The organism is Streptomyces sp. NPDC096205, from assembly GCF_044763135.1.
GTDB lineage: Bacteria > Actinomycetota > Actinomycetes > Streptomycetales > Streptomycetaceae > Streptomyces.
On sequence record NZ_JBIWFS010000002.1, the window covers coordinates 567,137 to 622,849 of the forward strand.

Annotated in this window: 52 protein-coding genes and 1 pseudogene (1 of these 53 running past the window's edge); 34 read left to right on the forward strand and 19 right to left on the reverse strand. The window is 71.5% G+C overall.

Annotated features, from left to right (window positions below; all coding sequences use genetic code 11):
- Positions 1–147: 147 nt before the first annotated feature.
- A complete protein-coding gene (locus ACIQ6Y_RS08965) occupies positions 148–585 on the forward strand; it encodes a VOC family protein (protein WP_404034685.1) in 438 nt (145 codons plus the stop codon).
- 90 nt (positions 586–675) lie between these two features.
- On the opposite strand, the gene ACIQ6Y_RS08970 is transcribed toward ACIQ6Y_RS08965, so the two are convergent.
- Genes ACIQ6Y_RS08970 through ACIQ6Y_RS08985 form a run of 4 tightly spaced genes read right to left on the reverse strand, consistent with a single transcriptional unit; the run spans position 676 to position 4,320 of the window.
- The gene (locus ACIQ6Y_RS08970; protein ID WP_404034687.1) at positions 676–1,878 is read right to left on the reverse strand and encodes an ABC transporter permease; all 1,203 of its coding nucleotides are present in this window, start codon (positions 1,876–1,878) and stop codon (positions 676–678) included.
- Positions 1,875–2,588, reverse strand: coding sequence for an ABC transporter ATP-binding protein (locus ACIQ6Y_RS08975; protein ID WP_404034689.1), 714 nt, complete (start codon positions 2,586–2,588; stop codon positions 1,875–1,877). Before ACIQ6Y_RS08975 ends, ACIQ6Y_RS08970 begins: the two co-directional genes overlap by 4 nt.
- Complete coding sequence (locus ACIQ6Y_RS08980) at positions 2,585–3,769, reverse strand: peptidoglycan-binding protein (protein WP_404034691.1); 1,185 nt, start codon at positions 3,767–3,769, stop codon at positions 2,585–2,587. Before ACIQ6Y_RS08980 ends, ACIQ6Y_RS08975 begins: the two co-directional genes overlap by 4 nt.
- Complete coding sequence (locus ACIQ6Y_RS08985) at positions 3,769–4,320, reverse strand: hypothetical protein (RefSeq protein WP_404034693.1); 552 nt, start codon at positions 4,318–4,320, stop codon at positions 3,769–3,771. The genes ACIQ6Y_RS08980 and ACIQ6Y_RS08985 overlap by 1 nt, the downstream gene beginning before the upstream one ends.
- 143 nt (positions 4,321–4,463) lie before the next feature.
- Between ACIQ6Y_RS08985 and ACIQ6Y_RS08990 the strand changes: the two genes are divergently transcribed.
- From ACIQ6Y_RS08990 to ACIQ6Y_RS09010, 5 genes are all read left to right on the forward strand, one after another.
- Positions 4,464–5,120: a response regulator transcription factor gene (locus ACIQ6Y_RS08990; RefSeq protein WP_404034695.1), complete on the forward strand. Its 657-nt coding sequence runs from the start codon at positions 4,464–4,466 to the stop codon at positions 5,118–5,120.
- On the forward strand, positions 5,117–6,358 hold the full coding sequence (locus tag ACIQ6Y_RS08995; RefSeq protein WP_404034697.1) for a sensor histidine kinase: 1,242 nt from the start codon (positions 5,117–5,119) through the stop codon (positions 6,356–6,358). The genes ACIQ6Y_RS08990 and ACIQ6Y_RS08995 overlap by 4 nt, the downstream gene beginning before the upstream one ends.
- 174 nt (positions 6,359–6,532) lie before the next feature.
- On the forward strand, positions 6,533–6,763 hold the full coding sequence (locus tag ACIQ6Y_RS09000) for a response regulator transcription factor (protein WP_404034699.1): 231 nt from the start codon (positions 6,533–6,535) through the stop codon (positions 6,761–6,763).
- A 92-nt stretch (positions 6,764–6,855) separates the two neighbouring features.
- Positions 6,856–7,263 carry a peptidase inhibitor family I36 protein gene (locus tag ACIQ6Y_RS09005; RefSeq protein WP_404034701.1) on the forward strand — a complete coding sequence of 136 codons (408 nt, stop codon included), beginning with the start codon at positions 6,856–6,858 and terminating at the stop codon, positions 7,261–7,263.
- A 422-nt stretch (positions 7,264–7,685) separates the two neighbouring features.
- Complete coding sequence (locus tag ACIQ6Y_RS09010; RefSeq protein WP_404034703.1) at positions 7,686–8,348, forward strand: hypothetical protein; 663 nt, start codon at positions 7,686–7,688, stop codon at positions 8,346–8,348.
- A gap of 192 nt (positions 8,349–8,540) precedes the next feature.
- Here the strand turns inward: ACIQ6Y_RS09010 and ACIQ6Y_RS09015 are convergent, their stop codons facing one another.
- The 3 genes from ACIQ6Y_RS09015 to ACIQ6Y_RS09025 form a co-directional block, all read right to left on the reverse strand.
- A complete protein-coding gene (locus ACIQ6Y_RS09015; RefSeq protein WP_404034705.1) occupies positions 8,541–10,295 on the reverse strand; it encodes an NAD+ synthase in 1,755 nt (584 codons plus the stop codon).
- A gap of 67 nt (positions 10,296–10,362) precedes the next feature.
- Positions 10,363–10,989: a DUF305 domain-containing protein gene (locus ACIQ6Y_RS09020; RefSeq protein WP_404034707.1), complete on the reverse strand. Its 627-nt coding sequence runs from the start codon at positions 10,987–10,989 to the stop codon at positions 10,363–10,365.
- Positions 10,986–11,654, reverse strand: coding sequence for a DUF3105 domain-containing protein (locus ACIQ6Y_RS09025; RefSeq protein WP_404034709.1), 669 nt, complete (start codon positions 11,652–11,654; stop codon positions 10,986–10,988). Before ACIQ6Y_RS09025 ends, ACIQ6Y_RS09020 begins: the two co-directional genes overlap by 4 nt.
- Before the next feature lie 327 nt (positions 11,655–11,981).
- On the opposite strand from ACIQ6Y_RS09025, the gene ACIQ6Y_RS09030 reads away from it, so the two are divergent.
- Complete coding sequence (locus ACIQ6Y_RS09030; RefSeq protein WP_399640534.1) at positions 11,982–13,343, forward strand: glutamine synthetase family protein; 1,362 nt, start codon at positions 11,982–11,984, stop codon at positions 13,341–13,343.
- A 1,151-nt stretch (positions 13,344–14,494) separates the two neighbouring features.
- Here ACIQ6Y_RS09030 and ACIQ6Y_RS09035 read toward each other — a convergent pair.
- Positions 14,495–15,574, reverse strand: a complete 1,080-nt coding sequence (locus tag ACIQ6Y_RS09035; RefSeq protein ID WP_404034711.1) for a tyrosine-type recombinase/integrase — start codon at positions 15,572–15,574, stop codon at positions 14,495–14,497.
- A gap of 264 nt (positions 15,575–15,838) precedes the next feature.
- On the opposite strand from ACIQ6Y_RS09035, the gene ACIQ6Y_RS09040 reads away from it, so the two are divergent.
- The 4 genes and pseudogenes from ACIQ6Y_RS09040 (at position 15,839) to ACIQ6Y_RS09055 (ending at position 20,395) form a co-directional block, all read left to right on the forward strand.
- Positions 15,839–17,041, forward strand: a complete 1,203-nt coding sequence (locus tag ACIQ6Y_RS09040; RefSeq protein ID WP_404034713.1) for a hypothetical protein — start codon at positions 15,839–15,841, stop codon at positions 17,039–17,041.
- Between the two features lie 148 nt (positions 17,042–17,189).
- Positions 17,190–17,276, forward strand: a pseudogene (locus tag ACIQ6Y_RS09045) (glutamine synthetase); the annotation flags it as partial.
- Between the two features lie 260 nt (positions 17,277–17,536).
- Positions 17,537–19,711: an acyltransferase family protein gene (locus ACIQ6Y_RS09050; protein WP_404034715.1), complete on the forward strand. Its 2,175-nt coding sequence runs from the start codon at positions 17,537–17,539 to the stop codon at positions 19,709–19,711.
- 177 nt (positions 19,712–19,888) lie between these two features.
- Positions 19,889–20,395 (forward strand): DUF6087 family protein, encoded by a 507-nt coding sequence (locus ACIQ6Y_RS09055; RefSeq protein ID WP_404034717.1) that lies wholly within the window; start codon positions 19,889–19,891, stop codon positions 20,393–20,395.
- A gap of 97 nt (positions 20,396–20,492) precedes the next feature.
- Here ACIQ6Y_RS09055 and ACIQ6Y_RS09060 read toward each other — a convergent pair whose 3' ends face one another.
- Positions 20,493–21,716 carry an MFS transporter gene (locus ACIQ6Y_RS09060; protein WP_404034719.1) on the reverse strand — a complete coding sequence of 408 codons (1,224 nt, stop codon included), beginning with the start codon at positions 21,714–21,716 and terminating at the stop codon, positions 20,493–20,495.
- Between the two features lie 101 nt (positions 21,717–21,817).
- Positions 21,818–22,867 carry an endonuclease/exonuclease/phosphatase family protein gene (locus tag ACIQ6Y_RS09065; RefSeq protein WP_404034721.1) on the reverse strand — a complete coding sequence of 350 codons (1,050 nt, stop codon included), beginning with the start codon at positions 22,865–22,867 and terminating at the stop codon, positions 21,818–21,820.
- A gap of 294 nt (positions 22,868–23,161) precedes the next feature.
- Between ACIQ6Y_RS09065 and panB the strand changes: the two genes are divergently transcribed.
- From panB to ACIQ6Y_RS09080, 3 genes are all read left to right on the forward strand, one after another.
- On the forward strand, positions 23,162–24,037 hold the full coding sequence (panB, locus tag ACIQ6Y_RS09070; RefSeq protein ID WP_404034723.1) for a 3-methyl-2-oxobutanoate hydroxymethyltransferase: 876 nt from the start codon (positions 23,162–23,164) through the stop codon (positions 24,035–24,037).
- A 159-nt stretch (positions 24,038–24,196) separates the two neighbouring features.
- Positions 24,197–25,222 (forward strand): ATP-binding cassette domain-containing protein, encoded by a 1,026-nt coding sequence (locus ACIQ6Y_RS09075; RefSeq protein WP_404034725.1) that lies wholly within the window; start codon positions 24,197–24,199, stop codon positions 25,220–25,222.
- Positions 25,219–26,034, forward strand: coding sequence for an ABC transporter permease (locus ACIQ6Y_RS09080; protein WP_404034727.1), 816 nt, complete (start codon positions 25,219–25,221; stop codon positions 26,032–26,034). The genes ACIQ6Y_RS09075 and ACIQ6Y_RS09080 overlap by 4 nt, the downstream gene beginning before the upstream one ends.
- A gap of 10 nt (positions 26,035–26,044) precedes the next feature.
- On the opposite strand, the gene ACIQ6Y_RS09085 is transcribed toward ACIQ6Y_RS09080, so the two are convergent.
- Positions 26,045–29,485 (reverse strand): AfsR/SARP family transcriptional regulator, encoded by a 3,441-nt coding sequence (locus ACIQ6Y_RS09085; protein ID WP_404034729.1) that lies wholly within the window; start codon positions 29,483–29,485, stop codon positions 26,045–26,047.
- 162 nt (positions 29,486–29,647) lie between these two features.
- Here ACIQ6Y_RS09085 and ACIQ6Y_RS09090 point away from each other — a divergent pair, with 162 nt between their 5' ends.
- The gene (locus tag ACIQ6Y_RS09090; protein WP_404034731.1) at positions 29,648–30,448 is read left to right on the forward strand and encodes a site-2 protease family protein; all 801 of its coding nucleotides are present in this window, start codon (positions 29,648–29,650) and stop codon (positions 30,446–30,448) included.
- Here ACIQ6Y_RS09090 and ACIQ6Y_RS09095 read toward each other — a convergent pair.
- Positions 30,438–30,617, reverse strand: a complete 180-nt coding sequence (locus ACIQ6Y_RS09095; RefSeq protein ID WP_404034733.1) for a hypothetical protein — start codon at positions 30,615–30,617, stop codon at positions 30,438–30,440. The genes ACIQ6Y_RS09090 and ACIQ6Y_RS09095 overlap by 11 nt on opposite strands.
- Before the next feature lie 61 nt (positions 30,618–30,678).
- Entirely contained in the window at positions 30,679–31,386 is a 708-nt protein-coding gene (gene npdG, locus ACIQ6Y_RS09100) for an NADPH-dependent F420 reductase (protein WP_404034735.1), read from the reverse strand.
- 125 nt (positions 31,387–31,511) lie between these two features.
- Here npdG and ACIQ6Y_RS09105 point away from each other — a divergent pair, with 125 nt between their 5' ends.
- Both ACIQ6Y_RS09105 and ACIQ6Y_RS09110 read left to right on the forward strand, forming a co-directional pair.
- Positions 31,512–32,111 (forward strand): hypothetical protein, encoded by a 600-nt coding sequence (locus ACIQ6Y_RS09105; RefSeq protein ID WP_404034737.1) that lies wholly within the window; start codon positions 31,512–31,514, stop codon positions 32,109–32,111.
- A 171-nt stretch (positions 32,112–32,282) separates the two neighbouring features.
- On the forward strand, positions 32,283–33,602 hold the full coding sequence (locus tag ACIQ6Y_RS09110; RefSeq protein WP_404034739.1) for an MFS transporter: 1,320 nt from the start codon (positions 32,283–32,285) through the stop codon (positions 33,600–33,602).
- Here the strand turns inward: ACIQ6Y_RS09110 and ACIQ6Y_RS09115 are convergent.
- A complete protein-coding gene (locus tag ACIQ6Y_RS09115; RefSeq protein WP_404034741.1) occupies positions 33,581–33,814 on the reverse strand; it encodes a hypothetical protein in 234 nt (77 codons plus the stop codon). The two genes, ACIQ6Y_RS09110 and ACIQ6Y_RS09115, sit on opposite strands and share 22 nt — an antisense overlap.
- A 59-nt stretch (positions 33,815–33,873) precedes the next feature.
- On the opposite strand from ACIQ6Y_RS09115, the gene map reads away from it, so the two are divergent.
- Positions 33,874–34,731 (forward strand): type I methionyl aminopeptidase, encoded by an 858-nt coding sequence (gene map, locus ACIQ6Y_RS09120; RefSeq protein ID WP_404034743.1) that lies wholly within the window; start codon positions 33,874–33,876, stop codon positions 34,729–34,731.
- 48 nt (positions 34,732–34,779) lie between these two features.
- The gene (locus ACIQ6Y_RS09125; protein WP_404034745.1) at positions 34,780–35,460 is read left to right on the forward strand and encodes a heme oxygenase (biliverdin-producing); all 681 of its coding nucleotides are present in this window, start codon (positions 34,780–34,782) and stop codon (positions 35,458–35,460) included.
- A 74-nt stretch (positions 35,461–35,534) separates the two neighbouring features.
- Here ACIQ6Y_RS09125 and ACIQ6Y_RS09130 read toward each other — a convergent pair whose 3' ends face one another.
- Positions 35,535–36,179, reverse strand: a complete 645-nt coding sequence (locus ACIQ6Y_RS09130) for a PhzF family phenazine biosynthesis protein (RefSeq protein ID WP_404034747.1) — start codon at positions 36,177–36,179, stop codon at positions 35,535–35,537.
- 242 nt (positions 36,180–36,421) lie between these two features.
- Between ACIQ6Y_RS09130 and efeO the strand changes: the two genes are divergently transcribed.
- Genes efeO through ACIQ6Y_RS09150 form a run of 4 tightly spaced genes read left to right on the forward strand, consistent with a single transcriptional unit; the run spans position 36,422 to position 40,681 of the window.
- Positions 36,422–37,579, forward strand: a complete 1,158-nt coding sequence (gene efeO, locus ACIQ6Y_RS09135) for an iron uptake system protein EfeO (RefSeq protein WP_404034749.1) — start codon at positions 36,422–36,424, stop codon at positions 37,577–37,579.
- Positions 37,580–37,596: 17 nt separating this feature from the next.
- On the forward strand, positions 37,597–38,853 hold the full coding sequence (gene efeB / locus ACIQ6Y_RS09140; RefSeq protein WP_404034751.1) for an iron uptake transporter deferrochelatase/peroxidase subunit: 1,257 nt from the start codon (positions 37,597–37,599) through the stop codon (positions 38,851–38,853).
- Between the two features lie 3 nt (positions 38,854–38,856).
- The gene (efeU, locus tag ACIQ6Y_RS09145) at positions 38,857–39,729 is read left to right on the forward strand and encodes an iron uptake transporter permease EfeU (RefSeq protein WP_404034753.1); all 873 of its coding nucleotides are present in this window, start codon (positions 38,857–38,859) and stop codon (positions 39,727–39,729) included.
- Positions 39,689–40,681, forward strand: coding sequence for a hypothetical protein (locus tag ACIQ6Y_RS09150; protein WP_404034755.1), 993 nt, complete (start codon positions 39,689–39,691; stop codon positions 40,679–40,681). Before efeU ends, ACIQ6Y_RS09150 begins: the two co-directional genes overlap by 41 nt.
- Positions 40,682–40,784: 103 nt before the next feature.
- Here the strand turns inward: ACIQ6Y_RS09150 and ACIQ6Y_RS09155 are convergent, their stop codons facing one another.
- From ACIQ6Y_RS09155 to ACIQ6Y_RS09165, 3 genes are all read right to left on the reverse strand, one after another.
- On the reverse strand, positions 40,785–41,504 hold the full coding sequence (locus ACIQ6Y_RS09155; protein WP_404034757.1) for a bifunctional DNA primase/polymerase: 720 nt from the start codon (positions 41,502–41,504) through the stop codon (positions 40,785–40,787).
- A gap of 137 nt (positions 41,505–41,641) precedes the next feature.
- Complete coding sequence (locus tag ACIQ6Y_RS09160; protein WP_404034759.1) at positions 41,642–42,265, reverse strand: TetR/AcrR family transcriptional regulator; 624 nt, start codon at positions 42,263–42,265, stop codon at positions 41,642–41,644.
- Between the two features lie 98 nt (positions 42,266–42,363).
- Entirely contained in the window at positions 42,364–43,362 is a 999-nt protein-coding gene (locus tag ACIQ6Y_RS09165; RefSeq protein WP_404034761.1) for a Gfo/Idh/MocA family protein, read from the reverse strand.
- Between the two features lie 100 nt (positions 43,363–43,462).
- Here ACIQ6Y_RS09165 and ACIQ6Y_RS09170 point away from each other — a divergent pair, with 100 nt between their 5' ends.
- The 5 genes from ACIQ6Y_RS09170 to ACIQ6Y_RS09190 all read left to right on the forward strand — a co-directional run bounded on the left by ACIQ6Y_RS09170 (position 43,463) and on the right by ACIQ6Y_RS09190 (position 48,188).
- Entirely contained in the window at positions 43,463–44,758 is a 1,296-nt protein-coding gene (locus ACIQ6Y_RS09170) for a multidrug effflux MFS transporter (protein WP_404034763.1), read from the forward strand.
- Entirely contained in the window at positions 44,719–45,894 is a 1,176-nt protein-coding gene (locus ACIQ6Y_RS09175; protein WP_404034765.1) for a serine hydrolase domain-containing protein, read from the forward strand. Before ACIQ6Y_RS09170 ends, ACIQ6Y_RS09175 begins: the two co-directional genes overlap by 40 nt.
- 129 nt (positions 45,895–46,023) lie before the next feature.
- On the forward strand, positions 46,024–46,320 hold the full coding sequence (locus ACIQ6Y_RS09180; RefSeq protein WP_404034767.1) for a hypothetical protein: 297 nt from the start codon (positions 46,024–46,026) through the stop codon (positions 46,318–46,320).
- Positions 46,317–47,303 (forward strand): small ribosomal subunit Rsm22 family protein, encoded by a 987-nt coding sequence (locus tag ACIQ6Y_RS09185; protein WP_404034769.1) that lies wholly within the window; start codon positions 46,317–46,319, stop codon positions 47,301–47,303. The genes ACIQ6Y_RS09180 and ACIQ6Y_RS09185 overlap by 4 nt, the downstream gene beginning before the upstream one ends.
- A 120-nt stretch (positions 47,304–47,423) precedes the next feature.
- Entirely contained in the window at positions 47,424–48,188 is a 765-nt protein-coding gene (locus ACIQ6Y_RS09190) for an SDR family oxidoreductase (protein WP_404034771.1), read from the forward strand.
- A gap of 175 nt (positions 48,189–48,363) precedes the next feature.
- On the opposite strand, the gene ACIQ6Y_RS09195 is transcribed toward ACIQ6Y_RS09190, so the two are convergent.
- A complete protein-coding gene (locus ACIQ6Y_RS09195; protein ID WP_404034773.1) occupies positions 48,364–48,687 on the reverse strand; it encodes a nuclear transport factor 2 family protein in 324 nt (107 codons plus the stop codon).
- 175 nt (positions 48,688–48,862) lie between these two features.
- On the opposite strand from ACIQ6Y_RS09195, the gene ACIQ6Y_RS09200 reads away from it, so the two are divergent.
- The 6 genes from ACIQ6Y_RS09200 to ACIQ6Y_RS09225 form a co-directional block, all read left to right on the forward strand.
- Positions 48,863–49,429: a DoxX family protein gene (locus tag ACIQ6Y_RS09200; protein ID WP_404034775.1), complete on the forward strand. Its 567-nt coding sequence runs from the start codon at positions 48,863–48,865 to the stop codon at positions 49,427–49,429.
- 103 nt (positions 49,430–49,532) lie between these two features.
- Entirely contained in the window at positions 49,533–50,582 is a 1,050-nt protein-coding gene (locus ACIQ6Y_RS09205) for a LacI family DNA-binding transcriptional regulator (protein ID WP_404034777.1), read from the forward strand.
- Positions 50,583–50,733: 151 nt separating this feature from the next.
- Positions 50,734–51,783 carry an aspartate-semialdehyde dehydrogenase gene (locus ACIQ6Y_RS09210; protein WP_404034779.1) on the forward strand — a complete coding sequence of 350 codons (1,050 nt, stop codon included), beginning with the start codon at positions 50,734–50,736 and terminating at the stop codon, positions 51,781–51,783.
- An 882-nt stretch (positions 51,784–52,665) separates the two neighbouring features.
- Positions 52,666–53,766, forward strand: a complete 1,101-nt coding sequence (locus ACIQ6Y_RS09215) for a LuxR C-terminal-related transcriptional regulator (RefSeq protein ID WP_404034781.1) — start codon at positions 52,666–52,668, stop codon at positions 53,764–53,766.
- A gap of 154 nt (positions 53,767–53,920) precedes the next feature.
- A complete protein-coding gene (locus ACIQ6Y_RS09220; protein ID WP_404034783.1) occupies positions 53,921–55,351 on the forward strand; it encodes an aspartate aminotransferase family protein in 1,431 nt (476 codons plus the stop codon).
- A protein-coding gene (locus tag ACIQ6Y_RS09225; RefSeq protein WP_404034785.1) for an NAD-dependent epimerase/dehydratase family protein crosses the window boundary here: on the forward strand, positions 55,348–55,713 show its start. Its footprint extends 702 nt past the window's final position; the window shows 366 of its 1,068 coding nt (coding positions 1–366); the start codon lies at positions 55,348–55,350; its stop codon lies off the right edge, out of view. The genes ACIQ6Y_RS09220 and ACIQ6Y_RS09225 overlap by 4 nt, the downstream gene beginning before the upstream one ends.

Here is a 55,713-nt window from a genome sequence, read left to right on the forward strand (position 1 = left end):
GCAGTCCCGGCCGGGGGCGCTGGGGAGTTCTGCTCGTGAGACGCACGGGAGGACGGTAGGGGTGGCGCGGGGGGCGGGTTTCGAGTTCGGTGGGTTCGATGGGTTCGACGGATCTGGTGTTTCGATCGTTTCGAAGGGAGTCACGCCATGCAGATGAGCCTCGAGGTCGTCCTGCTGCCCGTGTCCGACGTGGACCGCGCCAAGGAGTTCTACCGCGACAAGGTCGGCTTCCATGTGGACCTCGACGGCGAGGTGATGCCCGGCGTACGGATCGTGCAGCTCACGCCGCCCGGCTCGGGCTGCTCGATCGCCCTGGTGGACGGCCTCCAGGTGCCGACGGGGACCCCGCAGCCGGGCACGTACCACGGCCTCCAGCTCTGCGTCACGGACGCCAAGGCCGCCTACGAGGAACTGACCGCGCGCGGCCTGGAGGTCAGCGAGCCGCAGCAGTTCGCCCCGCAGGACGGCGCGACCTTCCTGTACTTCAAGGACCCCGACGGCAACGGCTGGGCGATCCAGGAGTACCGCCGCCGCCTCACGGAACCCCTCCACAAGGTCCTGGCGGCGCTCGCGGAGGACGCCTGACGGTGTGGTCATGGTTTGTTGCACCCGAGCCGCCGGAAGGAACGTTTCCGGGGCCGCCTCGGTGCAACAACCCATGACCACGCTCCCTCCTCACGGGGCCGCGAGGGCCTCCGTCGGGGAGAGGCGGGAGGCCTGGATCGCGGGGTAGAGGCCTGCTGCGGCGCCGATCAGGAGCGTCGAGGCCAGGCCGCCTGCCGTTGCCCAGGGGGGGACCACTGCGGGCCAGGACTGGGTGGCGGCGTAGCCCGCGGTCACCCCGATGCCGAGGAGGACGCCGCCTAGGCCGCCGAGGGCGGACAGCAGGAGCGACTCGGCGAGGAACTGGAGCCGGATCTGGCCCCGGCTCGCGCCGAGCGCCCGGCGCAGGCCGATCTCGGGGCGGCGCTCCAGCACGGAGATCACCATGGTGTTGGCCACCCCGATGCCGCCGACCAGCAGGGCGACGGCCCCGAGGCCCAGGAGCAGCGCGCCCAGCGTCCGGTCGGTGGCCCGGCGGGCGGCGAGCGCGTCGGAGGGGCGAGAGACCCGCACCTCGTTGGGCGCCTCGGGGTTGGCGGTGGCCGCGAGGACGGACCGTACGGCCTCCACGGAGGGTTCGGCGGAGCGTACGTAGACGAAGGTCGGCCGGCCGTCGAAGCCGAGGTGGCGCTGTGCGGCCGGCCAGCCGACCAGCGCGGCCGTGTCGAGTTCCTTGGCCAGGGGTACGGGGTCGAGGATGCCGGCCACGCCGAACCACTCGCCGCCCAGCCAGATCCGTACGCCCGGGGTGTGCACGCCCAGCCGGCGGGCGGCCTTCGCGCCGAGGACGACGGCCGGGTGGCGGGCGGTCGCGGGGTTCAGCCAGGAGCCGGTGGTGACCCGGCCGCCGAGGGTGCGCAGCAGGTCGGCGCGGGTGGCCAGCACCTCGATGCTGCCGGTGCTGCCGCTGGGGACGTGGTCGTTGCGGTAGGCGTGCGCCTCGATCCGGCCGACCTCGGAGACCGAGCGGACCGGGGCGATCCGGTCGATCATGCGGACCGACTCCTCGGGCAGCCGGGCGTCGGTGCCGTAGAGGGTGGTGCCGGGGCTGACCGTGAGCAGGTTGGTGCCGAGCCGGTCCAGGGTGCGGTCGAGGTCGGCGCGGCTGGAGGCGGAGATGCCGACGACCGCGAGCATGGCCGCGATCCCGATGGCGATGCCGACGGCCGACAGGAAGACCCTCAGGGGGCGGGCCCGCAGGCCTGCCGCGCCGACCCGGGCGACGTCGGCGGGGCGCAGCCGGGCGTGCGGGCGCAGGGGCGAGGGTGTGCTCATCGGGTGCCGCCTTCCGCTCTCAGGGCCGGTGTGAGCGAGCCGTCGCGTACATGGACCTGGCGGGGCAGCGACGCGGCGATCTCCCGGTCGTGGGTGATGACGACGACCGTCGTGCCGGCCGCGTGCAGGTCCCGCAGCACCCGCATCACGCCGGCGCCGGAGGCGGAGTCCAGGTTGCCGGTGGGTTCGTCGGCGAGCAGCAGGGCCGGTTCGCCGGCGACCGCGCGGGCGATGGCCACGCGCTGCCGTTCGCCGCCGGACAGCTGGTGCGGCGAGTGGGCGAGGCGGTGGGCGAGGCCCACCCGGGTGAGGGCGGCCTCGGCGGCGGCCCGGCGCTCGCGCAGGGGGACACCGGCGTAGAGCAGCCCGTCGGCGACGTTGTCGAGCACGGGGACGCCCGCCGCGAGGTGGAACTGCTGGAAGACGAAGCCGATGCGGGAGGCCCGCAGCGCCGACAGCCTGCGGTCGGTGAGGCGGGAGATGTCGTGGCCGTCGATGCGTACGGTGCCCGACGTGGGCCGGTCCAGGGTGCCGAGGATGTGCAGCAGCGTGGACTTGCCGGAGCCGGAGGGGCCCACGATGCCGAGCAGTTCGCCGCGGGGGATGTCCAGGTCGACGTCGCGCAGCGCGGTGACGCCGCCGGGGTAGGTCTTGGACACGCCGCGCAGTTCGGCCACGGGCGTGGCTGTCGCCGTACCGTCGTCGCTCATTCGGGCATCCCCACGGTCGTGCCCTCGGCGAGGCCCGCGCCGTGCACCTCGACCAGTCCCTCGGCGAAGAGGCCGGTCCGCACGGGCACGATGCGCGTACGGGGCCTGGTGCCGGTGTCGTCGGAGTCCTCGACGACCTCCAGGCCGTAGCCGCCCTCGGCGAGGGCGAGCAGGGCCACGACGGGGACGGCGAGGACGTTCTCGCGGCGTTCGGCGGTGTAGCGGATGTCGACGGGGCCGGGGTCGGTGCCGCGCAGCGCCTGCTGCCGGGCGACCGCGATGGTGACGGTGACGGTGTCGTTCTGCGACCCGGAGCCCGAGCCGGACCCGGAGCCGGATCCTGACCCTGATCCGCCGCCGGAGCCCTGGCCGTCCGATGTTCCTCCGGAGGAGTCGCCGGAGCCGTCCGAGCCGCCGGTGCCGGTGTCTCCGGCCGCCGTGACCCTGCCCTCCACGGACTTGCCGCCTCCCAGGCCTATCCGCACCCGCGTGCCGCGGACCGCCCAGCCCGCCTCGCCGCTCTGGAGGTCGGCCGTGACCACCTTGGTGGTGCCGGTGCAGGTGAGGACCTGGGCGTTCGCGGTCGCGCCGAGGCGGACGGACTGCTGGGCGACCCGCAGCCGGCCGGGGGCGTAGATCACCTGGTCGAGGGCGACGGTGCCGGTCCTCGGCAGGCCGAGGTCGCGGTGCCAGCGCTTGACCGCGGCGGCGGTGTTGTCGGTGAACTCCTCGTCGACGCTGAAGCCGGTGTAGCCGAGGGCGGCCAGGTTGCGCTCGAACTGCAGGACGTCCGGGCCCTTGGCGTCCTCGGCGAGGGCCCGGTACATGGGCAGGGTGCCGTAGAGCAGGACGACGGGCCGGTCGTCGGCGCGCAGCAGCGCGTCACCGCGTCCGACGAGGCTGCCGGCGGGCGGCAGCCAGGTGACGGTGCCGGTGGCCCGGGAGACGACCGGGGTGGTGGCGCCGTAGTCGAGGCGGCCGGTGAGGGTCGTCGCGTCGGTGAGGGTGCGGCGTACGACGTGGGCGGTGGCGGTCGGGGTGTCGTCCGGGGGCGGGGCGGCGTCGGAGCGGCCGCCGCCGAGGCCGAGGGCGGCGACGGTGACGGCCGCCGCGGTGGCCGCCACCGCCGCGCCGCCCAGCACGACGCGGGTACGGCGGTGGCGGGGTGCGGGGGCGGTCATCAGCCGTTCACCGACCCTCCGCCGGAACGCGGCAGGAGGTTGCGGCAGGCTTCGAGGGCCTTGCGGGCCTCGGGGTCGGTCTTGATGCGCCGGGCGAGATCCTCGTCCAGTTCGGTCTCGCCGGTCCGCGGGTCGGGGTCGGGGTAGTCGGGCAGGCCGTGTTCGCGCAGGCAGGCGGCGTACCGGCCGCGCTTCTCGATGTCCTCGGCCGGGAGGCGGGGCGGCGCGGAGGCGGCGGGCTGGAGGGCGCGGCACTTCTCGGTGGCCGACATGATCTTCTCGACGGAGGTCTTCTCCTTGTCGATCTCGGGGGCGCCCTCGGCGGTCTCCTTCATCACGACGCCCTGGTCGCGCAGGCAGCGGGCGTACTTCTGGGCCTGTTCCTCGTCGTCGGCCCGGCTGCCGCCGGCGCCCGGGGACGTCTGGGCGGTGGCGACGGAGGGTGTGTCGTCGGAGCCGCCGCACCCGGTGAGGCCGAGTGCGAGGACGAGCAGGGGTACGGCGGCGAGCAGGCCGGTGCGCCGCGTGCGGCGGGTGCTGTGTCCCGTCATGTCGTGTTCTCTCCCCGTGGTTGCGGTTACTGTCCGCAGATGACATACGACGGTGTGTAAGTCCACTGTCAGGGTTGGCGCTTATGAACGCCTTATGGAGGCTCGGGCAGCATCGCCCGGGACCGAGGGGGAGGTGGGCCGACGTGCGCGTACTCGTCGTCGAGGACGAGGAGATGCTCGCCGACGCGATCGCGGAGGGGCTGCGGCGGGAGTCGCTGGCGGTGGACGTCGCCTACGACGGCGCGGCGGCCCTGGAGCGGCTGGGCGTCAACGACTACGACGTGCTGGTGCTGGACCGGGACCTGCCGCGGGTGCACGGCGACGAGGTGTGCCGGACGGTGGTCGCGGAGGGCTACGGCACCCGGATCCTGATGCTGACGGTGGCGGGTGAGGTCGCCGACCGGATCGCCGGTCTGTCGCTGGGCGCGGACGACTATCTGCCGAAGCCGTTCGCCTTCGGGGAGTTGGTCGCCCGGGTGCGGGCGCTGGGGCGGCGGGCCCGGCCCGCCACTCCCCCGGTGCTGTCGCGGGCCGGCATCTCGCTGCATCCGGGGCCGCGCGAGGTGTACCGGGACGGGCGGTATGTGGCGCTGTCGCGCAAGGAGTTCGCGGTGCTGGAGGAGCTGCTGCGCGGGGAGGGCAGCGCGGTGAGCACCGAGCAGCTGCTTGAGAAGGCGTGGGACGAGAACATCGACCCGTTCACGAACGTCGTCCGGGTGACGGTGATGACCCTGCGCCGCAAGCTGGGACCGCCCCAAGTGGTCCTGACCGTGCCCGGCTTCGGGTACCGGATCCCATGAGCGCGGGCGTGGTGCAGCCGCCGAAGCGGACCATCCGGGTGCGGCTGACGCTGCTGTACGGCGGGCTGGTGATGCTGTCGGGAGTGACGCTGCTGCTGGTGACGTACGTGATGCTGGACCGGATCATCGCCACGCAGCCGATCGACATCACGTCGGTGTATCCGCCGCCGGGGGCGTCGGCGCCGGCGCAGACGCCCGGTGGCGGAGCGGAGGGCGCCGGGAACGAGGATCCCCTCGCGGCCAAGGAGCAGTACAAGGAGCAGGCGAGCGAGGCCGCGCGGCGGCTGCGGGCCGACTTCCGGCAGCGGACGCTGCGGCCGCTGGTGGTGGGCGGCTCGGTGGCGCTCGGTCTGTTCGCGGCCGGCGGGCTGCTGATCGGCTGGCTGGTGTCGGGCCGTACGCTGCGGCCGATCAGCCGGATCACGGCGACGGCCCGGCGGGTCGCGGACCGCAGTCTGCACGAGCGGATCGGGCTGACAGGACCGCCCGACGAGTTGCGCGAACTGGCCGACACCTTCGACGACATGCTGCGCCGGCTGGACGCCGCCTTCGAGGGGCAGCGGCGGTTCGTCGCCAACGCCTCGCACGAGCTGAAGACGCCGCTGGCGATCAACCGGACGCTGCTGGAGGTGGCGATGGGCCGCCCCGACGCGCCGCCGCAGGTCACCCAGCTCGGGGAGAACCTGCTGGCGGTGAACGCCCGTCATGAGCGGCTGATCGACGGGCTGCTGACGCTGGCGCGCTCCCAGCACGCGGTGGCCGACCCGGTGCCGGTCGACCTGTCGGCGGTGGTGCGCCGGGTGACGGACCTGTCGCAGCCGGACGCCCGGCGGGCCGGGGTGACGCTCACGCTGGACGCGGTCCCGGTCTGGGTGCGGGGCGATCCGGTGCTGCTGGAGCGGCTGGCGCAGAACCTGGTGCAGAACGCCGTGCGGTACAACACCGACGGCGGCTGGGTGCGGGTGGTGTGCGGCGGCGACGGCCCGGCGGGGGCCGTGCTCACGGTGGACAACAGCGGCCCGGAGGTGGCGCCGTACGAGGTGCCCGCGCTGTTCGAGCCGTTCCGCCGGCTCGACGACCGGGTCGGCTCGGCGCAGGGCACGGGGCTCGGGCTGTCCATCGTGCGGTCGGTGGCGCGGGCGCACAGCGGTGAGGCGGACGCGGCACCGCGTGCCGGAGGCGGGCTCACGGTCCGGGTCACGCTCCCGGCACTGCGTGACAACAACGCCGAAGAATAGTTACTGCGGAGCATAGAATTCGAGAATTGATGTCATTTTACTGACGCACGCTTACTCCTCCCGGTACCCTCCCTGAGCGGGGAAGAAGGATCGGGGGGACCAATGGATGCTTCTTACAGATGCCAGACGTGTGCGCTCTTCAGTTTGAATTGCGCATCGGGGGCCGTCGGCGGGATGTCCGCACTCGAAAGAGTCCAGTTCCTGAGTGAACGCGAGTGGGATGTGTTCCGCCTGTTATCCCTGGGATCGTCGAATCGGGACGTGTCCCGCGCTCTCTACATCACGGAGCGTACGGTCAAGGCCCACATTGCCAGCATCGTGGCAAAACTGGCCGTCAACGGGAGATTCCAGGCCGCTCTGGTGTCGTACGTCTACCACGTGCAGAACTGTCCCAAGGGCCAATAGCTGCCCACTGCGCGATCTGGTGCCATTGCTTAGGCCCCACCGTCCCCGGCCGGGGGACCGGACAACGAGGGCGCTCGAATTCTGGAGGAGCAATGGTCCGAACCAACGTCAGGCGGAACCTCCGCCGCGCCGTCGCCACCGGCGCGGCGGTGGCCGCGCTCTGCGGCATCGGCATGGCGGGCGCCGGCTCGGCGTCCGCCGCCACCCACAAGAACGGTGTCGTGGAGACCGGCGAGCTGGGGCTCTACTACCTCGCCAACTACGGGACGCCGATCTTCGACCTGTACTACTCCGACGCCGACTTCAGCAACGACGTCTTCCCGGGCACCGGCATCCGCGCGGACAACAACACCGAGTCGGACTGGAACCGCGACACCTACACCTGGTGGGTGTGCACCGGCTACAACTACTCCGGCTCGTGCGGATACATTTCGCCGGGTGCGTACGGCAACCTGAACTCGACGTACAAGAACACGGTGTCGTCGGCGTACTTCAGCTGACGCGACAGCACCGCACAGAAGGAAACACCAGTCAGGACCGGTGCCCTGCCCATTGCAGCTGGGCAGGGCACTCGGCTGTCTGATCGTAATCGAGATTCGCGGAGTTCACGATGCCCCGACCGCCCTTCCACGCTCGCAAACCGTTCGTAAGGCCGGCGTTAGGCCGGATCGGGACGACAGTGTGCACCGCTGTTCTCGCAATGACCGTCCTCATCTCCTGCTCCTCCGGTTCCGGCGACTCGGGTTCCGGTGGCTCGGGCTCCGGCCATCGGAAAAGCGAGCAAAATTCCGAACCGACAGTTTCGGACATTCCCCGGATCACCGCGGCCGTGGATCTCCGGTTGCCGCTCCGGGACTATCTTCTCGACGACCGCCAATTGCGGGATCTGGACCGGGCACGCGTGGTCCTCATCGACCGGTGCATGCGTGACTTCGGATTCACGTACGCGGTCCGCCAGCCGGCCGCCGACTACGGCCCGCGCAGCGCCACCGAGCGCCGCTACGGCATCACCGACGCCGAGGACGCCACCGCGTACGGCTACGGGCTCGGGAAGCGCGACCCGGCCCTGCAGAAGCCGCCCGCGCGCCCGGTCCTGCACGCCGACGCGGAGACCGTCCTGTTCGGCAAGGGCCGCTCCAGCATCAAGGGCCGCAAGGTCCCCGAGGGCGGCTGTATGACGCAGGCCGACCGCTCGCTCGGCGCGGCCGCGCCCGCGGGGACGGACCCGGGGCTGCCGCAGCAGCTGTCGTTCCGCGCCTTCGACCTGTCCAGGGCCGACTCCCGGGTGCGCGGGGCGATCCGCGCCTGGTCCGCCTGCATGGCCGAAAGCGGCCACGACTACGCCGACCCGCTCGCGCCGCTCGCCGATCCGGGCCTCACCGGCAGCACCAGCCGCCGCACGATCGCCACCGCCACGGCCGACATCCGCTGCAAGCAGCGCACCAACCTGGTCGGCGTCTGGTTCACCGTCGAGTCCGCCTACCAGAAGCGCCTCGTCGACCAGCACAGCGAGGAGCTGGGGGCCGTCCGCGCGGCGAACACGGCCCGGCTGCGCACGGCCGCCACCCTGACGCGGGACGGCTGAGGGGACCCGGCCGGACGGCCCCCGCACACAGAAAACGGCCCCAGCTCACGGGCAGGGGCCGGCACCCGGAAAGCCGCGGCGCGTTCACGCCGCGGCGATCCATCACCCGCTCCGGCGGGCGCTCGGCTCGGTTGTGCCCTGGTGGGGCGAAACCAAGGGGTTCTGGTTCTCGGTGTCCTGGTTCAGGCCGGACTACACCGTCTCGCGCCACCCGTTCGTGATCGGCAGGCGGCGGTCCTTGCCGAAGCCCTTCGGGGAGATCTTGGTGCCCGGCGGGTACTGGCGGCGCTTGTACTCGGCCGTGTCGACCATGCGGAGGGTCTTGGTGACCAGGGCGTGGTCGAAGCCGGCCGCGACGATGGTGTCGGCGCCCTCGTCGCGGTCGACGTAGCGGGCGAGGATCGCGTCGAGGACCGGGTAGTCCGGGAGGGAGTCCGTGTCGACCTGGCCCGGGCGCAGCTCGGCGCTCGGGGGCTTGGTGATGGAGTTCTCCGGGATCGGCGGGGTCTGGCCGCGCTCGGCGGCGGCCCGGTTGCGCCATTCGGCCAGGCGGAAGATCGAGGTCTTGTAGACGTCCTTGATGGGGCCGTAGGCGCCGACCGAGTCGCCGTAGAGGGTGGAGTAACCGACCGCCAGCTCCGACTTGTTGCCGGGTGCGAGGACGATGTGGCCCTCCTGGTTGGAGATCGCCATCAGCAGCGTGCCGCGCAGTCGGGACTGGAGGTTCTCCTCGGCGAGGCCGGTGAGCCCGAGGGAGCCCATGTACGCGTCGAACATCGGCTCGATGGGCACCGTACGGAAGTTGAGGCCGGTGCGGCGGGCCAGCTCGGCGGCGTCGCCCTTGGAGTGCTCGGAGGAGTACTTGGACGGCATCGAGACGCCGTACACGTTCTCCGCGCCGACCGCGTCGCAGGCGATCGCCGCGACGAGGGCGGAGTCGATGCCGCCGGACAGGCCGATGAGGACCGAGCGGAAGCCGTTCTTCTGCACGTACGCCCTGAGGCCCACGACCAGCGCCGAGTAGACCTCCTCGTCGTCGTCGAGGCGGTCGGCGTAGGCGCCGGTGTGCTGCGGCTCGTAGGCGGGCAGCGGTTCCTCGGACAGGACCACGCGGTCGATGCGCAGGCCGTCGTCGACCACGCCGGTCGGTGCGTCGGCGGCGGCGGCCGGCAGGTCGAGGTCCAGGACCACACAGCCCTCGGAGAACTGCGGGGCCCGCGCGATCACCTCGCCGGACGCGTCGACGACGATCGAGTCGCCGTCGAAGACCAGCTCGTCCTGGCCACCCATCATGGCGAGGTAGGCGGTGGTGCAGCCGGCCTCCTGGGCGCGCTTGCGCACCAGCTCCAGGCGGGTGTCGTCCTTGTCGCGCTCGTACGGCGAGGCGTTGATCGACAGCAGCAGGCCCGCCCCGGCGGAGCGTGCCGCCGGGACGCGGCCGCCGTCCTGCCAGAGGTCCTCGCAGATCGCGAGGGCCACGTCGACGCCGTGCACCCGCAGCACCGGCATGGTGTCGCCGGGCACGAAGTAGCGGAACTCGTCGAAGACGCCGTAGTTCGGCAGGTGGTGCTTGGCGTAGTTGAGCACCACCTCGCCGCGGTACAGCACCGCGCCCGCGTTCTGCGGGGCGCCCGCCGGCTGGCCGAACCTCGGCTGGGCGCTGTCGCTGCGGTCGAGGTAGCCGACGACGACCGGCAGCTCTCCGAAGCCCTCCTCGGCGAGCCGCGTCGCGAGGGTGCGCAGGGCCGCGCGGGAGGCGGCCACGAAGGAGGAGCGCAGGGCCAGGTCCTCGACGGGATACCCGGTCAGCACCATCTCCGGGAACGCCACCAGGTGCGCTCCCTGCTCGGCGGAGTGCCGGGTCCAGCGGAGGATCGTCTCGGTGTTGCCGGCGATGTCGCCGACACGGGAGTCGATCTGGTTCAGGGCGAGGCGAAGTTGAGGCACCCCCACAGTGTAATCGTCAGAGCGACGCGATGGGGGTGGGGCGGGGTGTGGCCCCGCCCACGGCCCGTCAGTCGCGGGGCGGGGCGCCCCGCTCCTTCAGCATCCCGGCCATCAGGTCGATCTCCGACTGCTGGGCGTCGACCATGCCCTGGGCGAGCTGCTTCTCCACGCCGACCGCGCACTTCTCGGCGCAGCCCTTCGCCATGTGGATGCCGCCCTTGTGGTGGTCGGTCATCAGCTGGAGGTAGTACACCTCGGCCTTGCGCCCGCTGAGGGTCCCGAGCTTCTTCATCTCGGCGTCGGTCGCCATGCCGGGCATCAGCGAGCCCTCGCCCTCGGAGGGCATGTCGCCCATGCCCATCCAGCTCATGGGCGGGTCGGCGGACACCTTGGGCAGGCCCCACAGGTCCAGCCAGCCCAGCAGCATGCCGCGCTGGTTGGCCTGGGTCTGGGCGATGTCGTAGGCCAGGCGCCGTACCTCGACGTCGTCGGTGCGGTCGCGCACGATGTACGACATCTCCACCGCCTGCTGGTGGTGGATCGCCATGTCGCGGGCGAACCCGGCGTCGGCGGAGTCCGCGGACGGCTTGGCGCTCGACCCGCCGTCCCCGGCGACCGCGTAGGTGACGGCCCCGACCGCGACCAGCGCCGCCGCCGCGGCCCCGGCGATCCACCCGGCCTGCGCCTGCCTCACTCGGACAGCCCACCCTGGCAGGCGGCGCCCTTCTCCGGCGTCTGCTCGCCCTGGACGTACTTCTCGAAGAACTTGTCCACGTTCGGGTCGTCGGCGCCGGTCACCGTGCGCTGGTGGCCCCACGCGCTCAGCATGATCGGGTCGGCCTGCTTCTCGTCCGGGCTCATCAGGGTGTACGGCGTCTTCTTCACCTTCGCCGCGAGCGCCTCGACGTCGGCCTTGTCCGCCTTGGAGGTGTACGTCACCCAGACGGCGCCGTGCTCCAGCGAGTGCACCGCGTGCTCGTTCTTCAGCTCCTTGGTGTAGACGTCGCCGTTGCAGTTCATCCACACCTGGTTGTGGTCACCGCCGACCGGGGGCTCGGAGAGGTACTTCACCGGCGTCTTGACGTGGGTGCGGGACAGGGTGCCCTTCCAGGTCTTCACCCCGTCCTCGCCGGTGACGAACTTCCCGGAGCTCGTCCTGCCGTCGCTCGCCGTGTCGTCCTTGTCGTCGGACTGGGTCTGCACGAGGACGACGGCACCGGCGACCAGGCCGACGACGACGACGGCGCTGGCCACGATCGTGAGAATCCGGTTGCGACGCTCACGAGCATGCTCGGCGCGCCGCATCTCCTCTATACGTGCCTTGCGGTCGGCGCTGCTGCTCTTCTTCGCGGAACCCATGGGGGGACCCCTTCTGGGGATGAGTGGGACGGACGAGTGCGCTGATCGTAATGGGCACGCCAGCCCGTTTCGTAGGGCGGGCTCGTGATTGGCCGGTCCCTGGGCCGGTCCCCGCGGCCGTCGGCCATTACGGATGTCGGTGTCAGCAGGCAAGATGGGCTGAAGAGTGTTCACCTGACGGCCGGCGGGCGTTCGGGCCGGAGTCGGCCGGACGATCATGGGCCGCAACGCGCATGAAATGGTGTTGTGGTGGGATGCTCAGGTGCCCGACCGCCTCTCGTGGCGCGAGAGCAGGCGGCCTGACCAGCAAGGATGGGGAAGCGGAAGATGGACAAGCAGCAGGAGTTCGTGCTCCGGACGTTGGAGGAGCGCGACATCCGGTTCGTACGGCTGTGGTTCACGGACGTGCTGGGCTTCCTCAAGTCCGTCGCCGTGGCCCCCGCGGAGCTGGAGCAGGCCTTCGACGAGGGCATCGGCTTCGACGGCTCCGCGATCGAGGGCTTCGCCCGGGTCTACGAGTCCGACATGATCGCCAAGCCGGACCCGTCGACGTTCCAGATCCTGCCGTGGCGCGCGGAGGCCCCCGGCACGGCCCGGATGTTCTGCGACATCCTCATGCCGGACGGCTCCCCGTCCTTCGCGGACCCGCGCTACGTCCTGAAGCGGGCCCTCGCCCGCACCTCCGACCTGGGCTTCACCTTCTACACCCACCCGGAGATCGAGTTCTTCCTGCTGAAGGACAAGCCGCTGGACGGCTCGCGCCCGACCCCGGCCGACAACTCCGGCTACTTCGACCACACCCCGCAGAACATCGGCATGGACTTCCGCCGCCAGGCGATCACCATGCTGGAGTCGATGGGCATCTCGGTGGAGTTCTCCCACCACGAGGGCGCCCCGGGCCAGCAGGAGATCGACCTGCGCTACGCCGACGCGCTCTCCACGGCCGACAACATCATGACGTTCCGCCTGGTCATGAAGCAGGTCGCGCTGGAGCAGGGCGTCCAGGCCACGTTCATGCCGAAGCCGTTCTCCGAGCACCCGGGCAGCGGCATGCACACCCACCTCTCCCTCTTCGAGGGCGACCGCAACGCGTTCTACGAGTCGGGCGCCGAGTACCAGCTCTCCAAGGTCGGCCGGTCCTTCATCGCGGGTCTGCTGAAGCACGCCGCCGAGATCTCCGCGGTCACCAACCAGTGGGTGAACTCCTACAAGCGCATCTGGGGCGGCTCCGAGCGCACCGCGGGCGCCGGCGGCGAGGCCCCGTCGTACATCTGCTGGGGCCACAACAACCGCTCGGCCCTGGTCCGCGTACCGATGTACAAGCCGGGCAAGACGGGCTCGGCGCGTGTCGAGGTCCGCTCGCTGGACTCGGGCGCGAACCCGTACCTGGCGTACGCGCTGCTGCTCGCCGCCGGTCTGAAAGGCATCGAGGAGGGCTACGAGCTCCCGCCGGGCGCCGAGGACGACGTGTGGGCGCTGTCCGACGCCGAGCGCCGCGCGATGGGCATCGAGCCGCTCCCGCAGAACCTCGGCGAGGCCCTGTCGCTGATGGAGCGCAGCGACCTCGCCGCCGAGACCCTCGGCGAACACGTCTTCGACTTCTTCCTGCGCAACAAGCGCCAGGAGTGGGAGGAGTACCGCAGCGAGGTGACCGCGTTCGAGCTGCGGAAGAACCTGCCGGTGCTGTAAGCGCAGGTCAGAGCGCTTCCAGCAGACCAGGCGGGCTGGGGCCGACGTTCATGGACCGTCGACACCAGCCCGCCCACCTGCCTGCCTGGGCCGTCTGTGGGCCGTCCGGGCCGGAGCGAGAGGCACATGGTTGCAGGCGAGCCTTGCCCCTGACATCCAAGTCGGCGGCATTCCGGCGAGCGCCCCAATGCTGACCAGGCGGGTGTCGGAGTCAATGGCCGAGGGTCGACACCAGGGTCCAGTCCACGATGAGTACCGTGCCGGGACGGAATCGTTGGCGCCGGTGCAGCATCGACAAGGGCGGGTGGGCGAGGATCCGGTTCGCTGCCGACTCTGACGCCCCGGACAACGGCGCAAGTTGCGACAGAGCGAGGTCGACTGAAAGCGCCGCGCAGCAGGGCGAGTTGTGCCGATCTTTTGGCGCGTCGCCCGACATCTCCCCGATGTGCAAGTGGCCTTGACCTGTGCTGGACTGGGAATGCGCCCGCAACGCTTCCCTGGGAGCTGGTTGCAATGCCTCAGAAGATCATCAAGGACCACCTCTCCCTGGCCACTCCACTGCCTCCGGGTGGATCCATGCCGATCTCATCTCAGATCTTGGCGGACAATCGTTCCTCGGTGTCGATCGTGGTGACAGCCATAGCCACCCGAACCGAGCCACAGGATGTGGTCGTCGCTGGAGTGAGAGACGTCACCGTCGTCACAAATCCCCCAGTCGGCCAAGTGAGCGTGAACTACCGCCTCCATAATTTCACGCTTTCTCAGATCGCTGGAGGATCGGGGCGCCCACTAAAGGACTTCGAACTCTCGTGTCTTGTCATCTGGGAATAGGGAGGCAAGCCTATGAGGCTTGTAGCTGTCTATGACGCACTGGGAAACATCGAGCAGTTGGTTACCTGCTACTCGGAGGACTCTCTGACTGTGCCAACTCCCCCTCCCGGGTACTTCGTCGCAGAGTGTGAGGCCCCCGAATCTCTCACAGAAGACCCTGAGCCGGAGGCCCTGCACGCCCTTATGAGGGATTACCGCGTCGACGTCCAACAAGTGCGGAAAGCACTCATCCGGCAAGACGAAAGCGCGCAAGATGGTTAAAGCGCCACTTAGGGGCGGACTGACTGGAAGACGCTCAGGGCAGTTGGGCACAGTCAGGATTAGCGCGCAGTGGAAGAGAAACTTCCGTACAGGGTGTCTACGGCTTTCCTGGCCCGCGCATCGCTGCTCGGCAGGAGGTGCGTGTAGACCCTGAGCGTGAACCCCGGGTCGGCATGTCCCAGATAGTGGCTAAGTGCCTTGATGTTCTCGCCGGCGTCCAGCAGCACTGAGGCGTAGAAGTGCCTCAAAGCGTGCATGCCGTGTTCACGCGCCGCCTGGTATCGCTCACCCGGCTGAGGCTGTGAGATCACTCCAGCCGCGACGAGAGCGGGCTTCCACTCACGGTCATTGAAGTCGGTTCGCCGAACCGCCCCCTTGCCGTCGAGACGGGTAAAGAGCACTTGCCGGGTGACACGCGGGCCGTCCAACCGGAGCCAGGGCAGGGTGACGGCCACCGGCGGGTAGCTCTCCATGTACTCTTTCAGGGCGTGGGCCACGCGGTCGGGCAAAGGGACGTCTCGTAGTTTGTTCCGCTTGGGCGGAGCGAAGATGAGACCTCCCCTCGTCACCTTCACCTGATTCACGATGTGCAGCCACCCGGAGGCGAAATCGATCTCATCAACGGGAAGTCCGAAGATTTCCCCTTGGCGAAGTCCGCAGCCCGCGCCAAGGTCGACCGTGGCGCGGTAGCGCTCAGGCAGGGCAGCGCGAACAGCGAAGACGCGCTCCGACGTCCATGGGACGATCCGGCCGTTCCCCGGAGCGGGAGGCCGCACGGATTGCGCGCGGCAGGGATTCCTGGTGAGGTGACCGTCGTCCACTGCCGCATTGAGGATTGTCGACACGCTGTTGTAGATCACGCGTCGGTACGAAGACGCCGGAACGGCTCGTTCGAGTTCGCTGAGCCAGTCCCGGACGTGCTCCGGCCGGAAGGAACCGAGCGGCCGTGGCCCGAGATACGGCACCGCGTGACCACGAATTGCCGACTCAACGGACTCGTCTGGTGCCCCTTCAGAGGGCGACAAGCGAGTCATCTCTGCGTGACCACCGGGCCTGTACTGGGCGCGCAGAGCCTTCTCGTAAGACGGCAACCCTTCGCGTAACAAGAAGCAGTTGAAGCGAAGCTTGGGCGCAGCCATCGGTCCCCCTTTTCGACGGTTAACCGTTGTACCACTCTAAGGTGAAGCGACGGAAGATGCAGGACATAAATCGAACAGCAGGACGATATAGGGCCGACTTACCAACCTGTGCACCATCGAGTGTTGCGTGAGCTGTGTGCCCCGGGATCGGGATCGGTTACTACGCCGTATGCCCCAATGTCAGTGCCACCCCGCACCATGGAACGGAGACAACGCCGGCGCCTGGGAGGCCGCGCATCCCTGGAGCAGAGGAGCACATCTGAAGTGCACAACAACTTGATCTACATCACCGATGGGCGCGGCAAGATCGATGCCGTTCAGCTGAGTGACATCGAGTGGGCGCAGCTGGTCTCCGACAACCGCGACTCAACCCGTCGCCAGCTCGTAAAGTGCGCCTGGTGCTGGGAGGAGGACCGTGTCACCCATTGGATGAAGACCTACTCTCGCCATGACGGTGCTCGTGTGGTCTCCCACCAGCCCGGCGAGAGCGCCGATCACCCCTACCAGGCGTTGGAGAGCGACGAGCACAAGGCGTACTGCGATCGTGTTGAACGTGTGGGGGTGGCTGAAGGGTTTCTGGCTCAGCGTGAGGCCTGTGCCGACGACGGTCGCACGCGGTCCGATGTCCTCCTCGTCGGCAGTCAGCACGTCTCCTACGAAATGCAGCACTCACCGTTCAAACAGGGGTATGGGGCGACGGAGCGAACGCGTCGGTCCCTCGCCGCGAAGAGGGATGCAGTTGCCTGGCACACCGACAGTGCCATCATCGCTGGCGGCGCCAGAGTCGCCATGCTCCGCTCCAACCAGGCTCGTCTCCCCCAGATCGAGAATCCGCGGTATGAGCTGCGCATCCTCGGTGGGTACCGAAAGGTTCTCGTCTGGGAGTGCACCAGCCGCGAGGGGCATCGCTGCCCCCGGAAGCGCTACGCCGGCTGTGGTGCTACCCACGTCGACTCGCAGCCCGGGGCCATCACCCTTGACGACTTCATACGCCAGGCTCCCGCAGGCCTGGTGTTGCCCATCCGACCTCTGGAACGTAATGGCTTCTGGTCCTCGATCCGAGACTACGAGATCTGGGTAGATCACTACGGTGTGGCCAGCCGACCCGGCGGCCGCGGAGCGCCACAGCGCCAGTCCGAGCGGCGGGCGGACGGGCATTCGCGACGCACTGCGGCCGAAGACCATGCGCCCGCCGTGCCTCAGCAGCGCACCGATGCCTTCCAGGTCGTGACTGATGTCCCTGACAAGTTGATCAACCTGCAACGATCGGCCATGGGCGAGCATGCAAAGCTCGCCAGCCTCGATGGTGCGCCGTTCCACGCACAGTGGAAGGCGTGGCGCACAGCGGCAGAGAACTTCCACTCAGCGGTCACCGAGCATGCAGCGCGAGACGACGTGACCATGTCGCGGTACGAGGTGGAGCAGGCCGCCAAAAGCGCCGCACGACGCTCAGAGCAGGAGAGCTGAGGCGCTACTCCTCCGGGCACGGCGGGGCCGTCCCTGGGCCGTCGAAGGGCAGCCCACAGCAACCGAGAACGACCAATGACAGCCATTCGAGTGCAGGTCAACGCTGGGCATGCAGCCATCGCGGGAGGTCGCTCCAGGCCGACATCACTTCCTGCGCAACAAGCGCCAGGAGTGGGAGGAGTACCGCAGCGAGGTGACCGCGTTCGAATTGCGGAAGAACCTGCCGGTACTGTGAGGCGGGTCCGCGCCGACGCGGAGCCTTGAGTTCACCGAACGGCAACCCGGACGGTTCAAACCCGTCCACCGCCCTTTGTTATGACGATGTGATGACGGCGTCATAACAAACGGTTCTGCTCAAGGGTAGGTTCGATCGCCTGTTCCGGGGCGGTCACCGGCGTCGGCCGGTCGTCCCGGTGGCGACGAGCCCCGGATTCGGTGTCCGTAGGCGTCGGTGCACGTCTCGGGCGACGCCCTACGAGCAAGGAGATCCCCACGGTGCCCGTCCCTCGCATCGCGCACCCAGCAGAGCCCGCTCCGGAGGCGCCCCCGACGGCGTCCAGAACCCCGGACGGCGCACCAGGGGAAGGCGGGAAGCGGTCCGGACAGCCGACGGGCGGCTCCGGACTGCGACTGGACATCCAGGGCCTGCGCGCGGTCGCCGTGTCGCTCGTGGCGCTGTCGCACGCCGGGGTCACGCAGGTGGCCGGCGGTTATGTCGGCGTGGACGTGTTCTTCGTCATCTCCGGCTTCCTCATCACCTCGCTGATGCTCCGTGAGCACAGCCGCCAGGGCCGGATCTCGCTGGGCCGCTTCTACGCCCGCCGCGCGCTGCGGCTGCTGCCCGCCTCCACGCTCGTCGTGGTGGCGACGCTGGCGGGCTCCTGGCTGTTCCTCGGCCCGCTGCGGTTCGCGGACTACGCCAAGGACGCCATCGCCTCCGCCTGGTACGTCGTCAACTTCCGGCTCGCCGACGCCGGAACGGACTACTTCAACACGGACGTGCCGCCGTCCCCCTTCCAGCACTTCTGGTCGCTGGCGGTGGAGGAGCAGTTCTATCTGATCTGGCCCATCGTCCTGATCGTCGCGCTGAAGCTGTTCCGCCGCCGGGCGCTGCTGGGGCTGCCGCTGCTCGCGCTGGCCGCCGGCTCCTTCGCGGTGAACCTGCATCTCACCGAGACCGCCCCCTCCTGGGCGTACTTCGGTTCCCAGGGCCGTATCTGGGAGCTCGCGGTGGGCGCGCTGCTCGCGCTGGTGGCCGACCGGCTCGACGACATCCCGCGCCCGGTCGCCGTGGTGGTCAGCTGGGCGGGCATCGCCGCCATCGCCTACGCGGCCGTGATGTTCGACGACAGCACCGTCTTCCCCGGCCACAACGCCGTGATCCCGGTGTTCGGTGCCGCCGCCGTGCTGGCCTGCGGTGCGGCGGGCGGCCGCTGGGGCGCGGGCGCGCTGCTGTCGCTGCGGCCCATGGTGTGGGTCGGCGGCATCTCGTACGCCTGGTACCTGTGGCACTGGCCGCTCATCCTGATCGTCCCGGCGGCGGCCGGGTTCGGCGAGCACGACGGGCCGCTGCGGCTGATCGCCGCGCTGTGCGGCATCCCGCTGGCCTGGCTGACGCTGCACCTGGTCGAGAACCCGATGCGTTTCCACCGCGCCTTCAAGGCCCGGGCGGGCCGGGGTCTGGTCTTCGGCCTGGGTCTGTCGGCGGTGGCCGCGTCCCTCGCGGTGCTCGCCGTGCAGTTCCCGCCGAGCCTGGCCGAGGGCGGGGCCCGGCAGAACACCAGGGAGGCGCTCGCCCAGGCCTCCGACCCGCGCGCCGAGCTGACGAAGCTGCTGGCGCAGAAGGTCGACAAGCTCCCCTCCAACCTGACGCCGAGCATGCGCGACACGGCGTACAAGCGGTCCGCGGTCTACACCGACGACTGCGCGCTGACGATGACCGACAAGGTGCAGACGCAGCCGTGTCTGTACGGCGACACGAAGGCGGAGCGCACGGTCGTCCTGTTCGGCGACTCGCATGTCGCGCAGTGGTTCCCGGCACTGGACGCGATCGCGAAGGAGCACCACTGGCGGCTGTACTCGTTCACCAAGAACGCGTGCAAGGTCTCGCAGATCACCATCGAGTGGAACAAGGGCCCGTACTCGACGTGTGACGACTGGCGTGCCGCCACCATCGACAAGATCCTGAAGATGAAGCCCGAGCTGGTCCTCACGTCCAGCTCCAACTCGGCGAAGCTGTGGGGCGACGGCGACACCGCCGAGGCCTGGGGCAAGGGCCAGGCGGAGACCTACCGGATGCTGCACAAGGGCGGCGTCCAGGTGGCGACCCTGCTGGACACGCCCTGGCCGAAGAACAACGCGGTCGACTGCGCCAACGCCAACTCCGGCGACCTCGGCGCCTGCGCCCGCGACCGCTCCGAGGCCGACCCCAAGCCGGACGTCACCAAGGCCATCCGCGCGGCCGCGACCGCCGAGGACGTGCCCACCATCGACCCCTACGACTGGGTCTGCGCCCCGTCCGGCAACTGCCCGATCGTCGTCGGCAACACGATGGTCTACCGCGACTACGGCCACCTCGCCGACGGCTACGTCGAGGCCCTCACTCCCGTCGTGGAGCAGGAACTGCTCCGCCTGTTCGGCGACGACCTGAGCAAGCGGCCAGGGGCCTGAAGCCTGGGAGTTTTCGACCGGGGCCCGCTGCCGTACGTCTCCGCGTACGGCAGCGGGCCCCGTCGTATGTCATGCCTTTGCGCGCGGGGGGTATGTCGCTCGAAACGTGCCCTGGAGAGGCCGGCCTCGTGCCACGCTCGCCGGGGGAACAGCCGCAGTGGGAAAGGGCGTAGGCCGATGAGCGACCCCGGTGAGGAGCCGCTGGAGGAGTGGGCCGCACGGCGGGAGCGGCGGCGGGCCGCTGAGCGGGAGGTTCCGGGGAGACGGCGGGTGGTGCCGCTCAGTGGCGGCGCACAGGGGTCCCACGTCGCGCCGGGCGCGCCTCGGCTGCTGCTGGAGTGGGACGGGACGGCCTGGGTCGGCGTCGGTGTCGCCGCGGATGCCGCCGCGGCCCGCGAGTTCCTCGGGCACCCTCCCGCGCCCGAGCCGGAGGCCGCTCCTGAGACGCGGGACCTCCCCCACCCGGGGCTAGGGCCTGTCTTCCGGATCACGCCGGCGTCGCGGGGCCTGGCACGCACATCTGCCGCGTTGTCGTCACTCGCCGACGCTCCGCGTCGACTCCCTCCTCCGCCTTGCAGCTGCACGCACCAGACCCCGCTCGACCCCGCCAGGAGGCGGAAGCGCCTCGCAGCCGGCCTGATCCGGAAGACAGGCCCTAGGGCCGGGTCGGGCGCGTCACCGTAGAACGAGCTGAGACTCCGGCGGGGGCGCTACCGCGCAACAACCTCAGACCCCGGCCACGGGCGCTACCGCGTAACACCCGCACCCGGCCCCGACCCCCTCAGCCCCGTACCGCCTCCGCCTGCCGTCGCGACGAGCCCGCCACCAGGCGTTCATGGGCTCCGGCGAGGGCACCCCGGCGCCGGTCCACGCCGTAGGCGACCGCGGCCACGCCGAGGCCCAGGACGGCCAGGGCCGCGCCTGCGAGGGCCGGGGACGTCGCCCCGAACCCCGCGGCGAGTGCCAGGCCGCCGATCCAGGCGCCGCCGGCGTTGGCGAGGTTGAAGGCGGCCTGGTTGGCGGAGGAGGCGAGGGAGGGGGCGGCGGCTGCCTTTTCCATGACCATGAGCTGGAGGGGGGAGCCGGTGACGAACGCCGCCGTGCCCAGCAGGATCACCGCCAGCGCGGCCGTCCCCTGCGTGCGCATCAGCAGCGGGAACAGGCCGAGCACCGCGACCAGCGACGCGAGGCCGCCGAAGAGGGTCGCGCGCATGGCGTGGTCCGCCAGGCGGCCGCCGAGGAGGTTGCCCGCGGTGGCGCCGACGCCGAAGAGGGCGAGGAGCAGGGTCACGCTGGTGTCGGCGTAGCCCGCGGTGTCGGTGAGCATGGGGGTGATGTAGCTGTAGGCCGCGAAGAGCGCGCCGAAGCCCGCCACCGTCGTGCCGAGGGCCAGCCAGACCGGCACGGAGCGCAGGGTCGCCAGTTCGCCGCGCAGGCCCACCTGCGGAACGCCCTCGCCCTTCTCCGCCGGGATGAGCAGCGCCAGCGACGCGATCGCCGCCAGGCCGATCGCCGAGACGGCGAGGAAGGTCGCCCGCCAGCCCAGGTGCTGGCCCATGAGGGTGGCTGCGGGGACGCCGACGACGTTGGCCACCGTGAGGCCGAGGAACATCAGGGACACCGACCGGGCCCGGCGCTCGGGCGCGACCAGGCCGGTCGCCACGACCGCGCCGACGCCGAAGAACGCGCCGTGCGGCAGGCCGCTCAGGAACCGGGCCGCCAGCAGTGCGCCGTTGCCCGGCGCCAGTGCGGACAGGGCGTTGCCCACGACGAACAGCGCCATCAGCGCGATCAGCACCGTACGGCGGGACATGCGTGCGGTGGCCGCGGCCAGCAGGGGTGCGCCGATGACGACGCCGAGGGCGTACGCCGAGACCAGGTGGCCCGCGGTGGGAAGGGAGATGTCCAGGTCGGCGGCCACGTCGGGCAGCAGGCCCATCATGACGAACTCGGTGGTGCCGATGCCGAAGGCACCCACGGCGAGGGCGAGCAGGGCCAGGGGCATGAAGGGCCTGTGCCTTTCAGGGAGAGGTTCTTATGTTCTCTTGCGGAACAAAGTCTCTCAGGCCCAGTATTCCGATCGCGTACCGGCCGTGTACCAGGGGGTTAATCCGAGGAGGCCAGCCGGACCCGGGCCGCCACCGGCAGGTGGTCGCTGCCGGTCTCGGGGAGGGTCCAGGAGCTGACCGGCTCGATGCCGCGGACCATGATCTGGTCGATGCGCGCCATCGGGAACGACGCCGGCCAGCTGAAGCCGAAGCCACTGCCCGCCGCGCCCTGCGTGGAGCGCATCTGCGCGGTGACGGCGTTGAGCGAGCGGTCGTTCATCGTGCCGTTGAGGTCACCGAGCAGCAGCACCTTGTCCAGCGGCTCGTCGGCGATGGCCTCGCCCAGCGCGTCGGCGCTCTTGTCGCGCTGCCGGGCGGTGAACCCGGCCTCCAGCTTCACCCGCACCGAGGGCAGATGCGCGACGTAGACCGCGGCCTGTCCGCCCGGCGCGGCCACCGCGGCCCGCATCGCGCGGGTCCAGCCCAGCTTGATGTCGACGGGCCTGACCCCGCTCAGCGGGTACTTGCTCCACAGCCCGACCGTGCCCTGCACGGAGTGGTACTTGTACGCCGGCGCCAGCGCCTTCTCGTACACCGGCACCGCGCCCTGCGTCAGCTCCTCCAGCGCGACGACGTCCGCGCCCGAGGCCGCCACCGCGCGGGCCGTGCCCTCGGGGTCGGAGTTGTCGGCGTTGACGTTGTGCGTGGCCACGGTCAGGTCGCCGCCGGCCGCGGCCTTGTCGGTGAGCAGCCCGCCGAAGAGGTTCAGCCACACGATCAGCGGCATCAGCAGCGCGATCAGCGCGGTGGCCGACCTGCGCACCAGCGCGAGCACCAGGAGGAGAGGGATGAACACGCCGAACCACGGCAGGAAGGTCTCCCCCAGGCTGCCGAGGTTGCCGATCCGGTTCGGGATCTGCGCGTGCAGCAGCATCACCAGGGCCAGCAGCACCCCGAGGGCCGCCACCACGATGCCCCGGCGCCAGATCCGCGGGTCCCCGCGCCAGCCGTCGAACAGCCGGTGGACCAGGCGCCGAAGCCGAGAGCCGCGGTGCTCGGGCCCCGAGCCGCCGTTGTCCGTCTCCGTTGCGTACGCCTGTTGCGCCATACCGTCGCCTCGCTACCTGCCGTGCACACCGTCGTCCCCCGCCTACGACCCTAGGGGATGATCGGCTCCGTTCCTGCCGTGCATGACGGTGCCGGTGGTGGCCGCGGTTTCCGTCGGGTTCCCTTGTGACGAAACGCGCACATTCGCACCCCGGGACGCGCACATGCGCACCCCGGGCCGGCGTGCTCCTCGCCACCCGGGGGCGGTCTGGCCCTCGTCCGGGCGAGGTGCCACCATGGAGGTGGTCCGGGGACGCCGTGAGGGCGCCTCGAGATGACGTAAGGAGCCGTTGCAATGACGCAGCTTTCGGCTGCCCAGACTGCACAGGCAGGCACCTCCGACGGCAGCAAGGCGCTGTACGGAGGAAAGGGCACCCGCCGCATCACCGTCCGCGACATCGCCCTCGCCAAGGAGCGGGGCGAGAAGTGGCCCATGCTCACCGCCTACGACGCGATGACCGCGTCCGTCTTCGACGAGGCCGGCATCCCGGTGATCCTCGTCGGCGACTCGGCGGGCAACTGCCATCTGGGCTACGAGACCACCGTGCCCGTCACCCTCGACGAGATGACCATGCTGTCCGCGGCCGTCGTCCGCGGCACCCGGCGCTCGCTGATCGTCGGCGACCTGCCCTTCGGGTCGTACCAGGAAGGCCCGGTCCAGGCCCTGCGCTCGGCCACCCGGCTGGTGAAGGACGCCGGCGTCCAGGCGGTCAAGCTGGAGGGCGGCGAGCGGTCGTACGACCAGATCCGGCTCCTGGTGGAGGCCGGCATCCCCGTCATGGCGCACATCGGCCTGACCCCGCAGTCGGTCAACGCCATGGGCTACCGCGTCCAGGGGCGTGGCGAGGAGGCGGCCCAGCAGCTGCTGCGCGACGCGAAGGCCGTGCAGGACGCCGGCGCGTTCGCGGTGGTCCTGGAGCTGGTGCCGGCCGAGCTGGCCGCCGAGGTCACGCGCACGCTGCACATCCCGACCGTCGGCATCGGCGCCGGCGCCGAGACGGACGCGCAGGTGCTGGTGTGGACCGACATGCTCGGGCTGACCGGTGGCCGGGTGCCGAAGTTCGTGAAGAAGTACGCCAACCTGCGTGAGGTCATGGGCGACGCGGTGAAGGCCTTCGCCGAGGACGTCGTCGGCGGAACGTTCCCGCTGGAGGAGCACTCCGTCCACTGAGCCGCCCGGACACCGAGCCACTGCGGTACGACACAGCCCCGCCGATCTTCCCCCGTCGGCGGGGCTGTTCCGTGCCCGGACCCGGGCTGTCGGCGCCCTGTCGGTGGCTGTCGGCGAGCTGTAGGCGGTTTGTCGGTCGGCCCTGACACCGTCTTGGACATGACGCGAATCGAGAAGAAGCCCGCGGCGACGGGCGCCGCCGTCTCCGTGCGGGGGCTGGTGAAGCACTACGGCGAGACCAAGGCACTGGACGGTGTCGATCTGGACGTGCGCGAGGGGACCGTGATGGGGGTGCTCGGGCCGAACGGCGCCGGGAAGACCACCCTCGTACGCATCCTGTCGACGCTGATCGCCCCGGACGCCGGACAGGCGACGGTGGCCGGCTACGACGTCGTGCGCCAGCCCCGGCAGCTGCGCCGGGTGATCGGCCTCACCGGGCAGTACGCCTCCGTGGACGAGAAGCTGTCCGGCTGGGAGAACCTCTATCTGATCGGCCGGCTGCTGGACCTGTCCCGCAAGGACTCCCGGGCCCGTGCCGACGAGTTGCTGGAGCGGTTCTCGCTGACGGAGGCCGCGAAGCGCCCGGCGTCGACGTACTCCGGCGGTATGCGCCGGCGGCTCGACCTGGCCGCGTCGATGATCGGCCGCCCCGCCGTGCTCTACCTCGACGAGCCCACCACGGGCCTGGACCCGCGCACCCGCAACGAGGTGTGGGACGAGGTCAAGGCGATGGTCGGCGACGGTGTGACGGTGCTGCTCACCACCCAGTACATGGAGGAGGCCGAGCAGCTCGCCTCCGAGCTGACGGTCGTCGACCGGGGCCGGGTCATCGCCGGCGGCGGCATCGACGAGCTGAAGTCCCGGGTCGGCGGACGCCGGCTGCGCATCCGGCCGGCCGACCCGCTGCGGCTGCGCGAGCTCGCCCGCGCGCTGGACGAGCTGGGCATCACCGGCCTCGCGACCGCCGACGTCGACACGCACAGCGGCTCGGTGCTGGTGCCCGTGCTCAGCGACGAGCAGCTCACCGCCGTCATCGGCGCGGCCGTCGCGCTCGGCATCACGCTCGCCTCCGTCACCACCGAACTGCCCAGCCTGGACGAGGTGTTCCTGAGCCTCACCGGCAGGCGGGCCGAGACCCCGATCCCCACCCAGTCCACCGACGCCCGCGAGGAGGTCGCCGTATGAGCGCCGTATCCGCTGTGACCGCTGCCGCCGACACCCGTATCCCGCTGCGGGCCCATCTGCGCCACACAGGCGCCCTGGTGCGCCGCAATCTGCTGTGGATACGGCAGGACCCGGAGTCGACGTTCGACGCGGTGCTGTTCCCGGTCATCTTCACGCTGCTGTTCGTGTACGTCTTCGGCGGCTCGATCGGGCAGTCGCTGGGCGGCGGGCAGCAGGCGTACGTGCAGTACGTCGTGCCCGGCCTGATGGCGATGATGGGCATGAACATCGCGCAGGGCGTGGGCACCGGCTTCAACCAGGACTTCAACACCGGTGTCATGGACCGCTTCCGGTCCCTGCCGATCGGGCGCGGCTCGGTGCTGTTCGCGAAGATCGCGGTGGAACTGCTGCGGATGCTGTTCGCGACGACCGTCCTGCTGATCGTCGGTGTGCTGGTGGGCTTCGACATCACCAACTGGCCCGGTCTGTTCGCCTCGGTGGGCCTGTCGATGGTGTTCGGCTCGGCGCTGATGTGGGTGTTCCTGCTGCTGGGCGTCATCATGAAGAGCGCGCAGTCCGTGCAGGCGATGGGCTTCCTGGTGCTGATGCCGCTGCAGTTCGGCTCGTCGATCTTCGCGCCGACCCAGTCGATGCCGGGCTGGCTGCAGAACTTCACCGACTACAACCCGCTGTCCGCGCTGGCCGACTCCGCGCGCGGGCTGATGGTGGGCGGCCCGGTCGCGCACGACCTGTGGGTGACGCTGGCCTGGTCGGTGCTGCTGACCGTGACGATGGCGCCGGTGGCGGTCCACAAGTTCCGTACCAAGAAGTGAGTCGTGCGGCTCACACCAGGGCGGTGGCCTCCTCGGGGGAGAGGCCACCGCCCTCGGCGTACGCCGTGTCGTAGGCGGTCTCGCCCAGTACGGCCCGTGCGGCGGACTCGGCCCGTGCGCGCACGGCGCGCTCCACCAGGGAGGGAACATGACCGGGAGGCAGTGCGGCGTCGGCCGCGCCCAGACAGCGGGCGGCGTCGGCGGCCCGGCGGCCCTGCTCGTGCTCGGCGAGGACGACCGCGGCGACGGCCAGATACGCGGACCGCGTGGTCGGCCGGATGGCCTGGGACAGCGGGTCGGCCGCCTTCTCCAGGGCGCTTCGGACCCCTCGCAGGCCGTCCTCGTACCGTCCGTCGAGCACGTCCAGCCAGGCCTCGGCGCCCAGGATGAACGCGTCGAAGACCGCGAAGTGGGCCAGCCGGAACTCCTCGCGAAGCAGCCGAAGTTGCTCACGCGCCTCGGCGGTGCGGCCGGTCACGCTGAGCTGGCCGGCGAGGAACAGCCGCGCGGCGGGCATGCCCTCGCTGAGGGCGCCGTCGTGATCGGCGATCACCTCGCGCAGGATGCGCTCGCCGCGCTCGGGCTCCCCGGCCTCCAGCAGGGCGCTGCCGAGCCGGGCGGCGAGCACCGCGATATGGGCGCGGGCCCCGAGCCGTTCGGCGTAGCCGCTCGCCTCCTGGTAGTCGGCGACGGCGAGCGCGAAGTCGCCGCGGACCTCGTGGGTCTCGCCGCGCGCGGAGAGGGCCTCGGCGTAGCCCCAGTCGTCGCCGAGGCGGCGGAAGATCTCCAGTGCCTCGTCGGCGTCGCGGGAGGCGTCGGCCGCCCATTGGGTGTGGTTGGCGCGGAAGTTGGCGCGCATCTGGAGGCTGACCGCGAGTTCCCACTCGAAGCCGGGGGTGCCGCGGCAGGTCTCCACGCAGGCGTCGACGATCGTGAACAGCCGGTCCATGTCGCCGGTCAGCATCACGGCGTAGAACCACAGCATGCCGGGGATACGGCAGGTCTGCGGCTGGCCCGGCTCGTAGGCGGCCGCGATGAGCCGCAGCTTCGCCTGGCCCTGCGGGGTGCTCCAGGTGTCCTGGTCGGCGTCCATGCAGGCGAGGTGTGCCAGGTGGACGCCGCGGCGGGCCTCGGTGAGCAGTTCGCCGGTCAGCGGCGGGGGCGCGGCCGTGCAGGACTCCCACACGGGGGCGGCCCGGCGCAGGGGTTCGGCGAACGGGTCGGGGCCCAGGGTCATGACCTCGGCGCACCAGTGGCGGGCCTCCTGGCGCAGGTCGCGCATCTGCCAGTACAGGGCCAGCGACAGCACCAGGACGAGGCCCTCCTGCTCGTCGCGCTCGGCGACGGCGTGCCGCAGGGCGGTGCGCAGGTTCTCGTACTCCAGCTCCAGCAGGGCGATGGCGGTGCGCTGGCCGGAGCCGCGCAGCAACGGGTCGGCGGTGCGGGCGAGTTCGCGGTAGTGGGTGAGGTGGGCGCGTTCGGCTGCGGCGCGCTGTCCTGCCTCCTGAAGGCGTTCGCGGGCGTACTCGGCGACCGTCTCCAGGAGCCGGTAGCGCATCTCGCCGTTCGCCGAAGGGGCCGCCACCACCAGGGACTTGTCGACGAGCTGGCCGAGCACGTCCAGGGCGGCGGGCCCGCACACGGCCTCGGCGGCGGCGAGGTCGCAGCCGCCGGCGAACACGGACAGGCGGCTGAGGACGTCGCGTTCGTCGGCGTCGAGCAGTTCCCAGGACCAGTCGACCACGGCACGGAGGGTCTGCTGGCGGGGCAGGACGGTACGGCTGCCGGTGGTCAGCAGCCGGAAGCGGTCGTCGAGGCGGTCGGCGATCTGCCGCAGGGTGAGCATCCGCAGTCGGGCGGCGGCCAGTTCGATGCCGAGCGGCAGGCCGTCCAGGCGGCGGCAGATCTCGGCGGCGGCCTCCGGGTCCTCCTCGGGGCTGAAGCCGGGCCGGGCTGCGGCGCCGCGGTCGGTGAGCAGCCGCAGCGCGTACGGCTCGGGCAGCGGCTCGACCGGGCGCAGCACCTCGCCGGGCACTCCCAGCGGTTCCCGGCTGGTGGCCAGCACGGTCAGGCCGGGGCAGCGGGTGAGCAGTTCGTCCACGAGGCGCGCGGCGGCGTCGACGACGTGCTCGCAGTTGTCGAGGACGATCAGCAGTCTGCGCCTGCCGCAGTGTTCGGCGAGCCGGGTGACGGCGTCGTCGTGATGCGGGTCGCCGACGGCGGCCCGGATGCTCTCCGCCCCGGCGCCGTACAGCACGGTCTCGCGCGCCCCGATCGCCGTCAGGACCGCCTCCGGCACCGCCGCCGGGTCGTCCACCGGCGCCAGCTCCGCCAGCCACACCCCGTCGGGCGCGAGGTCGGCCACCCCCTCGGCGGCCTCCTGCGACAGCCGCGTCTTCCCGGCCCCGCCGGGCCCGAGGAGCGTCACGAGCCGCGCGGCGCCGAGGTCCTGCCGAATGGCGACGAGATCGTCCTCGCGCCCGACGAAGGAGGTGAGCCGGGCGCGGAGGTTGCCTCGGGGGCGGGGAGGGGCGGTCCCGTTGGTGGGGGCGGTCCCGGTGGTGGCGGCGGTCCCGTTGGTGGGGGCGGTCCCGGTGGCGGGGGCGGTCCCGGTGATGGGGGCGGTTCCGGTGATGGGGGCGGTTCCGGTGACCGGGCCGGTTCCGGTGACCGGGCCGGTTCCGGTGCCGGGCGTGGTCCTAGGGGCATGAGCCGGTGCAGGCCCCTGGTCCAGGAGCTCTGTGTGCAGGGTGCGGAGTTCCGGGCCCGGGTCGGTGCCGAGGGCGTCGGCGAGGAGGCGGCGTACGGCGTCGTAGGCGGCGAGGGCCTCGGCGGTGCGGCCGGTGGCGCGCAGGGCGCGGAGGCGGAGGGCCTGGAGGGGTTCGTCGAGGGGGTGGGTGTCGCAGAGGGCGGTCAGCTCGGGCAGCGCGCGGTCGGCGTGGCCGAGGGCGAGGGCTGCGGCGAGGCGGGCGCGGCGGGCGTCGAGGTGGAGGCGGTCGCAGCGGGCGGCCTCGGCGGTGCGGTCGGGCAGGTCGGCGAGGGCGGGGCCGCGCCACAGGGCGAGGGCGTCGTCGAGGACGCCGGCGGCCTTGGCGGGGTCGCCGTCGGCCAGGGCGCGCAGGCCCTCGCCGGTGAGCCGGTCGAAGCGGTGCAGGTCGATGTCGTCCGGGCAGGCGGCGAGCCGGTAGCCGCCGTCGGCCAGCACGACCGCGTCGGCGCCCAGCGCCCTGCGCAGGCGTCCGACCAGCGCCTGGAGGGCGCCGGTGGCGTCGGCGGGCGGGTCACCGGCCCACACCTCGTCCACCAGCAGCCCGGCCGGCACGACCCGGTCGGGGCGCAGCGCGAGCACGGTCAGCAGGGCACGCAGCCGCGCCCCGCCGACCGGGACAGGGGTGCCGTCGGGGCGGAGGGCCTGGGTGGTGCCGAGGATGCGATAGCGCACGGGAGCCATTCTCTCCGGTGAGGTGGGGGCCGGGTCACGGGGTTTTGCGGCGAGGCTCGCTGGAAGTGGGCCTCTTTTCTCAGGAACCCTCCGCCGTTCCCGGGACGTTGTCCCTGTACGCCCGGTACGGTCGGGCACCCAAGCCGCCCGAGCACGGAGGTGTCCCGCCCCATGACCACCGCCACCAGTCGGCACAGCGACCGGAGGATCAGCCCCGTCTTCGCGGGGATCGCGGCCGTGACGGCGGTGACCGGCTGGGCCACCTGGACCGGGTTCGCCGAGCAGCCGGGCCTGGCCGTGTTCCTGTTCGTGACGGCGGCGTGGATCGTCTCGCTGTGTCTGCACGAGTACGCGCACGCGCGCACGGCCCTGCACAGCGGGGACATCTCGGTGGGCGCGAAGGGCTATCTCACCCTGAACCCGCTGAAGTACACGCACGCGCTGCTGAGCATCGTCCTGCCGGTGCTGTTCGTGATCATGGGCGGGATCGGCCTGCCCGGCGGCGCGGTGTTCATCGAGCGGGGCCGGATCAGAGGCCGCTGGCGGCACAGCCTGATCTCGGCGGCGGGCCCGCTGACGAACGTGGCGTTCGCGCTGGTGTGCACGGCCCCGTTCTGGCTGGACGCGCTGGACGGCGTGCCGCGGGACTTCCGCTTCGCGCTGGCGTTCCTCGCGCTGCTCCAGGTGACGGCGGCGATCCTGAACTTCCTGCCGGTGCCGGGCCTGGACGGCTACGGCGTGATCGAGCCCTGGCTGTCGTACAACGTGCGGCGGCAGGTGGAGCCGCTGGCGCCGTTCGGGCTGCTGATCGTGTTCGCGCTGCTGTGGATCCCGTCCTTGAACAACGCGTTCTTCGACGTGATCGACGCGATCCTCAGAGGTCTCGGGATCAGCGACTTCGACACGTACTGCGGTTACGACCTGTACCGCTTCTGGCGCGGCACCGACGAGATCTGCTCGGTCAGCCCGTGACGGACTTCCTGACCTTCTCGCGCTTGAGGTAGTACCAGGTCATGTTGGACGACAGGCCCGCGATCAGCACCCAGACGATCCCGAGGAAGCTGCCCTGCACGAAGGAGACGACGGCCGCGGCGGCGGCGAGGAGGCAGACGATCAGGGCGTAGAGGGCGAGGCGGGGCATGAGGGGCTCCTGGAGGGGGACACTGCTGTGCTGCTGATGCCCACCAGTGTCCCCCATGGGCTCATACGTCCGTGACGCGGAGCCCCGCGTGCGCCTTGTAGCGGCGGTTCACGGAGATCAGGTTGGCGACCAGCGACTCGACCTGGTGGGCGTTGCGCAGCCGGCCGGCGAAGACGCCGCGCATGCCGGGGATGCGGCCGGCCAGCGCCTGGACGATCTCCACGTCGGCGCGCTCCTCGCCGAGGACCATCACATCGGTGTCGATCTGCTCGATCTCGGGGTCCTGGAGCAGGACGGCCGACAGATGGTGGAAGGCGGCCGTGACCCGGGAGCCGGGCAGCAGGGCGGCGGCCTGCTCGGCGGCACTGCCCTCCTCCGGCTTGAGGGCGTAGGCGCCCTTCTTGTCGAAGCCGAGCGGGTTGACGCAGTCGACGACCAGCTTCCCGGTCAGTTCCTCGCGCAGCGACTGAAGGGTCTTGGCGTGGCCGTCCCACGGCACGGCGACGATCACGATGTCGCTGCGCCGGGCGGTCTCGGCGTTGTCGGCGCCCTCGATGCCCTGGCCGAGTTCCTCGGCGGCGGCCTGTGCGCGGTCGGCGGCCCGCGAGCCGATGATCACCTTCTGGCCGGACCGGGCGAGCCGGTAGGCGAGGCCCTTGCCCTGCGGTCCGGTTCCGCCGAGCACGCCGACGACGAACCCGGAGACATCGGGCAGGTCCCAGGGGTCCTTGGCGGGGGCCTTCTGTGCAGCACTGTCGGTAGAGGTCATGCGCCCGACTCTACGTGCGCGTGTGCGGACCCCGTCCTGCGCTCAGGGGCGAGGGCGCCCCGGTTCGGGCGAATTCCGGCCGAACCGCGGGCCGGGGAAGGGCGGTTGGGGCAGGATGCGGGCGCATGGACGCCGTACGGGTCGCGTTGTTGCGCGAAGTGCTCGCCGGGACCGAATGGCCCGCCGCCACCCGCAGGTTCGCGGGGGTGCTGCGCGGGTCGGTGGTGTCGCACGGGGGCGGGCTGCTGGTGGTGGGGACGCCGGAGTACGAGCCGTGGCATCTGGCGGCGCACCTGGTGGACGAGGCCGCCTGGTCGGGCACGCCGGAGCTGGCGCCGACGCTCGTACGGCATGCCGCGCGCCCGTCCGACCCCGCACACCTCGCGGTCGGACTCGGCCGCATCGAGGCGGCGGGGCGCGGGGAGACACTGCTGGTGGTGGCCCCCGACGAGCACGCGGGCCTGCTGGAGCGGGTCCACGGCGCCCGCCGGGCCGGCGCGACGGTCCTGGCCCTGGGCACAGGCGGCGGCGACCTGGAAACCATGGCCCACGAGGCCCTCCCGGTCCCCGAGGGCGCCGAGCTGGACCTGGACAGCGTCCAGCACCTGGTCAGCGCGGCCGCAGGCGAGAACGCGGCCCCACTGCCGCGTGCCCGCCGCCGCTTCAGGGACCGCCTGTCGAGGCTCGCCGAGACCTTGACGGCGCCCCCACCCACGGCCTGGTAGCGCCCCCTCAAGGGGCGCGGGGCCGTGTCGTTCAGCGGCTCCGCCGCGGGGCACGACCAGCCACAGCGGCCCCGCAGCCGCCGACGGCGTCCAACGGACTCCACGGCCCGCGCGGGCTGTCGCAAAAACTCGGTTGCACCCCGTCTCACGCCCCACCGACCATGACCTCTCGTGACCGGCCACCGCTCGTTCCTCCCCGACCTCACCCCCTGGCGAGCCTCCCGAGACTTCCGGCTGCTCTGGATCTCAGGCGCGATCTCCAACTTCGGCAGCTTCCTGACGTTCGTCGCGCTGCCCGTGCAGATCAAGGAGCTGACGGAGTCGACCGCGGCGGTCGGCGCGATCGGCGCGGTGGAGCTGATCCCCCTCATCGTCTTCGGCCTGTACGGCGGCGCCCTCGCCGACGCGCTCGACAAGCGCGGCCTGATCGTGTGGACGGAGGCCGGTCAGGGCGTGCTCAGCGCGATTCTGCTGGTCAACGCGCTGCTGCCGGAGCCGGCGGTCTGGCCGCTGTACCTCGTGGCGGCACTGTCCTCCGCGCTGGTCAGCGTGCAGCGGCCCGCGCTGGACTCGCTGTGGCCGCGGATCGTCGCGCATGAGCAGCTGCCGGCCGCGGCCTCGCTGAACTCGCTGCGCTGGACGGTCGGCGGGGTGGCGGGCCCGGCGCTGGCCGGTGTGGTGGTGGCGTACGCGGGGCTGGGCTGGGCGTACGCGGCGGACCTGGTGACCTTCGTCGTGTCGGTGGTGCTGATCCTGCCCCTCGCCTCCTCCCCCGCGGCGCGCGAGGCCGCGAAGCCCTCGCTCAGGGCGATCGCGGAGGGCGCCCGGTACGCCTGGAGCCGCAAGGAGCTGCTCGGCACCTATGCCGTGGACCTGGCGGCGATGTTCCTGGCGATGCCGCTGGCGGTGCTGCCGTTCCTCGCGGACGAGCTGGACGCCGAGTGGGCGCTGGGGCTGATGTACGCGACGGTGCCGCTGGGCTCGCTGCTGGTGAGCGTGACGAGCGGCTGGACCGGGCGGATCCACCGGCACGGGCGGATGGTGGTGCTGGCGGCCGCGCTGTGGGGCGTGTCGATCGCGGCGGCCGGGCTGTGCGGGAACGTCTGGCTGGTGCTGCTGTTCCTGACGGTCGCCGGCGGCTGCGACATGGTCAGCGGGATCTTCCGCGGAGTGATGTGGAACCAGACGATCCCCGACGAGCTGCGCGGCCGGCTCGCGGGGATCGAGCTGCTGTCGTACTCGGTCGGGCCGACCCTCGGCCAGGTCAGGTCGGGCGGGTTCGCCGCATGGTGGGGCGTGCGGGCGTCGGTGTGGTCCGGCGGGCTGCTGTGCGCGGGAGCGGTGGGGCTGCTGGCGCTGTGCCTGCCGAAGCTGATGACGTACGACGCCCGCACGGACGAGCACGCGGCGCGGGTGCGGGAGCAGCGGGAGACGGCCGCCGCGGCCCGGACCCGGGCCCCCGGACCTGATCAGTCCTCGTCGGTGGCCTGACCCGTGGGCGCGTCGTGCCAGCGCGGGTCGTTCTCCCACTCCAGGTTGCGCTCGCGGGCGGTCGCCATGGCGTGCTCGGCCTCCGCGCGGGTGGTGTAGGGGCCGAAGCGGTCCTTTGCGGGGCATTCCGGCCCCTCCTCGACCTTCTTGTGCTCCAGGCAGTAGTACCACTCGCCCGGCTTGCCGACGGTGCGCTTCTTGAACAGGGCCATGACCGGCTCCTTTCGCCACGGACATGGTCCCCCATGACCGCTGTCTTAGACTCGCTGGCATGTCTGGCCAGTCGCTGCTCGTACCAGGGGAGCTCTCTCCCACCCGTTCCGTACCCGGAAACATCCGGCGCCCCGAGTACGTCGGCAAGCCGGCGCCGACGCCGTACACCGGCCCGGAGGTGCAGACGCCCGAGACGATCGAGGCGATGCGCCGCGCGGGCCGGATCGCCGCGCGGGCGATGGCCGAGGCCGCGAAGATCATCGCACCCGGTGTCACCACGGACGAGCTGGACAGGGTGGCGCACGAATACCTGTGCGACCACGGCGCCTACCCGTCCACGCTCGGCTACCGGGGCTTCCCCAAGTCGCTGTGCACCAGCGTCAACGAGGTCATCTGCCACGGCATCCCGGACTCGACGGTGCTGCGCGACGGCGACATCGTCAACCTGGACGTCACGGCGTACATCGGCGGGGTGCACGGCGACAACAACGCGACCTATCTGGTGGGTGACGTCGACGAGGAGAGCCGGCTGCTGGTGGAGCGCACCCGCGAGTCGCTCACCCGTGCGATCAAGGCGGTCAAGCCGGGCCGGCAGGTCAATGTCATCGGCCGGGTCATCGAGTCGTACGCCAAGCGGTTCGGGTACGGGGTGGTGCGGGACTTCACAGGTCACGGCATCAACTCGTCGTTCCACTCGGGCCTGATCATCCCGCACTACGACAGCCCGCACGCGACGACGATCATGCGGCCGGGGATGACGTTCACGATCGAGCCGATGCTGACGCTCGGCACCCATGAGTACGACATGTGGGACGACGGCTGGACGGTCGTGACGAAGGACCGCAAGCGGACGGCCCAGTTCGAGCACACGCTGGTGGTCACGGAGTCGGGAGCGGACATCCTCACCCTGCCGTAGGCTCTTACCGACAGATTGTCGGATATTGCACCGGTATGGGTGATCCGTATGGATCCGGAGTCCTTCTCCCCCCGCTCCTCCCTCTCCCCTTTCTCCACCGTCATCCGCACCGCGTCCCAGGAGCAGCACGCGCAGGCGGAGAGCTCGACGTTCATGAGCGACCTGCTCGGCGGCCGGCTCGGTGTGGACGCGTACGCGCGCTACACCGAGCAGCTGTGGTTCGTGTACGAGGCTCTGGAGGCGGGTGCCGAGCGGCTGGCGGCCGATCCGGTCGCGGGGCCGTTCATCCGGCCCGAGCTGTTCCGGCTCGGGTCCCTGGAGCGGGACCTGGAGCATCTGCGCGGGCCCGGCTGGCGGGCGGGGCTGAGCGCACTGCCGGCCACGCGCGCGTACGCGGACCGGGTGCGGTACTGCGCCGGGCGCTGGCCCGGCGGCTATGTCGCCCACCACTACACCCGCTACCTCGGCGATCTGTCCGGCGGGCAGATCATCCGCGACAAGGCCGAGCGGACGTGGGGGTTCGCGCGCAAGGGCGACGGCGTGCGGTTCTATGTGTTCGAGCAGATCCCCAACCCGGCGGCGTTCAAGCGGAGTTACCGGGAGCGGCTGGACTCTGTCGTGGCGGACGAGGTGGAGAGACAGCGGATCGTCGCGGAGTGCCAGAACGCGTTCGCTTTGAACACCGCGGTGTTCAGGGCGCTGAAGGCGGAGTACCCGCTGTCGGCGTGAGCGCTGCCGTCGATCCGGTGCGGCGCCGTTGGGGCTGGTCGCGCAGTTCCCCTCACCCCTGACCCAACTGCCCTTCAGCGCTCCAGAAGGACCCGCCCGCCGATCTCCACCCATCCGTACGGCTGAGGTGCCGTCAGGAGCTGGGAGCCCTTGCCCTGGGTGATGTTGAGAGCCCGGTCCAGTTGGGCGGTCAGCAGCAGCGCCGCCGCGCCGGTCGCCTCGTCCTCGTCGATGCCGTCGTCCCGGCCGGGGAACGCCCGGGCGCGCACGCGGCCCGCGGCCTCGTCCTCCCAGGCCCAGGCGTAGATCCACTCACCCTTGGGCGGCACCGGCAGGGCGTCCACCTCGGCGGCCGTGGCGTACTGACGCAGCGTGCGCGGGGGCGCCCACTCCGCACGGGCCTCGATCCAGCTGAACTCGCCGTCCTGGCGGGCGCCCACCGTCCCGGCCGGGGTGACCAGTTCGGGCACGTCCAGCAGCCAGGCCGTGCCGACGCAGGGGTGACCGGCGAAGGGCAGCCGCAGCGTGGGCGTGTAGATGTCGACGACTCCGCGCTCGGGGTCGTCGACGAACACGGTCTCGCTGAAGCCGAGCTTGGCGGCGAACGCCTGGCGGTCCTCGCGCTCGGGCAGCAGCGAGCCCTCGCGGACGACACCCAGTTCGTTGCCGTATCCGCCGTTCGGCGCACAGAAGACGCGCAGCACGTCGTAGTCAGTCACCGGGGAATTCAATCATCGGCCGCCACGAGAGGATCACACCGCCGCCCTTGGCTGTTTCTTGACCTTCCCATGGTGTGCGGTTTGGGCCGGCGTGATCAGGCCGTGCTCATACAGCGTCGATGAGAGCTGAATCACCGTTCGCTTGGGTATCACACAGGTAAGGCTCAGATAAGTTAGGCGAGCCTACCCATGCCGAAGTGACGTGGGTCACGTAGATTTTCCGCCACTCGTCTGGAGTTCGTATGCGTGCCGTCCGCCTCTCCGTCGCGACCGCCGCCGCCACCGCGGCGGCCCTGACCGCCGTCACGGGCTGCACCGAGAAAAGCAAGGGCGACGCGAGCGCGGACAACGTCATCACCGTGACCGCCACCGACGACAAGTGCGAGGTGTCGAAGAAGGAGGTGCCCGCCGGGCACCTCGAACTCGCCATCGAGAACAAGGGCTCGAAGGTCACCGAGGTCTACGTCCTGTTCCCGGACGACCGTGTGGTCACCGAGCGCGAGAACATCGGCCCCGGCACCAAGCAGCGGGTCACCGCCGAGGTGAAGGCCGGTGACTACCAGATCGCCTGCAAGCCCGGCATGAAGGGCGACGGCATCCGCCAGGACATCAAGGCCACCGGCGGCGGCGCCGCGGCCAAGCGCGACCCGCGCCTCGACAAGGCCGTGGCCGCCTACCGTGCCTACGTCCAGGCGCAGGCCGACGAGACGCTGCCGCTCGCCGAGAAGTTCGCGGCGGCCGTCGAGGACGGCGACCTGAAGGCCGCCCAGGCCGCCTACGCCCCCTCCCGCATCGGCTGGGAGCGCACCGAGCCGGTCGCCGAGTCCTTCGGCGACATCGACCCCAAGGTCGACGTCCGCGAGGACGGCCTGGAGGACGGCCAGGACCCGGCCACCGACTGGACCGGCTGGCACCGCCTGGAGAAGGCACTGTGGCAGGACAAGAAGATCGGCGACCGTGAGAAGCAGCTCGCGGACCTGCTCGTCAAGGACCTGAAGGACTGGCAGAACCGGGTCGGCAAGGCCGAGATCACCCCCACCTCCATGGCCAACGGCGCCAAGGAACTGCTCGACGAGGTCGCCACCGGCAAGGTCACCGGCGAGGAGGAGCGCTACTCGCACACCGACCTCGTCGACTTCAAGGCCAACGTCGAGGGCGCCGAGAAGTCCTACGCGCTGCTCAAGCCGGTCGCCCAGGAGAACGACGCGAAGCTGACCGCCGAGCTGGACAAGCAGTTCACCGCGCTGAACGGCCTGCTGGACAAGTACCGCCCGAACAAGACCTCGTACGAGTTCACCTCGTACGACAAGGTCGGCAAGGCCGACCGCAAGGAGCTGTCGGACGCGGTGAACGCGCTCGCCGAGCCGCTCTCCCAGCTCGCCGCCGCTGTCGTGAAGTGAACGAGGGGCAACCGGACATGACCGACACGGACAGCACCCAGGCCGCCATCCCGTCCCGGCGTTCGCTGCTCGGCTGGGGCGGTGCGGGCCTCGCGCTCGGCGCCGTCGCGGCCGGCGGGGCCGTCGCCATGACCCGTACGGGCAACGACGTCGACCCCGCGGGCGCCGAGGCGGGCGCCGCGATCGACTTCCACGGCGCCCACCAGGCGGGCATCTCCACCCCGGTCCAGGACCGGCTGCACTTTGCCGCGTTCGACGTGAAGACGGACGACCGCGCCGAGTTCGTGCAGCTGCTCAAGGACTGGACCGAGGCCGCCCGCCGGATGACGGCCGGACAGGCCGTCGGCGAGGGCGCGTACGGCGGGCTCGCCGAGGCGCCGCCGGACGACACCGGCGAGGCCCTCGGCCTCAAGCCGTCCCGGCTGACCCTGACGATCGGTTTCGGGCCCTCGCTGTTCGCGAAGTTCGGCCTGGCCGACCAGCGCCCCGACGCCCTGATCGACCTGCCGAAGTTCGCCGGCGACAACCTCGACCCGGCCCGCAGCAACGGCGACCTGTGCATCCAGGCCTGCGCCGACGACCCGCAGGTCGCGGTGCACGCGATCCGCAACCTGGCCCGCATCGGCTTCGGCAAGGTCGTCATCCGCTGGTCCCAGCTCGGCTTCGGCAAGACCTCCTCCACGACGCCCGAGGCGCAGACCCCGCGCAACCTGATGGGCTTCAAGGACGGCACCCGCAACATCGCGGGCACCGAGACGGACCGGCTGGAGAAGTTCGTCTGGGTCGGCGAGAAGGAAGGGCCCGACTGGATGGCCGGCGGCTCCTACCTGGTCGCCCGCCGCATCCGCATGCACATCGAGACCTGGGACCGCACCTCCCTGCAGGAGCAGGAGGACATCTTCGGCCGCGACAAGGGCGAGGGCGCCCCGGTCGGCAAGGCCAAGGAGCGCGACGAGCCGTTCCTGAAGGCGATGAAGCCCGACGCGCACGTGCGGCTCGCCCACCCCGACTCCAACCACGGGGCGACGATCCTGCGCCGCGGCTACTCCTTCACCGACGGCACCGACGGCCTGGGCCGGCTGGAGGCGGGCCTGTTCTTCCTGGCGTACCAGAAGGACGTCCGCAAGGGCTTCGTGCCCGTGCAGCGCAACCTGGCCACGGACGCGCTCAACGAGTACATCCAGCACGTGGGTTCCGCGGTCTTCGCGATCCCGCCCGGCGTCCGCGACAAGGACGACTGGTGGGGCCGGACGCTGTTCGCGAAGGAGGCCTGAGGCGTGTTCTCCAACTACCTCATCGGGCTGCGCGAGGGCCTGGAGGCCAGCCTCGTCGTCTGCATCCTGATCGCCTACCTCGTCAAGACCGGCCGGCGTGACGCCCTCAAGCCGATCTGGACCGGCATCGGCGTCGCCGTCGCGCTCGCCCTCGGCTTCGGCTGCGCCCTCGAATTCGGCTCCCAGGAGCTGACGTTCGAGGCGCAGGAGATGCTCGGCGGGACGCTGTCGGTCATCGCGGTCGGCCTGGTGACCTGGATGGTCTTCTGGATGCGGCGCACCGCCCGGCATCTGAAGGCCGAACTGCACGGCAAGCTCGACTCGGCCCTGAGCACCGGCACGGTCGCCCTGGTCGTCACCGCCTTCCTCGCCGTCGGCCGGGAGGGCCTGGAGACCGCCCTGTTCGTGTGGACGTCCGTGCGCGCGGCCGGCGACGGCTCCCCGCGCCCGCTGATCGGTGCCGGACTGGGCCTGGCCACCGCGGTGTTCCTGGGCTGGCTGTTCTACCGGGGCGCGCTGCGCATCAACCTGGCGAAGTTCTTCACCTGGACCGGCGGCATGCTCGTCGTGGTCGCCGCGGGCGTCCTCGCGTACGGCTTCCACGACCTGCAGGAGGCCGACTTCCTGCCCGGCCTGACGGACAAGGCGTTCGACATCAGCGGCGCGATCCCGCCGGACAGCTGGTACGGCACGCTGCTGAAGGGCATCTTCAACTTCCAGCCCGATCCGACCGTCCTCCAGGTCACGGTGTGGCTGCTGTACCTGATCCCGACGCTCGCGCTGTTCCTCGCCCCGGTAGGGTTCGCCTCCGGGAAGGGGAAGGTGAAGGAGCCCGATGAGCAGGGATCGCAGCCGTCTGAGGCTTCGCAGGCGTGACCGGAACGGCGTCATAGCGGCCACGCTGACCGCTTTGTCGCTGACCTTGAGCGGATGCGTGGTGGTGCACGGGGAGCGCGAGGTGCTCCCGGCCGCCACGCAGTCCGAGGCCGCCAAGGCACTTGAGGACTTCACGGCCGCCTACAACGCGGCCGACAAGGCCTACGACAGCTCGCTGGACGCCGGCCGTGTCACCGGCGCCCTCGCCGACATCGACGGGGCCCGGCTGAAGGCGGGCCACGCCAACCACCCCGACGGCAACGCGAACCACACGCCGCTGGAGCTGACGGACGCGAAGTTCACCATCGTCGAGAAGGCCGGCTGGCCGCGCTGGTTCCTCGCCGACGCCAAGGGCAACAAGGGCGGCGACGCCCGCTGGCTGCTGGTCTTCACCCGCGACAAGCAGGACGCCCCCTGGGAAGTGGCCTATCTGACGCTGGTCGCGCCGGGCTCCGTCCCCGACCTGAAGAAGGACGCCGACGGCCATGTCGAGGCCGTCCCCGCCGACTCGCCCGAACTGGCCATCGCCCCGAAGAACCTGAGCCAGGACTACGCCTCCTACCTCCAGGACGGCGACACCGTCTTCGCCGACGGCACGCACACCTCCGAGTGGCGCGAACTGCGCGACAAGAACGCCCAACGCCCCGGTCTCGCCCGGCAGTACATCGACGAGCCCCTGTCCGGGGGCGACTACGCCCCGCTCGCGCTGCGCACCGCCGACGGGGGCGCGCTGGTCTTCTTCGCCACGCGCCACTTCGAGAAGCAGACCGCGGCCACGGGCACGAGCGTGCCGACCCCTGGCGACGACGTCCTGGCCCTGACGACCGGGGAGATCAAGCAGTCCCTGACGATGGAGTTCGTCTCCAACGAGGTGGTCCTGGACCCGAAGAAGGGGGCCGAGGTGGAGATGCTGGGGAGGATCCAGGGCTTGACGGGGGCCAAGGGCGAGTGACAACGCCCCAGGGGCGCGGGGCTGTATCGATGTGCGGCTCCGCCGCGTGGGCGCGACCAGCCACGACGGCGGGCGCGTGAACACACAACGGTCGAAGCTACGGTCAGTGCCGCAGAGGCCAGGCCGCAGGCACATGCCCCGTGTGCCGGGCACACGCATCGGTGAGGTGCTCCAGCAGCGTCAGGGGGTCCGGCAGGGCGTACTCCAGGCCCCGCACCCAGTGGACGCTGCGGTCGTCACCGGGAAGTCGCGCGGGCGGCACCAGCACATACGACCCCCGGCAGTGCCACCGCAGCCCAGGATGCTCGTCCATCGTCTCGGGGTGACAGTCCAGCTCGCACGGCCACCACTCGTCCTCGTCCTCAGGGGTGCCACGCGTCAGCGTGAAGAAGAGCATGCGGCCGTCGTCGCTCTCGGCGACCGGGCCGACGTCGATCCCCGCCGCGAGCAGCCCGGCCAGGGCCTCGCGGCCGGCCTCCAGGGGGACGTCGAGGACGTCGTGGGTCATGCCGGTCGCGGTGATGAAGTTGGCCTGCGGCTGATGGCGGGCCCAGCGCTCGATCTGGGCGCGGTCGGTGGTGGACTGCGTCTGCCAGGCGAACGACACCGGGTGCCGTGCGGGGGTGGGACAGCCCACGCGGTCGCAGGAACAGCGGTAGCCGGGGGCGGGGTGCGCGGCGGGCGCGAGCGGCAGGCCCGCTGCGGCGGCGGCGAGCAGCAGGGCCTCACGGCCGCCGTCACCGGCGGTCTCGGGGCCGCTTCTGCGCAGCCACTGGGTGAGTTTGCCCCGCAGGCCGGTCAGGCCACCGAACTCCCCGCTCATCTATCCCCTCGCCCTCGCTGTGGTGCGGACAGCATGCCTCATGGTCCCACCATCCTGCGCCCCGGGGGGCCGGAGCCGACAACCGGGAAGGGTGGGGCGAGACATACCCCACACCGGCGTTCGGTGCGGAGCGGGACTTATCGGGGCGCCAGGCCGTGCAGGGCGTAGTCGACGAGGGTGTCGGTGTACTCGTAGGAGATGGGCCCGGTGTGCTGGAGCCAGCGCTGGGCGAGCGGGGAGACGAACAGCTCCAGGGCGATGCGCGGGTCGACCCCGGGGCGGACCTGGCCGACGGCCTGGGCGGCGCGCAGGCGGTCGACGTAGAGCTGGAGCTGGGGTTCGAGGAGCCGGGCGACGAAGCGGCGGCCGAGCTGTTCGTTGACCAGGCCCTCGGCGGCGAGGGCGCGGGCGGGGGCCTCGAAGCGGGGGTCGAGGAGTTCGTCGACGGTGGCGTGCAGCACGGCCCGGAGGTCGGCGGCGAGGTCGCCGGTGTCCGGGATGCCGTACGACTGGCCGTCCTCGGCGCCCGCCGCCTGCGCGGCCTGGTCGCCGAGGTCGAGGAACGCCTCCAGCAGGACGTCGGCCTTGGAGGGCCACCAGCGGTAGATGGTCTGTTTGCCGACGCCGGCGCGGGCGGCGATCCCCTCGACGGTGGTCTTCGGGTAGCCGACCTCGCCGACGAGGGCGAGGGCGGCGGCGTAGATCGCGCGGCGGGACTTCTCGCTGCGGCGGCTGGCGTCGGGGGCGGGCTTGTCGACCATGGGGGGACGATAGCAGGGGCGAGACGCGGCGTCTCGCCTCAGCCTGCCGCCCCTTGAGTCGACACTTCTGAGCCCGCCCCCCGTGACCAGCCGCGGGCTCAGGCCTCCCCCGGGTACCGCACCCCCACCCGCTCCCGGATCGCGTCCAGCGTGCGCATCACCGCGAGCGTGCCGTCCAGCGGGACGAGCGGGGACTCGGTCTCGCCGGCGCGCAGGGCGCGCATGACCTCGCGGGCCTCGTGGCGGAGGGTGGTGCGGGGGCCGTCGGCCGGGTCGGCGGTGAACTCCTCGGGGTCGCGGCCGTCGCGGTGCAGGACGAAGCGGTCCGGGTGGAAGAAGCCGGACGGGATGTCGATGCGGCCGTGCGAGCCGGTGACCGAGGCCTGGACGGCCGTACCCCCGACGATGGAGCAGTGCACCGAAGCCAGAGCACCGCTCTCGAAGGAGAGCAGCGCACCCGTCTGGAGATCGACGCCCTCGTCCGAGAGCACTGCTCTCGCCGCGATGTCCGCGGGCTCGCCGAGCAGCAACTGCGCGAAGGACACCGGGTACACGCCCAGGTCCAGCAGCGCTCCTCCGCCCTGTGCGGGGTCACGCAGCCGGTGCGCGGGCGGGAAGGGGCCGGAGAGGCCGAAGTCGGCCTGCACGCTGCGCACCTCGCCGATCGCACCGTCGTCCACCAGCGCCTTCAGCCGCCGTACCAGCGGGTTGCAGTACATCCACATGGCCTCCATCAGGAAGCTCCCGCGCTCGCGTGCCAGCGCGACCAGTTCCTCGGCCTCGCGCGCGTTCAGCGTGAACGCCTTCTCGCACAGCACGTTCCGCCCGGCCTCCAGGCACAGCCCGGCCGCCTCCCGGTGTGCCGCGTGCGGGGTGGCGACGTAGACGACGTCGACGTCCTCGTCCATCGCGAGCGTCGCCCAGTCGCCGTAGGCCCGCGGGATGCCGAAGCGTTCCGCGAAGGTCTTCGCCGAGGCCTCGGTGCGCGAGGCCACCGCGACCACTTCCGCGTCCGGCAGATCCACGAGATCCGCCGTGAACGCCGCCGCGATCCCCCCAGTGGCCAGGATTCCCCACCGCACCACGTCCGTCGTCATTCCCGCCCCACCCTCGTTCCGGTGACAATCAGCCAATCAGCACTGTGTTCGAGCTGAGAGCATAGGGAGCGCACGGCGCGACGAGGAGGGGCAGGGGCACATGGCCGACGGCGGGGCGTCCACACCTGATCTGTCACGGGCGGCCGCACCCCCGACGCGGCCGCCCGTGCGCGGCGCGCGCGGCACCGGCGCGCTCGTCACCTTCGTCCTGGGCGGGCTGACCGCCACTCCCCCGCTGGCGATGGACATGTACCTCCCGGCGCTGCCGGAGGTCACCCGCCAGTTGCACGCGCCCGCCGCGACCGTGCAGCTCACGCTCACGGCCTGTCTGTTCGGCATGGCGCTGGGCCAGCTGGTGGTCGGCCCGATGAGCGACCGCTGGGGCCGCCGGCGCCCGCTGCTGACCGGGCTGGCGGTGTATGTCGTGGCCACCGCGCTGTGCGCGTTCGCGCCGACCGTCGAGACGCTGGTCGCGTTCCGGCTGGCGCAGGGCCTCGCGGGCGCCGCCGGGATCGTGATCGCGCGGGCGGTGGTCCGCGATCTGTACGACGGTGTGGCGATGGCCCGGTTCTTCTCCACGCTGATGCTGATCTCGGGCGTGGCCCCGATCGTGGCGCCGCTGATCGGCGGGCAGATCCTGCGGGTGACGGACTGGCGGGGTGTGTTCGTCGTCCTGACGGTGATCGGGGTGCTGCTGTCGGCGCTGGTGTGGACGCGACTGCCGGAGACGCTGCCGCCGGCCGAGCGGCACGCGGGCGGGGTCGGCGAGGCGTTGCGCTCGATGCGCGGGCTGCTGGCCGACCTGCCGTTCACCGGATTCCTGCTGACCGGCGGGTTCGCCTTCGCGGCGCTGTTCGCGTACATCTCGGCCTCGCCGTTCGTGATCCAGGAGATCCACGGGGCCTCGCCGCAGACCTTCAGCCTGCTGTTCGGTCTGAACTCGGTCGGGCTGGTCGCGGCCGGGCAGCTCAACGGCAAGGTGCTGGTGGGCCGGGTCCGGCTGGAACGGGTGCTGGGCGTGGGCCTGGCGGTGGTCGCCGTCGCCGCGACCGCGCTGCTGCTGATGGCGCTGGGCGTGTTCGGTCGGACGGGGCTGGCGCCGGTCGCGGCCGCGCTGTTCGTGCTGATGACCGCGATGGGCATCACGCTGCCCAACACCCAGGCGCTCGCGCTGATGCGGACGAAGCACGCCGCCGGGTCGGCGTCCGCACTGCTCGGCACGTCGTCCTTCCTGATCGGCGCGGTCGCCTCCCCGCTGGTCGGCATCGCCGGGGAGGACACCGCCGTGCCGATGGCCGTCGTCCAGCTGTCGGCGGCGCTGCTCGCGGCCGGCTTCTTCGCGCTGCTGTGCCGGCCGTGGCGTGCCACGGCCGAGACCGCCGGGGAGGAGAGCTGAGCGCGCCGAGACTGCGCACGGGCACGCCGGAACGGGCCGGGCTCGACCGCGCGGAGATCGACCGCCTGGTGGGTGAGGTCCATGACCTCACCACCGGGGAGCGGCCCTGGGCCGCGGGTGCCGTCGTGGTCGCCGGGCGCGGCCCGGTGGTGGCGGTGGCCGAGGCCGCGGGCTGGGCCGTGCGGTACGCGGGCTTCGACGCGGTGGCCGACCGGGGCGTGGAGCTGCCGCCGGAGCGGCGGGTGGCGATGACCGTGGACACGCCCTTCGACCTGGCGTCCCTGACGAAGCTGTTCACCTCGGTGGCCGCGGTGCAGCAGATCGAGCGGGGCACCCTGGGCATCGACGCGCTGGTCGGCGCGTATCTGCCGGAGTTCCGCGGGGCGGCCGGGCACGGGATCACCGTACGGCAGCTGCTCACGCACACCTCGGGGCTGCGGCCGGAGCTGCCGCTGTACGACTGTGCGGACGCCGAGGAGCGGCTGGCGCTGCTGCGGGCGGAGGAGCCGGTCTCCGGGCCCGGGGCGTATGTGTACTCCGACCTGAACATGCTGCTGCTCCAGCACGTCCTGGAGCGGATCACCGGGCGGGGCCTTGACGTCCTGATCCATGAGGGCATCACCCGGCCGCTCGGGATGACGGCGACGCGCTTCGGGCCGTGTCCGGGCGCGGCGGCGACGGAGGACCAGCGGCGGCCGTGGGCCAAGGCGGACCGGGGGATGCTGCGGGGCGAGGTGCACGACGAGAACGCGTGGGCGCTGGGCGGGGTCGCCGGGCACGCGGGGCTGTTCTCGACGGGCCCTGACCTGGCGGTGTTCTGCCGTGCCCTGCTGGCCGGCGGCTCCTACGGGCCCGCGCGCATCCTCGGCCCGGACTTCGTGGAGCTGCTGCTGACCCCGCCGGGGCTCGGGTTCGCGCTGGACCAGGCGTGGTTCATGGGCGAGCTGGCGGGCCGCGGCGCGGCCGGTCACACGGGCTTCACGGGGACGTCCCTGGTCATCGACCCGGCGACGGACACGTTCCTCGTCCTGCTGGCCAACACCGTCCACCCGCGCCGCAGGCCCGCGGACAGCGCGCCGCGGGCTGCGGCGGGGACGCGAGTGGCGCGGGCGGTGCGGGCGGTCCGGGGGGCGTGAGCGGTCCGGGGGCATGAGCGGTCGGGGCACGAGTGGAGATTTGCCCCAGTCTGCGCTTCTTGTACAGGTATGCCCCGCCTGCCCACAATGGAAGTCGGTGAAGGACAGGCATCGGACCAGGAGGCCGGCATGTACGTCGTGGTCCAGCACAATTTCTCGAACCCGGAGGCGGCGTGGAGCCGCGGTACGGCCCTGATCGAGGGCCGTGGGGCGCCGGAGGGCACCAGGGTGCTGCAGTTCTACCCGCGCGTGGACGGTTCGGCCGCGACGTGCCTGTGGGAGTCGCGGTCCGTCGACGACGTCCAGCGCTTCGTCGACACCACGCTCGGGGACGCCAGCGTCAACGCCTGCTACGAGGTCGACGGGGAGAAGGCGTTCGCGGACAGTCCGTCGCTGTCCTCGGCCCCCCATACAATCGCTGGGTGAACGACCCCGTCAGCCCCGCCGAAACCCTGCGCGCCTCGCTCGCCGGGCTGCTCGACGGCCTCCCGCCGCGGCAGGCCGCGCAGGCGGTCGAGCGACTGATCGCCAACTACCGGGGAGCCACCCCCACCGACGCGCCGATCCTGCGGGACCGGGCGGACGTGGCCGCGTACGCCGCGTACCGGATGCCCGCCACCTTCGAGGCGGTCTCGGCGGCGCTCGCGGCGTTCGCGGACGCCGTGCCCGGCTGGGCGCCCGGCAGCCATGTGGACGTCGGCGGCGGCACGGGCGCGGCGACCTGGGCGGTGAGCGCGACCTGGGACGGGCCGCGCGAGGTGACCGTCCTGGACTGGGCCGAGCCCGCGCTGGCGCTGGGCCGGGAGATCGCCGCGGCCAACCCGGCGCTGAGCGGCGTACGGTGGCAGCGCTCTCGGATCGGAGCGGCGCTCACGATCGAGAGCACCGATCTCGTCACGGTGTCGTACGTCCTCAACGAGCTGACCGAGGCCGACCGCGCCGCGCTCGTGGACGCGGCCGCCTCCGCCGCGCAGGCCGTCGTGCTCGTCGAGGCCGGCACCCCCGCCGGCTACGCCCGCGTCATCGAGGCCCGCGACCGGCTGATCGCCGCCGGATTCCATGTCGCCGCGCCCTGTCCGCACAGCGCCGCCTGCCCGATCGTGCCCGGCGAGGACTGGTGCCACTTCTCGGCGCGGGTCAGCCGCTCCTCCCTGCACCGGCAGGTCAAGGGCGGCTCGCTGGCGTACGAGGACGAGAAGTTCGCCTACGTCGCCGCCACCCGCCTGCCCGTGACCCCGGCCCCCGCCCGGGTCGTACGGCGGCCGCAGATCCGCAAGGGGCAGGTGCTCCTCGACCTGTGCGAGGCCGACGAGCAGCTGCGCCGTACGACGGTCACCAAGCGGCACGGGGACCTGTACAAGGTGGCCCGGGACGCGGAGTGGGGCGACGCGTGGCCCCCGGCGGAGTGACTGCTCAGACAGGCTTCAGGCCCGGCTCCCCCACCTCCGTGACAGATTGACGGGTGCACGACACCCGCATGGCGGACGGATGAGTTCCGCATTCCGGACCGTCCCGTACGCTGCGGGGCCATGAACGCGAAGGAAACTGGCAAGAGGATCGCGGTGGTCACCGGCGCCGGCTCCGGGATCGGCCGCGCGGTCGCCGTGGAGCTGCTGCGGGCCGGCTGGTCGGTGGCGCTGGCGGGCCGCCGTACGGAGACGCTGCGGGAGACGGCGGCACTCGCACCCGAGGGCGCCTCGCTCGCCGTGCGCACGGACGTCTCACAGCCGGACGACGTGGCCGCGCTGTTCGCGGCGACCGTGGAGCGGTTCGGCCGCGTGGACCTGCTGTTCAACAACGCGGGCACGTTCGGGCCGGGCGGCGTGCCCGTGGAGGAGCTGTCCTACGAGGCGTGGCGGCACGTGGTGGACACGAACCTCAACGGCGCGTTCCTGTGCGCGCAGGCGGCGTACCGGCAGATGAAGGAGCAGGACCCGCGGGGCGGCCGGATCATCAACAACGGCTCGATCTCCGCCCACACGCCCCGGCCGCACTCGGTCGCCTACACGGCCACCAAGCACGCGCTGACCGGCCTGACCAAGTCACTGTCCCTGGACGGGCGGGCGTACGGCATCGCGGTGGGGCAGATCGACATCGGCAACGCGGCGACGGACATGACGGTCCGCATGCAGACGGGCGCGCTCCAGGCCGACGGCGAGATCCGGCCCGAGCCGGTGATGGACGTGGCCGATGTGGCGCGCACGGTGCGGCACATGGCGGAGCTGCCGCTGGAGGCGAACGTGCAGTTCGCGACGGTGCTGGCGACAGCGATGCCGTACGTGGGGCGCGGCTGACGCGAGTTGCACAACCGAAATTTGAAGTTCCCCCCTATTGCGGCTGGTAGACGACGTATGGTCGACTCATCTCCACAAGAGCTTCACACTTGAAGCTCTATGGTTCCGGCCAATCCCAGGGGGGAAGGCGGCAGCCGTTCCACGGAACTCACCTACCCGTGGAACGGCTGCCGTGTCATGCCTGGCCGGTCTCGAAGCGGGCGATCTTGCCGTCCTCGACCTCGAAGTGCCAGCGGGTGGTCATCTCGCCCCAGGTGTCGTTGCGGTAGTGGGCGACCAGGTCGCGGCCGTTGTTCGACTCCCGGTCCACCTTCAGGTGGCCGTTGGAGGAGAAGATCTCCCGGTCGATCCAATCCCTGAGGTCCCGGTCCGTGCCGTCGTCGGACATGGTCGCGTCGGGCGCGAGCAGGTCCATGAACCGTTCGCGGTCGTGCGCGTTGACGGCGGTGACGAAGGCGCGGACGGCCGGGTCGCTGAGTCGGGCGGTCTGAATCGTCATGGCGTCAGCGTCACACCGGGGCCGGGGAGCCGCCACCGGGTGTGCCACCCGAACGGCGGCACGGGCCGGGCCGGCCGATCCCGGTGATGGGACGGTGGAGGGACGAAGCACAAGGCGGGCGGGTCTTCGGCGTCCGGGTGCCTCGCATCCCTTCGGTATCTCTCTGGGAGTCATCGTGACCTGCTACGACCGACGTGATCTGGGTCTGCTGCTGCTCCGGCTGGGCGCCGGAGGGGTGCTCGCCGCGCACGGCACGCAGAAGCTGTTCGGCTGGTTCGGCGGCCACGGCATCGAGGGCACAGGACAGTTCATGGAGTCCGTCGGCTACAAGCCCGGCCGGGCCAGCGCGACGGCGGCCGGGCTCGCCGAGACGGGCGGCGGCACCCTGCTGGCGCTGGGCCTGGCCACCCCGGCCGCGGGCGCCGCGGCGGCCGGCGCGATGGCGGGCGCCGCCGCGGTGCACACCCCCAACGGCTTCTTCAACCAGGGCGGCGGCTACGAGTACGCGGCCACGCTGGGCCTGGCCGCCACCGGCCTCGCCGTCACGGGACCCGGCCGGCTCTCCCTGGACCACGCCCTCGGCCACATCTTCGACCGCGGCTGGATGGTCCCGGTGGCCCTCGGGGTGACGGCGGCCGCCACCGCGGTCGTCGTCGGCACCCGCAACAAGCAGCTCCGCAAGTCCGAGCGGGAGGAGCAGGCGGCCCTGTTCGACGACCAGGAGTCGCTGCTCGGGGAGTAGCCGCAGTCCGGCCAGAACCCGCCGGACGCGGCGCAGTTGACGTCTAACGTGGTCGATCAGGCAGCCGGGGCGACGGGACCCCGGCACCGGATCGGAGACGGCGTTGACTGAGCGGGCGAACGGGCAGCGGCCCACACTCCAGGACGTGGCGCGCGAGGCGGGGGTGTCGCGGTCCACCGTGTCACGCGTGATCAACGGCGAGGCGGGGGTGCGGGCGCCGGTCGCCGAGCGGATCAGGAAGGTCGTGGCCGAGCTCGGATACGTGCCGAACCAGGCGGCACGCAGCCTGGTGACCCGGCGCAACAACGCGGTGGCGGTCGTGCTGACCGAGCCGCAGAACCGGCTCTTCGTGGACCCCTTCTTCGACCGGCTGCTGGGCGGCATCCGGCAGGAGCTGGTCCGGCAGGAGGTGCAGCCGGTGCTGCTGTTCATCGAGGAGCCCGACGACTACCCGCGGGTGGGGCACTTCCTGGGCGGCGGGCACGTGGACGGAGCGCTGCTGTTCTCGCTGCGGGCCGACGACCCGCTGCCGGGGATGCTGGAGCGGACCGGCCTGCCCGCGGTGTTCGGCGGCCGGCCGGTACCGGGCGCCGGGGAGGCGGGGCACGGCTACACCTACGTCGACGCCGACAACCGCGGTGGCGCCCGGGAGGCCGTACGGCATCTGCGCGCGCTCGGCCGCACGCGGATCGCGACCGTCACCGGCCCGCTGGACCAGGCCGCCGCGATCGACCGCCTGGACGGCTACCGGGACGTGCTCCTCGACGGGCCGGCGGAGCTGATCGCCGAGGGCGACTTCACCCTGCGGGGCGGACGGGCCGCGATGGGCGCGCTCCTGGACCGTTGCCCCGACCTGGACGCCGTCTTCGTGGCCTCCGATCTGATGGCCTCCGGCGCGCTGGAGGTGCTGCGCGAGCGCGGGCGCCGGGTGCCGCAGGACGTGGCCGTCGTCGGCTTCGACGACCTGGCGCCGGTCGCCGAGGCCACGGACCCGCCGCTCACCACCGTCCGCCAGGACATCGAGGGCATGGGCCGGCTGATGGCCCACCTGCTCTTCCCGCGCGACACCGACGGCCCCGCCGGGGAGGGCACCGGGCACCCGCTGTCCTCCGTGATCACCCCGACGGAACTGGTGCTGCGCGCGTCCGCCTGACAGCGGGCGCTGGCCGCCTGCGGACTGTCCAGTTGCGGACGCCGGGGGCGGGTGTCCAGGGGGCCGCGGGAGGGGATTGGATGGAGGCAGCAGACCGGAATCTGCTCGCAGGCCCGGTTCGTCCGTCTTGTGGATCGTGGTCGGAGGTCCGATGGCACATGTCACGCGGGACGCGGCTCCCCGGATCGTCCTGGTCGGTGCGACCGGCGCGCTCGGCTCCGCCGTGGTGGAGCTGATCGGGGACCTGGGGATGGCGTACCGGAACGTCCAGCTGGTCGCCTCGGCCGGCTCGGCGGGGCGGCGGGCGCCGCTCAGGGGCCGGTTGCAGCCGGTCGTCGGGCTGGAGGACGTCGACTTCGGCACCGCCGACCTGGTGCTGTTCTGCGCCGGTGAGGCGGTGAGCCGCCGCTGGGCGCACGCGGCCTCGGCGCAGGGCGCGCTGGTGGTGGACGCCTCGGGCGCGTTCGGCGCCGACCCGGCGACACCGGTGGTCGTCCCGCAGGTCAACGGGCATCTGCTGCACCGGCGTCCGTCCGGCCCGGTCGCCGGGGCGGGCCCGCTGACCGTCGCGCTGGTGCCCCTGCTGCACGGCATCGAGCACCGCTGGGGCGTACGCCAGGTGGTGCTGAGCAGCTACCAGGCCGCCTCGGGCCTCGGCCACCAGGGCGTCGAGGAGCTGCTGGAGGGCACCGAACTGGCACTGCACGACCCGGACGCCGAGCCCCCCGCGGACCGCTTCCGGCCTGCCCTGGCCTTCAACGTCCTCCCGCTGGTGGGACAGTTGCTCCCGGACGGGTCCAGCGGCGAGGAACGGCGGCTGGTCCAGGAGACCCGCCGAGTCCTGGACCGGCCCCACCTGGACGTCACGGCGACCTGCGTACGGGTCCCGGTGGCCCACGGGCACGCCGCCGCGGTGTATGTGGAGGCCGAGTCACCGGTCGTCCGCGGGGAGTTGACCGAACTGCTGGCCTCGCTTCCGGCAGTCGTGGTCCACGACGGCGGCTGTACGGCAGCCCCGCCCACGCCCTTGACCGCAGGCGACCCGGACCGCGTCCACGTAGGACGCATCCGCGTGAGCCCCCACAACCCGCGCGGCATCTGGCTCTGGCTCGTCTTCGACAACCTCCGCGCAGGCGCGGCCCTCAACCTGCTGCGAATCGCCCGCATCGCGTTGGCGGGGGCGGGGGTGGGGGCGGGTTAGGTCCTGCGGTGCGGGTGGCGCGGGCGGGGGTTCGGTCCGGTGGTCCGGGCCGCACCCGCGGGCGGGGATGTGGGTCAGGTCCTGCGGTCCGAGTCGCGCTGGCCGGCGCGGGCGGGGGTTCGGTCCGGTAGTCCGCATCGCCCCCGCGGGCGCGGGCGTGGGCTACGGCCTGTCGCCCGGACCGCACTGCCCAGCGCGGGCGCGGCCGTGGGGCCACAGCCTGCGGCCCGGATCGCACCCACGGGCGGGTCAGGGCCTGTCGCCCGGATCGTGTCGGCCGAAGCGGGCTCGGGCGTGGATCAGGACCTGCGGCCCCGATCCGCACCGACCGGCGCGGACGCAGGAGTCGATACAGCCCACGCCCCGATCGCGCCCGCGGGCACGGATCAGGGCCCGTCACCCGGATCGCACGGGCCGGAGCGGAGCACAGGCGTGGATCAGGGCCTGCGGTCCGCAGCGCACCAGCCGACGCTGCCGCGCGGGCGTGGGTCAGGGCCCGCCCCCCGATCGTGCCGGCGTCACGGCGTCGGGGTCGGTGTGCGAACGGCCGGCCCTAGTCCGGGCGCCCCGTGTCCCATTTGTCGTCGGCGACGGTGATGACGTCCCGGGCTGCGCCGGTGTCGCCGAATGGGTTCGGGCCCGTCACGGAACCGAGAATTCCGAGGGTGCCGGAGAGGAGGAGGATCCCCAGCGCCCGGGTCACAACTCGCCGGTCTTTCACCGTCATTTCGCCGCCCATTCGATTGAATTCGACTTCACTTCACTGCCGTTTCCGGGCAGCAGCCTGCCAGGAAAAGGAAGCCGGTTCGAGGTTCAATCGGTGTCCTATGATGGCTCGGCCACAAGTGGATAGCGGCTGGACGTGGAGTGGAGGGGCACACGTTGGACAGCCAACCCCTGTTGGACGAACTGGCGCTGGACGCCTATCGGTCCGCGCTGCGCGCGGGTGTCTTCGTCGACGAGGAGGTCGCCGCCGAACTCGGCGTGCCCGCCGCCCGGGTCGCCGAGGCCCGCAAGACACTGCTGGACCTACGACTGCTGGGCACGTCGGGCGAGGACGGCCCGGTGGTGCCGCTCGACCCGGAGGTGGTGGAGGCCGAACTGGTCACACCGCTGGAGATGTCGATCGCCCGCGAACGGCGCCGGGTAGCCGAAATTCACCGGCAGTTGCACTCACTTGCCGGACTATACCGCTCAATCGAGCGTGCGCATTCCGCGCATTCCACGGATGTCCCGATCCGCGTTCTTGACAACGCCGACGACGTTCGCCGGGAGATCGATCTGGCACGCCATCGCTGCACCCAGGAGCGGCTCAGTCTGCAACCCGGCGGCGGCCGCTCCGCGGAACTCCTCCAGCAGGATGTCGTACAGACCCAGGAAATGCTGCGGCGCGGTGTCCGAATCCGCACGCTCTATCAGCACACCGCCCGGTCCAGTCTCACCACCCGGACCTATGTACGGCAGATCTGCGCGGAAGGCGCCGAGGTGCGCACCGCGGAGGAACTCTCCGAACGGCTGCTCGTCTACGACCGGCGGATCGCGTTCGTGCCGATGGAGCGCAAGGGCAGCGAACCGCCCGGCGCCGCCGTGGTCACCGACCCGACGCTGGTGGCGTATCTGTGCCGGTCGTTCGAGGCCGCCTGGCAGGTCGGCCGGCCCTTCGGCAGCGGCCCGGACGGCGACGACGACAGCCAGCAGGTGGGCGCCGAGTTACGGTCGTCGATCCTGCGGCTGATGGCGATGGGGCTCAAGGACGAGGTGATCGCCCGCCGCCTCGGTATGGCGACCCGCACCTGCCGCCGCTACATCTCGGCGCTGATGGACGAACTCGGCGCCACCAGCCGCTTCCAGGCGGGCGTCCTGATCGGCCGCAGACAGGCCGCGGCGGGCAAGGACCTCACGGCCGGCAAGAACCTCACCGACGGCAAGAACCTACCGACCCGCAAGGACCTCACGGACGGTGACCCGCGCTCGACCGGTTGAGCTGTCCACTACCTGCCACGCCAGCACAGGACGCCGGTGACGCCTCGTGCCCGCCCTCTCTCCCGTGCGACCTTTTCGAACACCGGCTGACCACAAGGCCCGCAAGGTCGCACAAGGCCGTACAAGGTCGCACAAGGTCGTATGGGAGAGAGCGATGACCGCACTCATCAGCCTCGAAGAGGCGGAGAAACTGGACGTCGACCAGGTGCACGAGCTGTACCGCACCTACATCAACAAGAGCCAGGTCCGGCTGATGACCTCCTTCGGCTTCGGCCGGGAGCTCGTCGATCACGCCGAGGGCGCCTATGTCCACACCCGCGACGGCCGCCGCATCCTGGACTTCACCGGCGGGGTCGGCGTGCTCAACCACGGGCACAACCACCCGCGCATCCTGGCCGCCCGGCAGCGCTTCCAGGAACAGCGGCGCATGGAGGTGCACAAGACCTACTTCTCGCCGTATCTCGCGGCCCTCGGGCACAACCTGGCGGCCGTGCTGCCCGGTGACCTGACCCGCTCGTTCCTGCCGAACTCCGGCGCCGAGGCGGTCGAGGGCGCGGTGAAGCTGGCGTACAAGTACCACGGAGGCAGGCGGCAGACGATCCTGCGCTCCGACATCAGCTTCCACGGCAAGCTCCTCGGCTCCGGCGGACTGACCGGCAGCACGCAGAACCACTTCGACTTCCCCACCATCCCCGGCATCCGCACCTTCGCCTACGACGACCTGGACTCGGTGCGCGCCGCACTGGCCGAGGCCCGCGGCGCCGACGGCCGCAGCGATGTGTACGCGCTGCTGATCGAGCCGTTCAGCGCGTCCACGATGCGCTGGTGCTCGGAGGAGTTCCTGCGCGGGCTGCGCGAGCTGTGCACGGCCGAGGACATCGTGCTGGTCTTCGACGAGATCTACACCGGCTGGGGCAAGACCGGCAGCATGTTCCACTTCACGCGCTACGAGGGCCTGGTGCCGGACGTGGTCACCACGTCGAAGTCGTTCGGCGGCGGCAAGTCGTCGGTGTCGGCGTATGTGGCGCGCGAGCCGGTCTTCCGGCGGGCCTACGACAACATGACCGACGCCATGATGCAGAGCACGAGCACGACGTACTACGGCTTCGGCGAGGAGACGGCGACGGCCGTCGAGGCGATCTCGGTGGCGGTGGAGGACGACTACCCGGCGCGGGCGCGGGCCATCGAGGCGGTGCTGCGGCCGGGCCTGGAGCGCATCCGCAAGACGTACCCGGAGTCGATCGCCGACGTACGCGGACACGGCGCGTTGTTCGGGGTGTTCCTGCAGGGCGGACCGAAGGTGCTGGACCTGATCGGCAAGCTCCCGGCGGCCGGCCCCGCGAAGGACCCCCTGATCCGCACGAAGATCATCACGGCGGCGGTCATCGACACCCTGTACCGCAGGCACGACATCTACACGTACAACACGCTCAACGGCCGCAGCCCCCTGGTGGTCAGCCCGCCGCTGGTGGCAGGGCCGGAGGAGGTCGAGCGGTTCCTCGACGCCCTGGACGCCACCCTCGCCGAGGGCATGGGCCGTCTGGTGGGCCGGTTCGTGCGGGAGCGGGTGAGCTCGCTGTGGTGACCGACGCTTCCACGAACCTGCCCGGACGGGTCGCGGTGACCGGGGCCGCCGGGGTGCTCGGCGGGCATCTCGTGCGGCGGCTGCTGGCCGAGGGCTGCGAGGTGCGCGCCTTCGACCGGCGCCCGGTGCCCGCCGCGCCCGGCCTGCTGCCCTTCACCGGGGACATCCGCGACCGGCGTGCGGTCACCGAGGCGCTGGACGGCGCCGACGCGGTGGTCCACTGCGCCTCGGCGCTGCCCAGCTACCCGGCCGCCGACATCCGCTCGATCGTGGTCGAGGGCACCACCGCCGTGCTGGAGGCGGCCCACGTCACGGCCGTACCCAGGGTCGTGCACATCTCCTCGACCGCCGTGTACGGGCTG

Coding starts and splice junctions, on each gene's coding strand:
- ACIQ6Y_RS08965 (WP_404034685.1), top strand. CDS start 148: ATGCAGATGAGCCTCGAGGTCGTCCTGCTGCCCGTGTCCGACGTGGAC.
- npdG (WP_404034735.1), bottom strand. CDS start 31,386: ATGACCTCTACCGACAGTGCTGCACAGAAGGCCCCCGCCAAGGACCCC.
- ACIQ6Y_RS09065 (WP_404034721.1), bottom strand. CDS start 22,867: ATGGCGCAACAGGCGTACGCAACGGAGACGGACAACGGCGGCTCGGGG.
- map (WP_404034743.1), top strand. CDS start 33,874: ATGTCTGGCCAGTCGCTGCTCGTACCAGGGGAGCTCTCTCCCACCCGT.
- ACIQ6Y_RS09155 (WP_404034757.1), bottom strand. CDS start 41,504: ATGAGCGGGGAGTTCGGTGGCCTGACCGGCCTGCGGGGCAAACTCACC.
- ACIQ6Y_RS09160 (WP_404034759.1), bottom strand. CDS start 42,265: ATGGTCGACAAGCCCGCCCCCGACGCCAGCCGCCGCAGCGAGAAGTCC.
- panB (WP_404034723.1), top strand. CDS start 23,162: ATGACGCAGCTTTCGGCTGCCCAGACTGCACAGGCAGGCACCTCCGAC.
- ACIQ6Y_RS09180 (WP_404034767.1), top strand. CDS start 46,024: ATGTACGTCGTGGTCCAGCACAATTTCTCGAACCCGGAGGCGGCGTGG.
- ACIQ6Y_RS08975 (WP_404034689.1), bottom strand. CDS start 2,588: ATGAGCGACGACGGTACGGCGACAGCCACGCCCGTGGCCGAACTGCGC.
- ACIQ6Y_RS09030 (WP_399640534.1), top strand. CDS start 11,982: ATGGACAAGCAGCAGGAGTTCGTGCTCCGGACGTTGGAGGAGCGCGAC.
- ACIQ6Y_RS08980 (WP_404034691.1), bottom strand. CDS start 3,769: ATGACCGCCCCCGCACCCCGCCACCGCCGTACCCGCGTCGTGCTGGGC.
- ACIQ6Y_RS09190 (WP_404034771.1), top strand. CDS start 47,424: ATGAACGCGAAGGAAACTGGCAAGAGGATCGCGGTGGTCACCGGCGCC.
- ACIQ6Y_RS09005 (WP_404034701.1), top strand. CDS start 6,856: ATGGTCCGAACCAACGTCAGGCGGAACCTCCGCCGCGCCGTCGCCACC.
- ACIQ6Y_RS09080 (WP_404034727.1), top strand. CDS start 25,219: ATGAGCGCCGTATCCGCTGTGACCGCTGCCGCCGACACCCGTATCCCG.
- ACIQ6Y_RS09105 (WP_404034737.1), top strand. CDS start 31,512: ATGGACGCCGTACGGGTCGCGTTGTTGCGCGAAGTGCTCGCCGGGACC.
- ACIQ6Y_RS09210 (WP_404034779.1), top strand. CDS start 50,734: ATGGCACATGTCACGCGGGACGCGGCTCCCCGGATCGTCCTGGTCGGT.
- ACIQ6Y_RS09035 (WP_404034711.1), bottom strand. CDS start 15,574: ATGGCTGCGCCCAAGCTTCGCTTCAACTGCTTCTTGTTACGCGAAGGG.
- ACIQ6Y_RS08995 (WP_404034697.1), top strand. CDS start 5,117: ATGAGCGCGGGCGTGGTGCAGCCGCCGAAGCGGACCATCCGGGTGCGG.
- ACIQ6Y_RS09060 (WP_404034719.1), bottom strand. CDS start 21,716: ATGCCCCTGGCCCTGCTCGCCCTCGCCGTGGGTGCCTTCGGCATCGGC.
- ACIQ6Y_RS09095 (WP_404034733.1), bottom strand. CDS start 30,617: ATGCCCCGCCTCGCCCTCTACGCCCTGATCGTCTGCCTCCTCGCCGCC.
- ACIQ6Y_RS09000 (WP_404034699.1), top strand. CDS start 6,533: ATGTCCGCACTCGAAAGAGTCCAGTTCCTGAGTGAACGCGAGTGGGAT.
- ACIQ6Y_RS09090 (WP_404034731.1), top strand. CDS start 29,648: ATGACCACCGCCACCAGTCGGCACAGCGACCGGAGGATCAGCCCCGTC.
- ACIQ6Y_RS09150 (WP_404034755.1), top strand. CDS start 39,689: ATGAGCAGGGATCGCAGCCGTCTGAGGCTTCGCAGGCGTGACCGGAAC.
- ACIQ6Y_RS08985 (WP_404034693.1), bottom strand. CDS start 4,320: ATGACGGGACACAGCACCCGCCGCACGCGGCGCACCGGCCTGCTCGCC.
- ACIQ6Y_RS09170 (WP_404034763.1), top strand. CDS start 43,463: ATGGCCGACGGCGGGGCGTCCACACCTGATCTGTCACGGGCGGCCGCA.
- efeB (WP_404034751.1), top strand. CDS start 37,597: ATGACCGACACGGACAGCACCCAGGCCGCCATCCCGTCCCGGCGTTCG.
- ACIQ6Y_RS09220 (WP_404034783.1), top strand. CDS start 53,921: ATGACCGCACTCATCAGCCTCGAAGAGGCGGAGAAACTGGACGTCGAC.
- ACIQ6Y_RS09075 (WP_404034725.1), top strand. CDS start 24,197: ATGACGCGAATCGAGAAGAAGCCCGCGGCGACGGGCGCCGCCGTCTCC.
- ACIQ6Y_RS09025 (WP_404034709.1), bottom strand. CDS start 11,654: ATGGGTTCCGCGAAGAAGAGCAGCAGCGCCGACCGCAAGGCACGTATA.
- efeO (WP_404034749.1), top strand. CDS start 36,422: ATGCGTGCCGTCCGCCTCTCCGTCGCGACCGCCGCCGCCACCGCGGCG.
- ACIQ6Y_RS09165 (WP_404034761.1), bottom strand. CDS start 43,362: ATGACGACGGACGTGGTGCGGTGGGGAATCCTGGCCACTGGGGGGATC.
- ACIQ6Y_RS09115 (WP_404034741.1), bottom strand. CDS start 33,814: ATGGCCCTGTTCAAGAAGCGCACCGTCGGCAAGCCGGGCGAGTGGTAC.
- ACIQ6Y_RS09055 (WP_404034717.1), top strand. CDS start 19,889: ATGAGCGACCCCGGTGAGGAGCCGCTGGAGGAGTGGGCCGCACGGCGG.
- ACIQ6Y_RS09195 (WP_404034773.1), bottom strand. CDS start 48,687: ATGACGATTCAGACCGCCCGACTCAGCGACCCGGCCGTCCGCGCCTTC.
- ACIQ6Y_RS08970 (WP_404034687.1), bottom strand. CDS start 1,878: ATGAGCACACCCTCGCCCCTGCGCCCGCACGCCCGGCTGCGCCCCGCC.
- ACIQ6Y_RS09125 (WP_404034745.1), top strand. CDS start 34,780: ATGGATCCGGAGTCCTTCTCCCCCCGCTCCTCCCTCTCCCCTTTCTCC.
- ACIQ6Y_RS09010 (WP_404034703.1), top strand. CDS start 7,686: ATGCGTGACTTCGGATTCACGTACGCGGTCCGCCAGCCGGCCGCCGAC.
- ACIQ6Y_RS09085 (WP_404034729.1), bottom strand. CDS start 29,485: ATGGCTCCCGTGCGCTATCGCATCCTCGGCACCACCCAGGCCCTCCGC.